The organism is bacterium (assembly GCA_019695335.1).
Lineage (GTDB): Bacteria > CLD3 > CLD3 > SB21 > SB21 > JABWBZ01.
The window spans coordinates 1-53,501 of sequence record JAIBAF010000021.1 but is presented as its reverse complement, the minus strand read 5'-3'; the positions used below and the strand labels follow the sequence as shown (position 1 = coordinate 53,501).

Annotated in this window: 48 protein-coding genes; 19 read left to right on the top strand and 29 right to left on the bottom strand. The window is 44.1% G+C overall.

Features of this window, described 5'->3' with window-relative positions; all coding sequences use genetic code 11:
* Nucleotides 1–351: 351 nt before the first annotated feature.
* A complete protein-coding gene (gene pepT / locus K1X84_07460) occupies nucleotides 352–1,602 on the bottom strand; it encodes a peptidase T (protein ID MBX7151461.1) in 1,251 nt (416 codons plus the stop codon).
* Between the two features lie 296 nt (nucleotides 1,603–1,898).
* Here pepT and K1X84_07455 point away from each other — a divergent pair, with 296 nt between their 5' ends.
* Together K1X84_07455 and K1X84_07450 are read left to right on the top strand one after the other, a co-directional pair.
* Nucleotides 1,899–3,752, top strand: a complete 1,854-nt coding sequence (locus tag K1X84_07455) for a M1 family metallopeptidase (protein MBX7151460.1) — start codon at nucleotides 1,899–1,901, stop codon at nucleotides 3,750–3,752.
* Nucleotides 3,753–4,001: 249 nt separating this feature from the next.
* Complete coding sequence (locus K1X84_07450) at nucleotides 4,002–4,472, top strand: response regulator (GenBank protein ID MBX7151459.1); 471 nt, start codon at nucleotides 4,002–4,004, stop codon at nucleotides 4,470–4,472.
* A 177-nt stretch (nucleotides 4,473–4,649) separates the two neighbouring features.
* Here the strand turns inward: K1X84_07450 and dgt (K1X84_07445) are convergent, their stop codons facing one another.
* The 10 genes from dgt (K1X84_07445) to K1X84_07400 all read right to left on the bottom strand — a co-directional run bounded on the left by dgt (K1X84_07445) (nucleotide 4,650) and on the right by K1X84_07400 (nucleotide 17,550).
* Nucleotides 4,650–5,930 carry a dNTP triphosphohydrolase gene (dgt, locus tag K1X84_07445; GenBank protein ID MBX7151458.1) on the bottom strand — a complete coding sequence of 427 codons (1,281 nt, stop codon included), beginning with the start codon at nucleotides 5,928–5,930 and terminating at the stop codon, nucleotides 4,650–4,652.
* 17 nt (nucleotides 5,931–5,947) lie between these two features.
* Nucleotides 5,948–7,615: a hypothetical protein gene (locus tag K1X84_07440; protein ID MBX7151457.1), complete on the bottom strand. Its 1,668-nt coding sequence runs from the start codon at nucleotides 7,613–7,615 to the stop codon at nucleotides 5,948–5,950.
* Between the two features lie 203 nt (nucleotides 7,616–7,818).
* Nucleotides 7,819–9,207 carry a class II fumarate hydratase gene (gene fumC, locus K1X84_07435; GenBank protein ID MBX7151456.1) on the bottom strand — a complete coding sequence of 463 codons (1,389 nt, stop codon included), beginning with the start codon at nucleotides 9,205–9,207 and terminating at the stop codon, nucleotides 7,819–7,821.
* A gap of 152 nt (nucleotides 9,208–9,359) precedes the next feature.
* A complete protein-coding gene (locus K1X84_07430; protein MBX7151455.1) occupies nucleotides 9,360–9,653 on the bottom strand; it encodes a hypothetical protein in 294 nt (97 codons plus the stop codon).
* Nucleotides 9,653–10,222, bottom strand: coding sequence for a hypothetical protein (locus K1X84_07425; GenBank protein ID MBX7151454.1), 570 nt, complete (start codon nucleotides 10,220–10,222; stop codon nucleotides 9,653–9,655). The genes K1X84_07430 and K1X84_07425 overlap by 1 nt, the downstream gene beginning before the upstream one ends.
* A gap of 56 nt (nucleotides 10,223–10,278) precedes the next feature.
* The gene (locus K1X84_07420; protein ID MBX7151453.1) at nucleotides 10,279–11,253 is read right to left on the bottom strand and encodes a CPBP family intramembrane metalloprotease; all 975 of its coding nucleotides are present in this window, start codon (nucleotides 11,251–11,253) and stop codon (nucleotides 10,279–10,281) included.
* Between the two features lie 12 nt (nucleotides 11,254–11,265).
* Nucleotides 11,266–13,398, bottom strand: coding sequence for a transglycosylase domain-containing protein (locus K1X84_07415; GenBank protein ID MBX7151452.1), 2,133 nt, complete (start codon nucleotides 13,396–13,398; stop codon nucleotides 11,266–11,268).
* A gap of 2 nt (nucleotides 13,399–13,400) precedes the next feature.
* On the bottom strand, nucleotides 13,401–14,717 hold the full coding sequence (locus tag K1X84_07410) for a NupC/NupG family nucleoside CNT transporter (protein ID MBX7151451.1): 1,317 nt from the start codon (nucleotides 14,715–14,717) through the stop codon (nucleotides 13,401–13,403).
* Between the two features lie 181 nt (nucleotides 14,718–14,898).
* Entirely contained in the window at nucleotides 14,899–17,025 is a 2,127-nt protein-coding gene (locus K1X84_07405) for a TonB-dependent receptor (GenBank protein MBX7151450.1), read from the bottom strand.
* Nucleotides 17,026–17,139: 114 nt separating this feature from the next.
* Nucleotides 17,140–17,550 carry a hypothetical protein gene (locus tag K1X84_07400; protein ID MBX7151449.1) on the bottom strand — a complete coding sequence of 137 codons (411 nt, stop codon included), beginning with the start codon at nucleotides 17,548–17,550 and terminating at the stop codon, nucleotides 17,140–17,142.
* Between the two features lie 261 nt (nucleotides 17,551–17,811).
* Between K1X84_07400 and rpmE the strand changes: the two genes are divergently transcribed.
* The 9 genes from rpmE (at nucleotide 17,812) to K1X84_07355 (ending at nucleotide 25,195) form a co-directional block, all read left to right on the top strand.
* Nucleotides 17,812–18,036 carry a 50S ribosomal protein L31 gene (gene rpmE / locus K1X84_07395; GenBank protein ID MBX7151448.1) on the top strand — a complete coding sequence of 75 codons (225 nt, stop codon included), beginning with the start codon at nucleotides 17,812–17,814 and terminating at the stop codon, nucleotides 18,034–18,036.
* An 87-nt stretch (nucleotides 18,037–18,123) separates the two neighbouring features.
* Entirely contained in the window at nucleotides 18,124–19,107 is a 984-nt protein-coding gene (locus K1X84_07390) for a DUF1385 domain-containing protein (GenBank protein ID MBX7151447.1), read from the top strand.
* Nucleotides 19,108–19,122: 15 nt separating this feature from the next.
* Nucleotides 19,123–20,193, top strand: a complete 1,071-nt coding sequence (gene prfA / locus K1X84_07385) for a peptide chain release factor 1 (protein MBX7151446.1) — start codon at nucleotides 19,123–19,125, stop codon at nucleotides 20,191–20,193.
* Between the two features lie 163 nt (nucleotides 20,194–20,356).
* Complete coding sequence (gene mqnE / locus K1X84_07380; GenBank protein ID MBX7151445.1) at nucleotides 20,357–21,517, top strand: aminofutalosine synthase MqnE; 1,161 nt, start codon at nucleotides 20,357–20,359, stop codon at nucleotides 21,515–21,517.
* A gap of 42 nt (nucleotides 21,518–21,559) precedes the next feature.
* Nucleotides 21,560–22,255 carry a futalosine hydrolase gene (gene mqnB, locus K1X84_07375; protein ID MBX7151444.1) on the top strand — a complete coding sequence of 232 codons (696 nt, stop codon included), beginning with the start codon at nucleotides 21,560–21,562 and terminating at the stop codon, nucleotides 22,253–22,255.
* Nucleotides 22,252–23,082, top strand: a complete 831-nt coding sequence (locus tag K1X84_07370; GenBank protein ID MBX7151443.1) for a 1,4-dihydroxy-6-naphthoate synthase — start codon at nucleotides 22,252–22,254, stop codon at nucleotides 23,080–23,082. Before mqnB ends, K1X84_07370 begins: the two co-directional genes overlap by 4 nt.
* A gap of 68 nt (nucleotides 23,083–23,150) precedes the next feature.
* Entirely contained in the window at nucleotides 23,151–23,417 is a 267-nt protein-coding gene (locus K1X84_07365; protein ID MBX7151442.1) for a DUF3098 domain-containing protein, read from the top strand.
* An 8-nt stretch (nucleotides 23,418–23,425) separates the two neighbouring features.
* Complete coding sequence (locus K1X84_07360) at nucleotides 23,426–23,770, top strand: heavy-metal-associated domain-containing protein (protein MBX7151441.1); 345 nt, start codon at nucleotides 23,426–23,428, stop codon at nucleotides 23,768–23,770.
* Nucleotides 23,771–23,833: 63 nt separating this feature from the next.
* On the top strand, nucleotides 23,834–25,195 hold the full coding sequence (locus tag K1X84_07355) for a hypothetical protein (GenBank protein ID MBX7151440.1): 1,362 nt from the start codon (nucleotides 23,834–23,836) through the stop codon (nucleotides 25,193–25,195).
* 76 nt (nucleotides 25,196–25,271) lie between these two features.
* On the opposite strand, the gene K1X84_07350 is transcribed toward K1X84_07355, so the two are convergent.
* The 12 genes from K1X84_07350 to K1X84_07295 all read right to left on the bottom strand — a co-directional run bounded on the left by K1X84_07350 (nucleotide 25,272) and on the right by K1X84_07295 (nucleotide 38,253).
* Nucleotides 25,272–25,907 (bottom strand): energy transducer TonB, encoded by a 636-nt coding sequence (locus K1X84_07350; protein MBX7151439.1) that lies wholly within the window; start codon nucleotides 25,905–25,907, stop codon nucleotides 25,272–25,274.
* Nucleotides 25,908–25,976: 69 nt separating this feature from the next.
* A complete protein-coding gene (locus tag K1X84_07345) occupies nucleotides 25,977–26,399 on the bottom strand; it encodes a biopolymer transporter ExbD (GenBank protein ID MBX7151438.1) in 423 nt (140 codons plus the stop codon).
* Nucleotides 26,400–26,414: 15 nt separating this feature from the next.
* A complete protein-coding gene (locus K1X84_07340; GenBank protein MBX7151437.1) occupies nucleotides 26,415–26,816 on the bottom strand; it encodes a biopolymer transporter ExbD in 402 nt (133 codons plus the stop codon).
* A gap of 18 nt (nucleotides 26,817–26,834) precedes the next feature.
* A complete protein-coding gene (locus tag K1X84_07335) occupies nucleotides 26,835–27,461 on the bottom strand; it encodes a MotA/TolQ/ExbB proton channel family protein (GenBank protein ID MBX7151436.1) in 627 nt (208 codons plus the stop codon).
* 192 nt (nucleotides 27,462–27,653) lie between these two features.
* On the bottom strand, nucleotides 27,654–28,682 hold the full coding sequence (tsaD, locus tag K1X84_07330; protein ID MBX7151435.1) for a tRNA (adenosine(37)-N6)-threonylcarbamoyltransferase complex transferase subunit TsaD: 1,029 nt from the start codon (nucleotides 28,680–28,682) through the stop codon (nucleotides 27,654–27,656).
* A complete protein-coding gene (locus tag K1X84_07325) occupies nucleotides 28,666–29,607 on the bottom strand; it encodes a hypothetical protein (GenBank protein ID MBX7151434.1) in 942 nt (313 codons plus the stop codon). The genes tsaD and K1X84_07325 overlap by 17 nt, the downstream gene beginning before the upstream one ends.
* 5 nt (nucleotides 29,608–29,612) lie before the next feature.
* Entirely contained in the window at nucleotides 29,613–30,947 is a 1,335-nt protein-coding gene (gene dgt / locus K1X84_07320) for a dNTP triphosphohydrolase (protein ID MBX7151433.1), read from the bottom strand.
* A 62-nt stretch (nucleotides 30,948–31,009) separates the two neighbouring features.
* Complete coding sequence (locus K1X84_07315; GenBank protein MBX7151432.1) at nucleotides 31,010–31,867, bottom strand: RNA polymerase sigma factor RpoD/SigA; 858 nt, start codon at nucleotides 31,865–31,867, stop codon at nucleotides 31,010–31,012.
* A 278-nt stretch (nucleotides 31,868–32,145) separates the two neighbouring features.
* Nucleotides 32,146–33,159, bottom strand: coding sequence for a dihydroorotate dehydrogenase-like protein (locus K1X84_07310; GenBank protein MBX7151431.1), 1,014 nt, complete (start codon nucleotides 33,157–33,159; stop codon nucleotides 32,146–32,148).
* Nucleotides 33,160–33,232: 73 nt separating this feature from the next.
* On the bottom strand, nucleotides 33,233–36,802 hold the full coding sequence (gene nifJ / locus K1X84_07305; GenBank protein MBX7151430.1) for a pyruvate:ferredoxin (flavodoxin) oxidoreductase: 3,570 nt from the start codon (nucleotides 36,800–36,802) through the stop codon (nucleotides 33,233–33,235).
* A gap of 202 nt (nucleotides 36,803–37,004) precedes the next feature.
* Nucleotides 37,005–37,904 (bottom strand): transglutaminase-like domain-containing protein, encoded by a 900-nt coding sequence (locus K1X84_07300; GenBank protein MBX7151429.1) that lies wholly within the window; start codon nucleotides 37,902–37,904, stop codon nucleotides 37,005–37,007.
* Between the two features lie 127 nt (nucleotides 37,905–38,031).
* Nucleotides 38,032–38,253, bottom strand: coding sequence for a helix-turn-helix transcriptional regulator (locus K1X84_07295; GenBank protein MBX7151428.1), 222 nt, complete (start codon nucleotides 38,251–38,253; stop codon nucleotides 38,032–38,034).
* 201 nt (nucleotides 38,254–38,454) lie between these two features.
* Between K1X84_07295 and K1X84_07290 the strand changes: the two genes are divergently transcribed.
* Complete coding sequence (locus tag K1X84_07290; GenBank protein ID MBX7151427.1) at nucleotides 38,455–39,072, top strand: helix-turn-helix domain-containing protein; 618 nt, start codon at nucleotides 38,455–38,457, stop codon at nucleotides 39,070–39,072.
* A gap of 38 nt (nucleotides 39,073–39,110) precedes the next feature.
* Entirely contained in the window at nucleotides 39,111–39,911 is an 801-nt protein-coding gene (trxA, locus tag K1X84_07285; protein MBX7151426.1) for a thioredoxin, read from the top strand.
* Nucleotides 39,912–39,919: 8 nt separating this feature from the next.
* On the opposite strand, the gene K1X84_07280 is transcribed toward trxA, so the two are convergent.
* From K1X84_07280 to K1X84_07255, 6 genes are all read right to left on the bottom strand, one after another.
* A complete protein-coding gene (locus K1X84_07280) occupies nucleotides 39,920–40,630 on the bottom strand; it encodes a DUF2071 domain-containing protein (protein MBX7151425.1) in 711 nt (236 codons plus the stop codon).
* Nucleotides 40,631–40,632: 2 nt separating this feature from the next.
* Nucleotides 40,633–41,031, bottom strand: coding sequence for a thiol-disulfide oxidoreductase DCC family protein (locus tag K1X84_07275; GenBank protein ID MBX7151424.1), 399 nt, complete (start codon nucleotides 41,029–41,031; stop codon nucleotides 40,633–40,635).
* Nucleotides 41,032–41,036: 5 nt separating this feature from the next.
* A complete protein-coding gene (locus tag K1X84_07270; protein MBX7151423.1) occupies nucleotides 41,037–43,142 on the bottom strand; it encodes a M28 family peptidase in 2,106 nt (701 codons plus the stop codon).
* A gap of 38 nt (nucleotides 43,143–43,180) precedes the next feature.
* Nucleotides 43,181–43,921 (bottom strand): TerC family protein, encoded by a 741-nt coding sequence (locus K1X84_07265; GenBank protein MBX7151422.1) that lies wholly within the window; start codon nucleotides 43,919–43,921, stop codon nucleotides 43,181–43,183.
* A gap of 152 nt (nucleotides 43,922–44,073) precedes the next feature.
* Nucleotides 44,074–44,352 carry a hypothetical protein gene (locus tag K1X84_07260; GenBank protein ID MBX7151421.1) on the bottom strand — a complete coding sequence of 93 codons (279 nt, stop codon included), beginning with the start codon at nucleotides 44,350–44,352 and terminating at the stop codon, nucleotides 44,074–44,076.
* A 6-nt stretch (nucleotides 44,353–44,358) separates the two neighbouring features.
* The gene (locus K1X84_07255; GenBank protein ID MBX7151420.1) at nucleotides 44,359–45,345 is read right to left on the bottom strand and encodes a DUF1028 domain-containing protein; all 987 of its coding nucleotides are present in this window, start codon (nucleotides 45,343–45,345) and stop codon (nucleotides 44,359–44,361) included.
* 164 nt (nucleotides 45,346–45,509) lie between these two features.
* Between K1X84_07255 and K1X84_07250 the strand changes: the two genes are divergently transcribed.
* From K1X84_07250 to K1X84_07225, 6 genes are all read left to right on the top strand, one after another.
* On the top strand, nucleotides 45,510–45,671 hold the full coding sequence (locus K1X84_07250) for a hypothetical protein (GenBank protein ID MBX7151419.1): 162 nt from the start codon (nucleotides 45,510–45,512) through the stop codon (nucleotides 45,669–45,671).
* Between the two features lie 141 nt (nucleotides 45,672–45,812).
* Nucleotides 45,813–46,406: a nicotinamide riboside transporter PnuC gene (pnuC, locus tag K1X84_07245; GenBank protein MBX7151418.1), complete on the top strand. Its 594-nt coding sequence runs from the start codon at nucleotides 45,813–45,815 to the stop codon at nucleotides 46,404–46,406.
* A 76-nt stretch (nucleotides 46,407–46,482) separates the two neighbouring features.
* Entirely contained in the window at nucleotides 46,483–47,328 is an 846-nt protein-coding gene (locus K1X84_07240; protein MBX7151417.1) for a hypothetical protein, read from the top strand.
* A 132-nt stretch (nucleotides 47,329–47,460) separates the two neighbouring features.
* Nucleotides 47,461–50,715 carry a glycosyl hydrolase gene (locus K1X84_07235; GenBank protein MBX7151416.1) on the top strand — a complete coding sequence of 1,085 codons (3,255 nt, stop codon included), beginning with the start codon at nucleotides 47,461–47,463 and terminating at the stop codon, nucleotides 50,713–50,715.
* A gap of 991 nt (nucleotides 50,716–51,706) precedes the next feature.
* Nucleotides 51,707–52,294 carry a hypothetical protein gene (locus K1X84_07230; GenBank protein ID MBX7151415.1) on the top strand — a complete coding sequence of 196 codons (588 nt, stop codon included), beginning with the start codon at nucleotides 51,707–51,709 and terminating at the stop codon, nucleotides 52,292–52,294.
* Nucleotides 52,295–52,360: 66 nt separating this feature from the next.
* Nucleotides 52,361–52,978 carry a hypothetical protein gene (locus K1X84_07225; protein MBX7151414.1) on the top strand — a complete coding sequence of 206 codons (618 nt, stop codon included), beginning with the start codon at nucleotides 52,361–52,363 and terminating at the stop codon, nucleotides 52,976–52,978.
* Nucleotides 52,979–53,501: the final 523 nt, after the last annotated feature.

Genomic DNA, 53,501 nt, shown 5'->3' with positions numbered 1-53,501 from the left:
GAACTATTTTCCGCCTCATGCAAGCGAACTCGGATTCAGGCGTTTTGTCGCAGCCGCAGCGCTTTTCTTTGCAACTTTCTTTTGGCGCGGTGCCAAAAGAAAGTGGATTACTCTGGATTCCCGTTTTCATGGGAATGACATCGGCTGAGGACATGCATTGATCGCTCTGGATTCCCGCGTACGCGGGAATGACAATTCAACATCCTCACCCATTCAGTGTAACGGCCGTTGCGCAATACACAAAAAATGTGTATTTTGAATACACGATTTTTGTGTAAAGACTGAAGCAAGGTCCTCCGCACCGTACAAAGGCTGAGCAGGACAACAATATAGATTAATTTGGATTTTGGCTTAAGCCCGTTCTTCCCAAATCTGTGCAATCGTCACGATCACACGCACCGCCATCTCCATATCCTGCACGGCAACCCATTCCAACTTCGAATGAAAGCTGTGTTCGCCGGCAAAAATATTGGGGCACGGCAATCCCATGAAGGAAAGGCGCGAACCGTCGGTACCGCCGCGGATCGGACTCAAAATGGGCTCGATATTCAGCCGCTTCATGGCTTCGATGGCATTTTCCCCGACTTCAGGATGTTTATCCAAGATATATTTCATATTGCGGTATTGTTCTTTCGCTTCGCATTCGGCGCGGGCGCCGGGAAATTGCATCGCCGCTTTTTCGGCCAGATCTTTCACGACTCCTTCGTGATCTTTGAGTTTCTCCGTGACAAAATCGCGGATGATGAATTTTAACGTCGCTAATTCTTCATTGGCTGTAAACGATACACAATGGACGAATCCTTCTTTGCCTTCGGTCGTTTCCGGTGAAAGATGATCTTTGGGAAGGCTTTCGATAAATCGCGCGGCGACTTTGACGGCATTGACCATTTTGTTTTTGGCATAACCGGGATGAATGTTTTTACCGTGAAATTTGACGATCATCATGTCGGCGCTGAAGGTCTCCGTCTCGACTTCTCCCCGGCTTTGTCCGTCCACCGTATAGGCGTACTTCGCGCCGAGCTTTTTCAGATTGATTTTCTCCGTGCCGCGTCCGACTTCTTCATCCGGCGTGAAGCATATTTTAATGGGGCCGTGTTTGATTTCCGGATGTTTGAGCAGATAGTTGACCGCGTCCATGATCTCCGCAACACCGGCTTTGTTATCCGCCCCAAGCAAGGTCGTGCCGTCGGCCGTAATGATATCGTATCCGATCATATTTTGCAGATCGGGATTATTTTTGGCTTCAATGATTTGGTGTGGATCTTTAGGAAGCGGTATATCTCCGCCTTGATAATTTTTGTGTATGATCGGTTTGACTTTCGCGCCCGTCACGGCCGGCGATGTGTCGACGTGGGCAATGAAAGCGATCGGGGAAACTTTTTTCTTCGTATTCGACGGCAGGGTCGCCATCACGTATCCCCATTTATCCATGGCGGCGTCTTTCAATCCCATTTTTTTGAGATCTTTCGCCAGATCGCGGGATAGGATTTTTTGTTTGGCCGTGCTGGGAAATGTGGTGGATTCATCGTCGGATTGCGTATCGTATTTAACGTATTTCAAAAAACGATCGACGCAGGTGAATGGGTATTTCGGATCGAACATAACAACCTCCGGTTTCTAATTGTCAATTTTCAATTGCCAATTTTCAATCAGCTAATATCGCATGTTTTTGCCGATTGAACTATGACATTGGTCATTGGTACGTAAAAGGTATCCTTTCAGGAAAAGAAACTCAATGACGGATTTTTTTCCTGAGCATTGATCAAAGATTTTGACCCGTTAATTCTCTTGCGTAATTCAGAAGCAAACCCTAACTTGCCGCTGTTCAAAAAATCAACATTATGGCCTGAAACCGCGCTTTCAGAGCGCTTTTCCCAACTTCTATTCAAGGAATTGTCATGAAAAAACTGTTACTCCTTCCAAGTATTATGTTATGGATATCCTGTTCCTCTGCAATCGAGCCGGAGCTTATGGATCATGATGAACATTCGTTTGCCCGTCCTGAAGAAGTGGTCGTCACGCACCTTGATTTGGACATAAAAGTCGATTTCGTTAAAAAAGAACTCACCGGCAAAGCCGCTCTTTCGATCAAGAACAAAAACAATTTCCATCAATTACATCTTGATACGCGCGGACTGACCATTCATAAAATTACGTTAGGCAAGGAAGAAAAAACGACCGCTTTTCAAATGGGTAATCCTGTCCCAGATCATGGCCAGGAATTGACCGTGGACATAGAATCGACGACGGATCTGGTCAACGTTTATTACAGCACGGGCGCGGAAGCGGACGCTTTGCAATGGTTAGAGCCGGCTCAGACGGCGGGTAAAAAACATCCGTTTCTTTTTACGCAGTCGCAGGCGATTTTGGCGCGCACATGGGTGCCATGCCAGGACAGTCCCGGAATTCGCATGACGTATACGGCGAAAGTCGAATGCCCCAAAGAACTCTGGGCCGTGATGAGCGCTGAAAACGATACGGTAAAAAACGACCAAGGCCTATACACATTCAAAATGACCAATCCTATTCCGGCTTATCTTCTCGCACTCGCGGTCGGCGATCTCCGGTTTCAATCGCTTGGGAAACGAAGCGGCGTGTATACGGAGCCGTCCGTGATGGCACGCGCCGCGTATGAATTGGGTGACACGGAAAAAATGATCGAAGCCGCTGAAAGTTTATACGGCGCTTACCGTTGGGGGCGTTATGATCTGATCGTGCTCCCGCCGAGTTTTCCATTCGGCGGCATGGAAAATCCACGCCTCACGTTCGCCACGCCGACGATCCTCGCCGGCGACCGCTCGCTCGTGTCTTTGGTGGCTCATGAACTGGCACATTCGTGGTCGGGTAATTTGGTAACGAATGCTACATGGAACGATTTCTGGCTCAACGAAGGATTTACCTGCTATTTTGAACGCCGAATCGACGAAGTTGTATTTGGGAAAGAGTTTGCCGAAATGGAAGCAAAATTAGGCGAACATGAGTTGCTGGAACAAATTAAAGAATTCGGTCCTGACAGCGCCGATACGCGGCTTCAGATCAATCTGCACGGACGCAGTCCCGATGAAGCCGGATCCGATATTGCCTACGAGAAAGGATATTCCTTTCTGCGGTTGATCGAAGAAACCGTCGGACGCGAGCAATTTGATCAGTTCCTCAAAAAATATTTCAACACGTTTGCATTTCAGTCGATGACCACTAAAAAATTTGTCGCCTATCTGCGTGCCGAATTGATCAAAGGCGATCAGGAATTAGAAAAGAAAATCCGCATCGATGAATGGGTGTATCAAACGGGCTTGCCGGATAATTTTCCGAAACCGCAATCGAATGCATTTGCGAAAGTAGAAGAACAGGTGCAGAATTGGACAAAAGGCAAACCCGCCAAGGAATTAACGACAGCCAACTGGTCGACAGCCGAGTGGAGACATTTTCTCAGGAACTTGCCCAAAACGATGACACGTTCACAAATGGATGAACTCGATGCGGCGTTTAAATTTTCAAAAACCGGCAATTCAGAAATTATTTTTGAATGGCTGAATCACGTTATCGTTAATAAGTATGAAGCTGGTTATCCGCAATTGGAATCTTTTCTGACAACTATGGGACGTCGGAAATTTTTGAAACCTTTGTATCAAAAATTGGCCGAAACGCAAGACGGGCTGCAAATGGCCAAAAGAATCTACACTAAAGCTCGTCCGACGTATCATGCCGTTTCAACCTCCACTATCGATGAACTGCTGAAGTGGAAAACATAAGAAAATCAAAATAAGATAGCTCTTCTTAATTTTGCAATACGTCAAAATAAAGACAATCGTCAATAATTTGACGTCATTATTTTGACAAGACGCAATTTTAAGTAATTTAAATACTTTATTTTCAATGCGAATGCAGCATATATATGTGGGCATATCCATTGCTATGTTTTGTTATCGGTATATTATGAACTTTTCGATTCTCACTTTTCAATTTTTATTCATTTCTGTAACTCTGTAACCTTGCTTAAAATGAAGTTACCCGTTGAGGGAAATGGTGTGCATGGCCCGGACATGGGGCGGATTTCGCAAACCAACTTTGAAAACAAAAATTTAGTCCGTATTCTGGTCGTTGATGATGACGATGCATCAGGTATGACGATTGGATTGATGCTCAAAACGGCCAATTACGAAGTGATCAGTGCATCGAATGCTTTTGAAGCTCTCAAAATATTCGATGAATCGCCGGTGGATATGGTACTCACCGATCTGGCTATGCCCAGGATGTCCGGTTGGGAATTGATTGAAGAATTGAGAAAACGTTCGAGTGATATTCCGATACTTCTCCTTACAGCCTCGGCGGAGTTGACGGTTTTGGAATGCAGCGATCGGGTCGAAAAACTGGGAATCAATAAAGTTCTCTTAAAGCCGATTCGCATGAAGGATTTGCTTGCTGAAGTTGAGCCTTTCGCAAAAAAAAATACGCCGACTCAACCGGCGTAACTACTCTGCCCTCCCTTTCCCCTTTCTTATAGTGAGAACCAATACGGTTGGATCGAAAGATTCAACCGTATTTTTTTTGTACGTATTGAACATTTCTCACGGTGAGAATCCGGACTTGTCGGGATTGGATAGAAAGATTCTACTGTATTATCTTATACTGCGGCATAATGAGGGGCATCATATCAAGTCCATTATGGAACCGAAGTCAGGGTCGAAAAGACGTTTATAGGTGCGAACGGCAAAGCCGTCAGTCATACCGGCGATGTAATCGCAAATAAGACGGGCACGTTTACGAATATCTTTTTCGGCGCGAACATTTTTTTCAGTGTGACTTGGCAGAAGGACGGTATTGGAGTCAGGATTTACGAGATAATGTTCGGCAAACGACTGAAAAAGTTTACGAATCATATAATCCGCTTTATATTCCAACTGATAAATCTGAGGTGACCAGAAAACCAGTTCTCTTGAAATAGCACCGTACAAATCCGATTCTTCCCGCACTTCCGGTTGAATATCAAGCCGGTAGGCATACCGTTTTGTACGCGCGCTCATAAAATTATGATCTTCAACGAGGCGACAGGCTTTGATAAACTCGCCGATCTTACGGCTGAAAACCCTGCTGAGTTTACGTGTCTTGACGGCTTGAGCCAGATCTGCAATATTTCGTGCGCGATCCCCGGTCAGATTTTTTTCCTGCGCCCATTTTTCGACCTTTTCGATAGTAATGAGCCCTGAGGTAATCCCATCAACCAGATCGTTGAGCGAGTATGCCGTATCGTCCGCCCAATCCATAATCTGACATTCAATACTGCGAAATTTATTCAGCTGCGGTTTTAATAGCGCAGGCACGGATGAATCTGAAAAAATAAAACTGAGATAGCTTTGCTGTTCATCATATAAAAAATGATTCTTTGGCGGGCGCCCGTCAGTTTTCATTTCAGAATAGAGTTTCTTGTATTTCATGACGCCATCGACAAACGCCCGCGTGGGATTCATCCCTTCGCGTCCGTTTTCTCCCGAATAAATGGACTCCGTAATAATGCGCAAAGTCTGAGCATTGCCCTCAAATCCGCCGTACGATTCCATTAATTGATTGATCGTCGCTTCCCCGGCATGCCCGAACGGCGGATGCCCGATATCGTGCGCCAGGCATATGGCTTCAACCAAATCGGAATCGATAAAGCAATTCTCATCAAGAAAATCGCTTTCATGTTTAAGATAGTTGCAAATGGAGCGCCCGATCTGAGCGACTTCGATGGAGTGCGTCAGTCGCGTACGATAGAAATCATATTCGCCGGAAAAAAAGACCTGCGTTTTGGCCTGCAACCGGCGAAACGACGACGTATAAATAATCCGGTCGCGATCCTGCTGAAATGCCGTGCGCACGTGCTGCGACCGCGGCTCATCAGGATGAACCAATTCCATATCGAATTCATTGTAGAACGTATTATGTGCCATTGGTCTAACCGGTTTCATTAATCCCATTTAATCGAATAAGTCGGTAAAACATCTACCGCAATGTCTTTGACAGCATCGAGGCTTGTTTGCAGTTGCGGAGAAGTATAAGTCCATTGATCGAAAAACGCTTGAACTTTTTTCGTATCGCCGTCGCCTAAAAGTTTTACCAGGTCAGCGGCCAGATCCTTTGCGCCGGCACGCATCTTACTGAATTCAACCGACCAGCGTTTGCCTGATTCATCGTAACGAACCGCGCCTTTTTGGGTTAAATAGTTTAATGACAGTAAAGCCGCTTTTCCGTGAGCCTGATTGGTACCGAAACGAATTGAACGGAACAGCGTACCAAGATACGAAACGTAAAAATATTTTTCTTTTTCTTTTTCGATGACGCCTTTATCCATGAGATAGACCAGCGAATGCATCCCGGCAATGTCGGCTTTGGCTTCTTCCAATGCATTATAATCAGGCCCGATGGCAGCGTTCACCGGCATGCCTTTATTGGAACCTATTTTTACAACCCTCGGCCCGACGGCATGGCAAATTTCATGCATGACCACAAATTGAAAAAAGCCCTGCTCGGAAAGATATTGAGTTTGCGCCGTATCGATCAAACGCATGCTGACCGGACGAATGATCGTATTGAAACGTGCTTCTAGCATATTTTTCCAAAACGTTTTCTTGGTTCCTTTTTTTGCATGAACTTCCGCATCATTGGGCAGATTGGTCGCCACCGCCTGATATGCAATAATCCCCTCTCCGGCGCGATAGATATCCCGGACAATGACGAATTTGGCCGTCAGTCCTTCGACCACCGACTTGTATTCATTCGGAACCGGAAGATTCTCTTCCATCTCTTTGAGATATTTTTTATACACTTCTAATTTAGCCGATTCCTCCTGATCGATGATTTCAATATACGCTTCATAGTTAGCTTTAACGCCCTTTATGCCGTCGGCATAGGTTTCATACGGGCCAAAAACAAGATCAAATTTCGAGCTATTCATATCAATCCAGGCCACATCGGCATCGTAATAATTATCGGTAAGCAGTGACTGAGCTTTTAGACGCAGCACTTTCGCAAAGGACGGATCGTCCGATAAATCAGCGCTTTCATTGAGTAGAGACGCAATTTTTTCGACATAAGGCTTGAATTCTTCATGATAAGGCATGGCCTTGTATCCTCCTTTACCGTCTTCACGAATGACCGTATAAGGATTCATGAATTCTCTTTTTTGATCTTCGGACAATGTCGCAAAATATTGATCAAACTTTTCGGCCGTCATTCCATAAGGATAATATTCATGACCAGGGTAAAAATTTCTAACTCCGTAAAACGTTGTGTCGTTGTTTAATGCTTCCCAAGGACCGGCATTGCGCTTGATCAAAGTCAAAAGTTTATCGGCTACACGGTTATTTTTGATTTGCGACAGGCTATCGCGAAGATGCATCGCATAGTGTGATGTTTGAAGCCAATAGATCGTATCAAGATAATCGGCTGCTTGTACCAATTTCTTCAAAATCGTTTTATCCTTTTCATTATACCCGCTGGCATCAAACGACATCGGATAAGGCGCATATTGCGATAAGTACTGATCCAATTGTTTTTCATTCACATTTCCATGATCGACAGGTTTACTGCAAGCCGTCGCCAGACACACTGCCAGTACCATAAAAAATCGTTTCATGCACAACTCCTATTAAGAATGATGATTATAATCGCCGGTTATTTTGATGGATATGATCGTAACGCGAGGTAATATTCAAAAGTTATCCCGAATTTGCAATTTGAATTTATGGTAATTGTAGATGATCGTAGCGTATGGAAAATAAAAAACACGCGGCTATAATCGCGTGTTTAGTTTCAATTCTTAATTTTAGAATTTTTAATTTATTTCGGGCTGATCATTTTTTCCGGGCGAACCACCTCATCAAATTTTTCACCGGTCAATAGGCCTAATTTTATGGCTGCTTCGCGTAAAGTAATATTTTCAGCGTGAGCTTTTTTGGCCACTTTTGCGGCATTATCATAACCGATGTGGGGATTAAGCGCGGTTACCAGCATGAGTGAATTGTCTAAATGCTTCTTGACCTGATCGGCATTCGGTTCGATTCCGGTAGCACAATGTTCATCGAAAGAATCGCACGCATCCGCCAGCAGACGAACAGAGTTCAGCAAATTAAAAATCAGCACAGGTTTAAATACGTTTAATTCAAAATTCCCGGACGCCCCGGCAAAATTGATCGCAGCATCGTTGCCCATCACCTGCACGCAGACCATGGTCATTGCTTCACTCTGCGTCGGATTGACTTTACCCGGCATAATGGAACTGCCGGGCTCATTGTCAGGAATATGAATTTCGCCGATTCCGCATCGCGGACCGGATGCCAACCATCGGACATCGTTGGCAATTTTCATGAACGAAGCTGCAAGTGTCTTTGCCGCGCCGCTGGCAAAAACAATAGCGTCATGCGCCGCGAGCGCTTCAAATTTGTTTGGCGCAGAACGGAAGGGTAAATTGGTAATAGTCGCAATATGTTTAGCAGCTTTAACAGCAAACTCAGGATGCGTATTCAGACCCGTGCCAACCGCTGTGCCGCCCAAAGCCAAGTCATATAATCCGTCTAACGCAAATTCAATCCGCTTAAGATCGTTATCCAATTGTTGAACGTAGCCTGAAAATTCCTGACCCAGAGTCAGTGGGACGGCGTCCATCAAGTGTGTCCGGCCGATTTTAATAATATCTTTGAAAGACTTGGCTTTATCGTCCAACGTCTTACGTAATTTCTTCACCATCGGAATCAGACGATGTTTGATTTGTTCTGCAGCTGCAATGTGCATCGCCGTCGGAAACGTATCATTCGATGACTGTGCTTTGTTGACATCATCGTTCGGATGAATAGGTTTTTTGCTGCCAAGCTGTCCGCCGGCCATTTCAATCGCTCGATTGGAAATAACTTCGTTGGCATTCATGTTCGTCTGTGTACCGCTGCCCGTCTGCCAAACCACGAGAGGAAAGTGCTCATCGAGTTTACCTTCGATCACTTCATCGGCTGCGCGAATGATCAGATCGGCTTTATCTGCCGGAAGTGTTCCGAGTTCTTTATTGGTCATCGCGGCGGCTCTTTTCAAAACGCCTAAAGCGCGAATCAATTCGCGGGGAAAACGGTCGCCGCCAATTTTAAAATTCATGAGCGATCGCGCCGTCTGAGCGCCGTAATATTTATCATTCGGCACTTTCACTTCACCCATACTGTCGGTTTCAATGCGATATTCCATAAATTCTAACTCCAATTGTTTTTAAGCCGATTGGTACTTTTATGCGTTATTCGGTTCCATTAACCGGCTTGAATGCCGTTCATACAAACAATATAATTCTAATCGGGAATTTTCGCACGGATTATTTTTAAAAATCCGGCGTGACGGTACAATTATTTCTTGTTTAAATAGTAAAAAAACGGCAAGGAAAATCCTAGCCCTCCGATCAGACTCAATACTACAAAGAGTTTCCACGAATGACGGCCTAGTGGATTTTGGGAGTACCAAAACGTAATGAATGCAGTAGCCATCAATGCATCGACCATAAATGCCACGGCCAGAGAGTTATTCATTACTTCCGACAGAGAACGGAATTCGACAGCCACATAATAGAGAAAAATTCCGTTAGGGATCAATAATCCGAATAACGAGATTGCTAATAAAATCGTCTTTTGAATTGCTGTCATTATTTACATTCCGCATCAACTTCATACCATTTGCTTTCGCAGGTCCAAACTTTGTTGACTTCTTTTTTCTCCATGTAATACACGTAAAAATGATTTTCAAAACACGTTTCAAATCCACCGGAACAAACTTCCATCAGATGCGCCGCCTCGTTATCGCGGTCTTTTTCTTTTTTGAGAATATCGTTCAATGCATTCAGAATCCCTTGGCTTACCACATCGCCTTTGATCCGCATCAAAGTATTATCCTGATAAACAAAAAACTCATTATCGCGTTTCATCGGCACGTACATCGCGGCCAAACCCATTTTCTTAAGCCGTTCCTTGACATTCTTCATTTCCTGACGGTCTTTATCGCTCAGATTTTTTTTCTTTTCAACTTCTTCTTTCAGCATTTGTTCTTCTTTTTGCTTGGCTTTCTTTTCTTCCTCCATTTGCTTTAACGACTCTTCTTTTGCTTTTTTCTCTTCCATTTTTTCATCATGATGATCCGTTTTGGCGGCCGATTTTTGACCGGAACACCCTATTGCAACGATGAAACAAAGAGTCAGTAGCCATGTATACGTTTTCATAATCATCTCCTTTTGGTCCTTGAATATAGAACTAAAGAGTTAGTCTCGTTTATTTTTTAATTTGAAGAATCTCCTAAGTCGGAAGGCTCGGTTTGTTGCGCTTTCGGCAAATAAAACGGCGTCGTCAACGCTTCGTATTTTATTTTACGCATCGTTTCCGTTATACGTAATTGTTTGGATTGACTCACATAATACAACAACCCCAGAAGCAGCACTGTCGCTACGCCACCGCCTTCGAGACCATAGCGCCCGCCCGTAATCCATTCCGGTGTTCCCTCGATAGTTTTAAACAACGAAAAAGTCGTCACGATTCCGCTCACGGGCGCACCTAACATATAACTTTGAATAAATTGATAACTGAAATGGAGGCCTACCGGTATCCATAATGAACGTGTCCGGAAATATATAATGCAAAAAATAAAACCGAACAATGCCGTATTGATAACCGGCAATATATTCCCCTGCGAAGTCAATCCTTGAAAAACGCCGTAGCAAATGGACATAAAAATCGTCGCGGCGATATTGCCTAGTCCTTCCGACATCGTTTGCATGATGTACCCGCGGAAAATAAGCTCGCTGAACAAAGACACGCAAATCCACAAAGTAATGGACAAGATTGTACCGGAAGCGGCCGTCATTAGGTCAGAGGAAGTCGTTTGAATAGTTACGTATTGGCCAATCCATAAAAAGAAAACAAGTGATAATGTAAAAATAGCTCCCAACAACAGTCCGAACATCAATTCCCGTTTCCATTCGCTATGAAAAGCTAATCCGATCGATTTGAATTTACGCTTATCCAGAATTTTTAATGACAGCCATGTGTATGCAAACGTAATGATCAGGAGTCCGATCCAAATGATCAGTTGATAACCATCTCGTTGAAAGTCCTTTGTATCAATAAAAAATTGCGCAACTAGTTTGGAAAAAACTAAATTAGTCGTTGTAAATAACAAGACAAAAAAGAAAAGAACGCGCCAATACCATTTGAGTTGATAAATTTCATTGAGAAAAATTGATGCAAAATGTGCCATAGATTTTCTTAGTTACGGACGTTGCCTCGTAGGGAGATCCAATTCGTCAAACACATCCGTGCTATCAGCTGCGTAGCCATCAATATATTTGGCCGCTTCGCCGGTAATACGTACTTGTACAGGCGTAAATTTTTCCATCTGCTCTTTTGTGATCACCGAGTCTTCATAAAGTAATTTGACCATGAGATTCATGAGATTGACCTGAACATTTTTCGGTACGCCGTTGTCAAAATACCGGCCGTATTTTTTAGGATTGGGAATAATCGTAGCCAGAAAAACTGATTCCTGCACGGTTAGTTTAACCGGGTTTTTTTTAAAATAAAATTCCGACGCCCGGCCGATACCGTACACATCCGGACCCCACTCGATAATATTCAGGTAAATTTCCAGCAATCTTTTTTTATGATTTTCTTTAATCTTGTTCCTGTCGAGCATTTTTTCGCGGTTAATCAGCCACGTTAAAATTAATTCTTGAAATTTTCTGGAGATGGTTTTTTCACGTGACAGGTAGATGTTTTTGATAAATTGCATTGAAATCGTGCTGGCGCCTCGTGCAAAACGTTTGGAACGAATATTGTCGGCAATCGATTTTTGTATCTGCAATAAATTAAACCCGTCGTTTTTAAAAAAAGAAACATCCTCGCAGAAAAGCACTGCCTTGACCAGATACGGCGGTATGCTGTCAAGCGGAGTGAAATATTTATTGCTTTTGCCGACGACTATCACGCTGTCGTCGCCGTCTTCCGTAATCACTGAGTGCGAAAAGGTTGTATCAAGCAATTTCCGGACATTGATCGAATCGCCAAGATTATAGAGTTTGAAATCATTACTGAGCATAAATTCAGGATCAAAACGAATACTGTCGAGGTGCGCCATATCGATTTTTAAATCAAAAGCATAGGCCATTGAGCCTTTTGCATTAAAACCGTCGAGTTTACGTTTCAGCGCGGTCGGAATGGAAAACATGAAATCATTGATTGCAATTTCTGGCATCACTACATGAAACTGATACATCGGTTGATCATGCAGATTAGCCATTTCACCGTCGACATTAAAATTAATTTTATTCAGATAGAAACGTGTTTGCGGATTGATAATGATCTTGTCACGGGCAAGGTCCAGATTCAGATCGAAGCCAACGCTCATATTGGTCAGTTTTTCATCGGCAACAGCATCGGAATGAATACCAAGATCGTAAATATTCAGCGTCGCATGAAGACGATCGTAATCTGAGTTTTCTTCAAGACTGAGCAATTGCGCATCGAAATTTTTCAGATAAATTTTGGCGTCGGTGACCGTTTCCACAAAAGGTATTTTAAAACCGGCATCAAAAAGCCCGTTGACATAAAGTTGGTGCTGACTGTGATTGAGAGTTCCATTAATTGTAAAGGTATTCGTTTGACCGGGTTGCGTAACTTCGCCGCTTAATTCAAATTGCGCATCGCGAAACATACTCTCATGAAGTTCCAACCTTCCATTATTCAAAGAAGCAACGTACGTGGGGCGAATCCGTTTGGTTTTTTTATTGTGTATCCTCGAACCATCGAAGTCAACGTATCGGAGGGTTATACCCTGCACTGCAACTGACGGCAATCTCTTGTCCAGATAACGCTGAATAAAATCAGCTATTTTATTTTTGTTCTGGTCGGAAACGGAAGTTGGCATGGCCGCCGAATCGGTTTTGGCTTTGAGCCCTTCGATAAAGGAAGTAAAATTATAAGAATGTTCAGCTTTGCGGAACAGGTTAACAACAACGGAATCAACTGAAACCGCCCGGATGTAATTACCGCTCAGAAATCCGAACAAATAAAAATCAACCATCATATTTTTAATGGTGACCAAATTGAGAAGTTGCGCAAGGGAATCGGGATTGGCTTCATTGCTAGGAACATAATCCGCATAACTGGAATCCCAAGCCAGCCGGATCGAAAAATCACGTAAGGTCATCGACGTCGCAGAAGGAAAATCAATTGAAGTAAGCGAAATAGTCGTATGGGTCTTATTCTCAATACGACGTAGAGCTGCATCGATTTTATCACGAATGATCATATGGGCCAAAGGCGGTCCGGCAAAAACAATAAGCACCAGCATCGCCGCTATTACAGCCGATAGAATTTTCCAATATGTAAGAAAAAAATTTTTCATTACTACAAAATAATTCCGGCAACCGTTCCCGTCAACAACGTTGCCAACATCCCTCCCAAAACTGCACGTATGCCCAGTGAAGCGATATCTTTACGCCTTTCAGGCGCCAGCGGTGCAATACCGCCTATCTGAATTGCAATAGACGAAAAATTAGCAAAACCGCACAAGGCAAACGTTGAAATCATGATCGATTTCTCAGAGTTCAATGTTTGATCTTTGATGAAATCGGCTAATTGCAAATAGGCGACAAATTCATTCAGCGTAACTTTGGTGCCCAACAAAGTGCCAACAGCAAAGGCTTCATTCCATGGCACACCGACAATGAAAGCAAGCGGTGCAAGCACATATCCAAAAATCATCTGCAGCGATAAATTCTCGATACCCACCAGATTGCCTAAAGATCCGATAATAGCATTAAATAATGCTATCAACGCAATGAAGGCCAGTAACATACCGGCAACGTTAAGCGCCAGTTGCACGCCGTCAGACGCACCGCTCGCGGCCGCTTCAATAACGTTGGATGCATTTTTTTCAACGCTCAGTTTTACCGTACCGCGGGTAACAGGTTCATCCACTTCAGGATACATTATTTTAGAAATAGCCAGCCCGGCTGGGGCCGCCATAATACTGGCGCCCATTAACTGCGTAGCAAATTTGATCTGAGCATCCAGCAATTGCAGATTGTGCGCCGTCGCAAACGATTCGCCCAGCATTTGAATATACGCCGCCATCACACCGCCGGCAATTGTTGCCATGCCTCCTACCATAATGGTAAGCAATTCTGATTGCGTCATTGTTTTAATAAACGGCCGAATCATCAGAGGCGCTTCCGTTTGCCCGACAAAAATATTTGCCGTATTCGACAACGACTCCGCTCCGCTCGTTCCCATCAATTTAGCCATCACCCACGCCATGCCCTGAACGACTTTTTGCATCAGGCCTAGATAATATAAAACCGACATCAACGATGAAAAGAAAATAATTGTAGGCAATACCTGGAAAACAAAGAAAAAACCAAGACTGTCCGTCACACCAGGACTTATGGCCAAATTACCAAAAACAAATTTCGCGCCTTCAGTCGTAAATCCCAGCAACTTAACGATTCCTGCCCCCAGCAATTGGAACAATTGAAAAAACCATCCCAGCGGAGCGAAAAGTTCACCAAGCTCTCTGCCTTTGATGATCAGAATTCCAAATACAACCTGAATCACCATTCCCATCCCGACCAATCGCCAATTAATTCGTTTTTTATTGTTCGAGACAAGATAAGCAATGCCAAAAATTGTGACGATGCCCAAAAGTCCTATGAATCTGTCCATAAAGACTCCATTTTAAAAAATGCTGGTAGAAAGTTATTATTAATACTGAAGATTGTTCAGGGATGCTTTAAAGGCCGCTAAAATTAGAGATTTAATTTTTCTTTTGCAAGAAGTTAGTCTCCTAGCAACGAAAAAAAAATCCCGTGATTGATAAACTCACGGGATTTTTTGAGATATTAGCTCACTTCCACAAAACTGAAAGCGACAACACATAATTACGCGGCAATCCGGGTTCGAGATAAACTGGTCTTCCCCCGACGAGATCAGGATTGATAAACGCCGAACCCGCATATTTTTTGTCGGCGAGATTGTTAATACCGGCTGACCAACGCACCAGCATATGCTCACCCAGCTTCATCGCTTCGGATGAACCGATGGACACATTGACCACTGTAAAAGACGGAACACTGTAGGTATTGGCATCATCAACAAAGAATTTGCCGGTTCCTTGCAGCACACCTTCCACGTAAACGCTGCTGAAAAACTGCGGAGTGTAACGGACAGCCGTTGTGAAATAATAATCCGGCAATCCCGGAACTTTATTATCTCCGTAATCCGCAAAATGTCCGGCGTTGCCATAGTGGGCTGAATCAACGACGTATTTGACAAATTCATTGTGAGAATAGGTCAAGGCATTTTTTAGGGATAAACCGTTTTGCAAATCCAGTTGTCCTCCTAATTCAGCGCCTATCCTCCGCGTCTTTCCGGCCGTAAAGTAAAACCGTCCACCGCGATAAGGGATAATGTCATTGCGCACCTCGATCGCATATAAAGCGATGTCATATGAAAGCGCTTTCATCAAATCATCGTCGAATGGAATCAGGTGCTTCGTTCCGACTTCCACTGTGGTGGAACGAATTGGATCCAACAGCGGGTTAATGGCGTACACCGTATCTTGTCCGAACGTTCCAGCCGGATCAGTTTCGTTACCGGCAGGAACTTCAACACCACCGCCAAGGTTGGCGTAAATGCTATGTTTCGGCGAGAATAAATACGTGATGCCGGCTTTAGGCGTTAATCCTGTAAAGGATTTTTTCTGAAGCCCCAGTGAGTGATCGACAAAGTTTTCGCTGTAGTACGTAACGTTGTCGTAACGAAATCCCGCAATAAACGCCCATTGTTCATTCACGGATATTTCCTGCTGGAAAAACGCGCCGAAATTATTGGCGCCTTCGCGTTTATTGTCCGCCAAAACATCACCGCGCTGACCGTTGGTCAATGAATAAAATAAAATCGCGCCGTCTTGGTACGCCTCATCGGCTCCAATCAGCGTGATACCTTTGACGCGATCATTCCATTTGCGGTTATATTTGTACATCACATTCCCTCCAAAATGATACCGCGTGAAGTCACGGAACGTGCCGCGTTCAGAGCGCTGAAGGTATTTCGGATTAAGATAACTCATCGCCGAAACGCCATGATGGTCGTCGAAATCATGATCGACCGTGAAACCGATTCGCCCTAATTTGTTATGACGCCGTTCGTTACGGCTCAAATAGGTCGGGTTCGCCTGTTTAGCAGCCGAGTCGAATTGAGCCTGCGTCAACGGCCCCGGGATATTAAAGAGATTATTGGCAGCGGTTAAGTGGAGTCCGAGTTTGGTGGTCGGAGCGATCTGCGACACGGCGCCAAAATTGAACAGCCATCGATCGCTGTTCGAATTGACACGCCAGCCGTCAAACTGCGTGTGCGACAAAGCCATGTAGAATTTCGTATTATTGACCACCGATCCTACTTTGATGGAATTTTCCATGAGTCCGAAACTTCCGGCTTTGCCTTGCAAGGCGATAAATGATTGATCGAGTGACGGCACCGTACTGAGACTCAATACGCCGCCGCCGGCATTGCCCCAGATCGCGGACGAATTGGATCGTACGATTTCCATCGTTTCAGATAGATCCGGATCAACCAGATCAAATGATGTTCGTCCATCCGGTTCCGTCTCTGGAATGCCGTCGACAAGTACACGGATACCGCGCGATGTTCCGGCATTGGATCGATCGCCGGCGCCGCGCACGCCAAAACCACGGATCGAAATCCGCACGTCTTGATTACCGTACCGTGATTGCGCTAAAACACCCGGCACAAATGCCAGCGCGTCGTTCAATCCATATCCTCTCCCGATCTGAAGTTGTTTGGCCGACAAAACGCTCACGGCCAGCGGCACTTCAAAAATCGGTTCCGGCACACGCGTCGCTGTGATCGTCACACCAAGAAATTCAAAGGCAATACTGTCCGTATCCGTTGAATCCTGTCCAAATGCAGACACGACGCTTATTAAAAAACACACTAATATTGTTCGAAGCATGCTTCTCTCCTGTAGTAAATTGACCGAGCATCCCGAATAATTTAATCCAATAGGATACTCTGCCGCCCTGATCGATGAACGATCAGAATGGCCATTATCAATGCAAGTGTGATTTTACGAAAGGAGATTGGGTGGATGGAAAAGCGAAGAAGTAATGGAAAAAGCGTACACCATCAAAGTTTGCGTTTCTAAAATAGTATACGCATCCGGCAGGGGTAAAAATGATACGATCGGAATCGTCGTATCTAATTTGATTTTAAAGGACAATTTGTTTTTGCTTTCCCCGTCGCGCCTGGATTCTTCTTTGTATTCATAACCGTAACATTCATCATCGGTACACTCTTCCGCACACGTGTTGACAAAAATATCTTCATCGCGATCGGGAATGTCCAGAAAAAGTGTCACGCGCAACGGATGCATCATCACACTGAAATAACAATAAGGATTACTAACGCATAAGAGCGTAATCCCATACGTCCAGACAAAAAATTTAAAACTGATTGAATTACGAAGTTGTCGGATCATAGCAAGGTTGTTATAGTATGCTCAATCGTAATGAAAAAAACGTTCTTAATCAATTATAATCAATAGTTACAGAGACTATGCCGCTGCCAAACCACCTCAACTAAAAATGATAAAAAATGCTTGCAATTCGCATACTCAGTCTCTATATTTCGCTCCCAAGTTTGGATATAAGTTGGGAATAAATAACGGATAAGCTTCGTTAGACATTTGACGTAACTCGATAAATTTTATTAATAAAATACATAGACTAAGGAGATTCGAATGAAAGAAGGAATTCATCCCGCATATCCGCTGTCCACAGTGACATGCTCATGCGGCAATATTTTCCAAACGCGTTCCACTGTCGGCGATATTCGCGTGGAAATTTGCTCGCAATGCCATCCGTTTTTTACGGGTACACAAAAATTGATCGATACGGCAGGCCGTGTTGAGAAATTTAATAAGAAATTTGCAAAATATAAGGAAGCAAAAGGCCAACAGGCTTAGCTGAAAGAATTCTAAAACAAAGGAATATGGATTTCTATCAATACGATAGAACATATTCCTTTTTTATTTTATAAATTTTAAAAGCGTATGAATCGTAAAACCATAACCGTTGGCGGCCAAGCGGTGATCGAAGGCGTGATGATGCGCGCCCCGTATGCCATCGCGACCGCCGTTCGCCGTTCCAATGGCGACATCGTCGTCAAAACAGAACCCTTTCAATCGAAACTTGAAAAATATAAATTTCTCAACGTCCCTATTGTCCGCGGCGCTGTTGCCTTGATTGAAATGCTGATCATCGGCACGCAGTCGCTTCAGTATTCGGCCGATATGATGATGGAAGATACGGAGGGGCAGACCGCAAAAAAGAAATCAAAAATTTCATTGATCCTGACGACCGTAGTGGCGCTGGGTATTGGCATCGGAATATTCTTCGTAGGTCCCCTTTTCATCTCGTCAAAAGTTTTACCGATGGATGCCAACGCCTGGCAATTTAATCTTATCTCAGGATTATTCAGAGTTGTAATGTTTCTGGCGTACCTGATCGCGATCAGTTTCATGGGTGACATCAAACGTTTGTTCCAATATCACGGCGCGGAACATCAATCGATATACGCTTTTGAAGATCAAAAAGAGTTATTACCCGCGAACGCTATCACGTATACAACTTTGCACCCGCGTTGCGGAACGAGTTTTCTAATGTTTGTAATGATTACTTCGATTATATGTTTTGCCGTGATCGACAGCATCTATATGATGATAAATGGACCGATTACATTCGGTATGCGGCTCGCTCTGCATCTTCCGTTTATTCCCGTTATCGCCGGTGTGTCGTATGAATTGATTAAGTTATCAGGAAAATATTATAAGTTTCCACTTGCACGGATTTTTATGTACCCCGGTCTTTGGCTTCAGAAAATTACAACTAAAAAACCAGATGAAAAACAATTGGAAGTTGCTATCGCGGCGCTTAAAGCCGCTTTGGGTGACGACCTGATGCGCGAATATAATGAAGGACGTATCAGCGGCGCGATGAGCGTTCACGAATGCCGCGTTGAAAACGTCGCCAATTAAATCGAACTTAAATACATGCTAGATCAGTTAGAAAAAATCGAAGCACGTCTGCAGGAAATTGATCATTTACTGCTCAGTCCTGATACGTTGTCTAATCCCGATGTTTCAAAAAGCCTGAACAAAGAACGTCGCGCGATTGAACCGATCGTTCAAAAATCATCGATCTATCGAAAGGTGCTGGTTGATATTGAAGGCAATAAAGAAATTATTTTCAATTCCGCTGAATCCGAACTCCGCGATATGGCCAAAGCGGAGATGAACGATTTGGAAAGTCAGCGTGATCAGCTTGAAAGCGAGCTGAAATACCTGCTGATTCCAAAAGATCCGCACGATATCGGCGATTGCATTATGGAAATCAGAGCCGGTACGGGCGGCGATGAAGCGGGTATTTTTGCCGGGGATCTCTTCGGTATGTACCGTTATTATATCGAAAAACAGGGCTGGGGCATCGAAGTGATCGATCTCACCGAAGCCAATCAAGGCGGATTCAAAGAAATTATTTTTGAAGTCAAAGGCGACGGCGCTTTTGGAAAATTAAAATTCGAAAGCGGCGTTCATCGTGTTCAACGTGTACCAAAAACCGAAACTCAAGGACGCGTCCATACTTCAGCCTCATCGGTAGCCGTTCTTCCTATCATCGAAGAAGTCGATAAAGATATCGTGATCCATCCGAACGATCTGCGAGTCGATATCTACCGTTCCGGCGGAAAAGGCGGACAGAACGTCAACAAAGTCGAAACGGCCGTGCGGCTTACCCACTTACCCACCGGCATCGTCGTACAATGCCAGGAAGAACGTTCGCAGCTAAAAAACCGCGAAAAAGCGATGAAAGTTCTCAAGTCAAGGCTTTACGAAAAGCGCAAACAAGAGCAGGATGCTAAAATCGCATCTCAACGGAAATCGATGGTCGGCTCCGGCGATCGCAGCGAAAAAATACGGACATACAACTTTCCTCAGAACCGTTTAACAGACCACAGGATCGGTTTGACCATTTATGATCTCGATGGCGTCATGGGTGGTAAACTCGACGACGTGATCGAAAAACTCCAGCTGGCCGAAAACGAAGAACTGCTCAAAGCAAGTTAATCCCAAAGAATTCCGAATCTAAATTTCACTTGTAATTCAAACGCGAGTTGAATATTATTACGCCATAAAGTTTCAAATTTTTCTGAAAGTTTATTGTATTACCGAATCAGTAGGAAAATATATGCCGAACTCAGATACGCTTAATCCCAACTTGATCCGTTCGATGGTGCGCCAGTCCGGTCTGGAAAACATTTACCAGAAAGTGATGGATAGCGAACGTCTGAGCTTTGAGGATGGCATGAAGCTTTTCGAAACACGAGATCTGACAACCGTGGGCTACCTGGCCAATATTGTGCGGGAACGTTTGCACGGCGACCGGTCTTTCTTTGTTCGCAATCGCCAATTGAACCCAACCAATATCTGCGAATATTCATGCATGTTTTGTTCGTTTTATCGCCGCGAAGGTGAAGAAGGCGGTTATACGATGACGATGGATGAAATCGCCCGTCGTGTCCGGGAGGGAATGAACCATGGCATTCAGGAAATCCATATTACCTCCGGATTGCATCCGAATCTGCCGTTCAGTTATTATACCGACATGCTGCGAACCATTAAAGAAACCGCGCCTCACCTTCACATTAAAGGGTTTACAGCGGTCGAAATCGAATATTATGCGCACCATTACAATATGACGATCCGCCAGGTGTTATCGGAACTGATGTCGGCAGGCCTTGAAGCAATGCCCGGAGGCGGCGCAGAGATTTTCGCCGACCGCGTGCGTAAAAAAATCTGCGATGAAAAATCAACGGCTGAAGGCTGGCTTGCCGTGCATTCGATGGCACATGAACTCGGCTTACTGACCAATGCCACCATGTTGTATGGCCACATCGAACGCTATGAAGAACGCGTCGATCACCTGATGAAGCTCCGTGATCTTCAGGATGCCAGCAAAGCCAAGAATGCTAAAGGCTCATTCAACACATTCATTCCTCTCAAATATCAACATGAGAACAACCGGCTGAAAAATTTACCTGAAGTAAGTGCGATTGAAGACTTAAAAATGGTCGCTGTTCCGAGACTTATGCTGGACAATTTTCCGACCGTTAAAGCTTATTGGGTCGTGATCGGCAAACGTCTTGCCCAGATGGCATTAAGTTATGGCGCCAACGAGATCGAAGGTACTATTCTCGAAGAACGGATTATGAGCATGGCCGGTACGGACAGCGCGCACGGCATGACTGAACGAGAATTGATCAAATTGATCAAAGACGCCGGGCGCAAACCTGTCGAGCGTGACGCTTTGTATCATGTTTTGAGAACGTATGAAGACGGTGAATTGGATCAATTGATCGATAAAAACCTCTCGCTCCCCGTTTTAAATTAAATTTTAGCTTCGGAGCTTCTGAAGCTGCATCGTCGCCCGCCTATGAATATTTTGATCGTGACCGCAACTGCTTTTGAATCCGAACTCTTAATGAGCCGTTTGACTTCATCAAATCCCGATGGAAATGTCACTATCGGCCATCTGGGCTCTCACGCTGTCTCGATATTGCATACCGGCATCGGTATGATCAATACCGCGTATCACCTCACGAAAGCGTTGATAAACCACCGGTACGACCTTGTCCTGAATATCGGAATTTGCGGAGCTTATCACAGAACCACGGCTCTTGGAAGCGTAGTAGAGATTCGCGAAGAAATTTTTTCAGAATTGGGCGCTACCGATGCACAGGGCAATTTCATCGATTTGCAAAAACTAGGATTCAAGTTTTTTGAAAAGAACGGGCATTCGATTTTCAATCATATTCTGAATGCTCATCAGCCGTCTCAATTCTTCAAGAATGCAGAACCGGTTATTGTTGGACGCAGTCTGACTGTCAATACTGTCAATGGCGATGAGCAACGAATCGCCGACGCTCGAAAACGTTACGATCCTGATTTCGAGAACATGGAAGGCGGCGCAGTGGCATTCGTTTGCTTGCAGGAATCCATCCCCTATCTGGAATTCCGCAGTATCTCCAATTACGTCGAGCCTCGTAACACCGATAACTGGCAAATCAGATTGGCCAGCCAAAATGTTCAAAATTTTATATTAAATTTAATAACAGCCCGAAATCCATGACGCTTACCATCGGCTATTCTCCTTGTCCCAACGACACGTTCATGTTTGACGCTTTGGTTCACAACAAAGTGGATACGGAAGGAATACAATTTGAGCCCATACTGGCTGACGTCGAAAAGCTTAATCAGAAAACATTTCGTTCCGAACTCGACGTCACAAAAATCAGTTATCACGCGTTAATTCACGTACTGAACGATTACAGTTTGCTGCATTCAGGCAGTGCACTTGGTCATAATTGTGGTCCGTTACTGATCAGTAAACGCCCGATCGACATTGCCTCAATTGCTGATAACGACATTGGTATTCCCGGACCATTCACAACAGCAAATTTTCTGCTTCAATATTTTTTAGGAAGAAAAGCTCAGGCCCGCCCAATGATTTTTTCCGATATTGAATCGGCATTGCTCAATGAAGATATTAAAGCTGGCGTGATCATTCACGAAAACCGTTTTACCTATGAAAGCAAAGGATTGATCAAGATTCGCGATCTGGGCGAATTCTGGGAAAATCAAACCCGACTACCAATCCCGCTCGGCGGCATTGTTGCGCAACGACGACTGGGGCAATCAACCATTCAAAAAATCGACCGGATTTTGCGTCGAAGTATCGAATTCGCCTTTGCCAATCCTGAATCTTCCCGCATGTATGTCAAACGTCATGCGCAAGAACTTGATGACTCAGTAATCGAAAGTCATATTCGATTGTATGTAAATCGTTTTAGTATCAACTTAGGTGAAACTGGCGAAGAAGCGATCCGGTTTTTTATAAAAACAGCGTGCGAACTCAATAGCATTCAATTCCCCGAAGCTGAGCTTTTTGCTCATTAAATCGCAATTGACATTCGGATTCGATTTTTCTATATTGCCATCGTTTAATTTTAAATTCACAGGAATTTATGACTACTAATTTAAAGAAGACTTCAACGGTAAAAAAACAAACCGCCAAAAAATCAGCGCTCCCTTTCACAGCTGAAAATTATTACATATTTTTTGCCGGAATTTTAGTGATTATTATCGGTTATATTTGCATGAATACCGGTCCGGTTTACGGCGCTATTTCTATGACTATTGCGCCAATTCTTGTCAGTATCGGATATTTAGTACTTATCCCGTTGTCTATTCTTTATAGAAAAAAAGAAAACCTGACTAATCCACAACCGTAAGGGGTTCTATGATTCGTTTATTAATTTCTGTAGCTTTATTGTGTTTAATGGTATCAGCCTGTGGAAAATCCGACGAAAAGAAAGATGTCCTTGCCGAGAAGGCTGTCATTAAGCTCCCGTCGGCTATTTGTGGAGAATGCGCAAATACAATCACGACCGCTGTCAAAAAAGTAAACGGCGTGAATTCAATAATGGTTGACACCGATACAAAACTGGCGACTGTAGAATTTATTCCTGCAATGGCCAAAGTTTCGGACATCGAGCAAGCAATCGTTATGGCCGGCTATGATGCAAACGATAAGAAAGCCGATGCCACTGCGTTTGAAAAATTACCGGATTGCTGCAAAAAGTAAATTAATCGACATTTTTTTTATTAAAAGAGAATTCTGTTTCCGGAATTCTCTTTTTTTATCATTATGAAACAATTTATAAAAAAATTTTTTGAAATTAATCGATCTCCGGTCGAAGAGCATGGCCAACATTTATCGGTTCTTTTATCCGATAATTTGAAAGAGGTATTTGGACAAGACGCTCTCAAATTAGTTTTTGATGCCGAAGACGTCAATGAAGATGCCGAATTGGTCACTCATGGCAGTTATGTCCTTAATACAGTGTACAATTTGCTTCAGGATCGCGGTGTCAAAATTGTCAGTAAGCTTGAAGAACATCATAAACCAACCAAAGATCGCATTGATCAATTGCTTCATATCGACAATGGAACCGTTCTTTCCATGAAGTTAAAGAAAGACCGGGCCGTTGATGTTGTCTTTAATTTTAAAGTAACTTTTTTATCCGATGAAAAATCGGAAGAGCTTTTTTCTCTCGGCATTGATCAGCGAGACACCGTGTTTGATGCCGCAACTTACTATACCGATGAAGTGCTATCGAACGCGCTGACTTCGCTTTCTCAAAAAGGGGCGATTGAACTTTCGCGTAAAGATATTGAACTGCAATTTCGCCATTGTCTCAAAGCGGTATCTCAACGTGCACAAGATCAAGGTAAGTTACTCCAGAATGATATTCATAAGCGCTTGCACCATAATGTTTCCAGAATCAAAGGATTTTATACAGCCCAGATGCAGGAATTACATCGCAATCAACCCAGCTACGAAGAAAAACGTTTACTTTTACAACGTGAGCTCGATCATAAACTGAAAGAAGAAATTAATAATCATAAACTAAGAATCGTTATAAAATTGCTCAGTTACCACGTCGTCGAACGCGCTGAGACGGACGTTTTATTGAAATTAAAACCCGATCATCTCGATATAGAAGTCGAATTACCGGTTATTTTCGATCATTATACCGGTGAAATCGATTACGGCCCTTGCCCGGGATGTCATCACGAGATGGATAAAATTATTCTTTCAAGTGACGGAAAGATCGGCTGTTCAGATTGTATTTTCATCTGCAAAACATGCAAAAAAACTTATACCGATACTAGCCAGGCTTTCAATTGCCACATTTGCGATGCTACAGTATGCCATGATTGTGCCATCACATGCAGTCAATGCGGCCACGCTTCCTGTGAAGAGCACTCCCATGCATGCGATGTCGGGCATGAAATCATGTGCGATCAATGTCTCACCTCATGCAGTGAATGTGGAAAAAAATTATGCAATGAGCACGCGTTTCATTGCTCGGCAACCAATCAGTCAATCTGTTTCGAGCATCGTGTCATCTGCAAAACCTGCAGGAAAGTATATTCAAAAGGCTATGTAGATAAACTGAAGAAAAAAGACAGAGTGTGCCCTGAATGCAGAACGGAATTTGTGTAGTAGCAGTCGTGCTAAAAAACAAAAGCTCACAGTCAAAACTGTGAGCTTTTTTGTTAACACAAATTTTCTAAACTGATTACTTAAGTTTGAAAGTGATCGGAAGCGTAATAGCTACCTTGACTGATTTATCGCGTTGTTTGGCAGGACTGAACTTACATTTCATTACTACATCAATAGCGGCCTGACCGAAACCTACATTTCCATCTTCTTTCAAAACTTCGGCGCGCATCACACTGCCGTTTTCATCGATAACTGCTTTAATCAGCACCTTGCCTTCGATACCGGCTTGACGCGCCATGTCCGGATATTTCAGGTTCTTGCGGATAAAATCATATCCACCTTTGAGTTCCGGAGCAGTATCGTATGCAACAAACACATCCGCTTCTTCATTTTCATCTTTTTTCGGCGGTGGCGGTGGCGGTGGCGGAATTTCTTCCAGATCAATGTCCGTATCGTCGATCGTTTCATCGCCTAAAAGCGTCTCCTGCTCAGAAGCGATCGGAACAGCCGGACGAGCCGGCGGAGGTGGACGTTTAATCTGTTGTGTCAAATCAATTTTGGCAACTTCGAGTTGAAAAGTCGGTTTTTCAATTTCGCCGGTAATTTTACCAAATCCGATAATCTGAAACAAAATGGTCACAAACAATAACGAAGCAATCAGCGAAATCTCAAAAACTACTTTATATTGCTTTCTAAGTTCAAACACCTTCATTGAGGCGTCCTTTCAAATTGGCTTTGTTCTATCATTACTCCCTTGCAGCAATGATACCTGTTGTCACAGTTAGTAATTGGCCGACGGTTTAGACTTGGTACCGTAATAAACGCGGAGACAGCCTGCTTTGCGAAGTTCCTGTTGTACATCACTTAACAGACCCATTTTACTGTTTTTGTCGACGCGTAAGAAAATCAATAACTGAACGTCTTTTTCTATTTTATCACGAGCTATAGTATAAACATCAGCCATCGAACCAATAGGAAAATCATCAAAAGTGATATTTTCCGTATCATCAATCCAGATATAAGACGTATGGGTTTTAGTCGTTAATTTTTCAATTTGATACGCTTCTGGCTCATCAACTGGCAACCCGGCAAATTTTTTAATGACGGTCGCCACCATAAAAAACAACAACAGTGTAAAAACGATATCTGACATTGAAGCGCTCGGAATAACCGGAGGTGGCGCTTTTTTGCGTGCAAATTTCATACAATCTCCAGATGGTTATTTGTCCGGTTCAGCTATTGAAATCTTTCTGGCATCGGCTTGTTTCAATTGATCCAATACCGCTATGAAAACTCTATAAGGGGTTACACGAGTCGTCTTGACAGAAACGATTAATTTATCATTTTTTGCCACACGGTCCTTTACAATATCTTTAACCTGATTAAGAAGCCGTGGTTCTTCATCAATAAGAATATCGCCGTTATCATTAAGCAGAATATTCATGATATTTTTCATCGGAATTGGCTTGACATCACCTTCAGGCGGTAATACTAAGTCAATACCTTTATCGCTTCCGATAGTTGTCACGACCAGAAAGAAGATCAAAAGCAAGAATGCCATATCGGCTAAGGAACCTGTTGGAATTTCAGCCGAACTTGTTTTACGTTTTTCAACTAACATGGCTTTTCCTTGGTTGAATTACTTCTTTTGTTCGATTTCGACAAGCGCTTCCACGAGTGCAGCTGAACTGTCTTCCATGTCAACGATCAAGCGATTGATTTTAGCTGTAAAATAGTTATGGAAAAATTGAAGATTCATAGCGACTACAAGACCGAATAAGGTTGTCAAAAGAGCAACGCCGATACCGGTCGCAACGATGCTGGGAGAAATATCATTAGCTTTAGCGATAGCTTCGAATGCTAAAATCATACCCTGCACCGTACCGGTGAAACCGAGCATTGGAGCCATGGCAATAAAGAATGCAATCCAGATCATACCTCTTTCGAGGAAAGCCATTTCAATCGCACCGGCATTGACAATCGCTTTTTCAACCTGATCGATTCCTTTATCCATACGCATCAAACCGGCATGAAATATCGAAGCGACTGAACCCTTTTGGTTAGCACATACTTCAACGGCACGTTGAACGCCACCTTCATCTAAAGCACCTTTAATCTTGTTTAAAAATTGACGCGTATTGATGCCAGAACGGGTTAACGTTATAAATCGTTCAATACAAATGGCTAAACCGACGACCCAACAAAAAAGAATCGGATGCATAAATCCGCCACCATCCCAGTAGTAATCAATTAATGTTTTCTCCATAAAAAAGGATCCTCCATTTTAAAAGATGTGTGAGTTAAATTACTAAATCTCAATTTTTTTGGTGAAAAAGTATGTATGTGACAAGTAAAATAAGATTGGATATCAGAATAGTGTTGTTTACAGAATTGCCTTAAAAAAGCGGGTCAATATATGCTAAAAAATTTTAAAAAGTCAATACTATTTTTGTGGCAATCACCACTGTAGCGCGGGTTGCGGCGACAATTCCATCGTTGAAATAACGCCTTTTTTATATTTGAGCCAGCCGGTAATTCCAATCATCGCCGCATTGTCCGTACACCAGGCCGGAGAAGGAACGAAGAGCTTAATTCCTTCACGATCGGATCGTTCTTTCATTCGTACGCGCAGTCGTGAATTGGCCGCCACACCGCCGGTAATGACCAACTCCGAAACGCCGTAATCAAGACAAGCACGTATCGATTTTTCCACTAATACATCCACTACCGCTTCCTGAAATCCGGCACAAATATCGCTCAAATCATTTTCAATCTCATTGGACGAACGTGGTTTGAGAAAATTCATTACGGAAGTTTTAAGGCCACTGAAACTGAAATTCAAATTCCGATCTTTTAGCAGTGGTCTTGGAAAGGTAAATTTAGATGCGTTTCCGTGTTTCGCCAACTGGTCAATCAAAGGCCCTCCCATCATACTGTCTTCAGCCGGTTGCAAGCCGAGCAATCTGGCCACTTTGTCAAAACATTCTCCAGCAGCATCATCTACCGTCGATCCGAGCAACTGATAATCACCGATGGCTTTGACCAGTACGAGCAACGTATGACCGCCTGACACTACGAGAGCGACTACCGGTAAAGTCGGGGTTTCTTTCTCCAGAAACGATGCGAGTATGTGAGCTTCGATATGATTGACTCCGATTAACGGCTTCTTAAGTCCGAACGCCAAGCCTTTTGCTACATTCAATCCAACCAATAAACTTCCGATTAATCCGGGGCCATAGGTCACGGCAATTAAGTTAATATCCTTTTTTGCAAGATGTGCTTCATCAAGAGCAGATCGTAATACCGGCAAGATACCAGCTTGATGTGCCCGCGCAGCCAACTCCGGTACAATACCGCCAAAACGCCGATTGATCTGCGAGGAAACGAGATTGGAAATGACTGTTTGCCCACGCAGTACCGCAACGGATGTATCGTCACAGGAAGTTTCGATCGCCAATGTGATCAAATGATCATGGGATGGATTCATTCAGAATGACCAGTTTAAATCGGGAAGGAGTAACCTGACTCCACGCAACATCACGCGGAACCTGAATGGTCAACTGCGGTTCGACACGATTCAACGACTGTTCCAACGCATAATCAATCACGCCGCGAATGCTGTCTTTGGAAAGGTTCGACAGGAAATCGACTCCGCTTCGGACACGAATAGAAAATGTTGACGGTTGTACAATGATATTAATATCATGAGGAACATTAATCAGACGCACCGGAAGATTCTCCAATACGGTTTCTCCCAACGGCTGAATATCCAGAGTCGCTGTTATTTTATCCACCGATTCCACATGAATGAATTTATTTTTAGTTGGCATCGATTCCAGTGTGATCGTGTGATCTTCAGTCAGATTGTAAATAGGTTCGGCTGTTGCCTTTATTTCAGTCAACTGTTCGGCAAAGCTCACCGGACATTCGACAACCACTGAATCGGGATGTACACGAAATCCTCCCACCCAGATGTATCCGGGAGCGCACGACACGTCGACTGCTGGAATGATGGGAACTTTTTTGGTTACCAGGTTTTCAGAGTGGATCGCCACCGTATCGTGATAGGCAATTTCTACAATTTTAACATTGGTTTTAACCGGCATTTTAATGTTCTGTACAAAATTAGCCGGATAAATTACCGGATTATCTTTGAATTGCGCCAGATCCAGTTGGTAGCGAACATCGTAAAAAAACTTGATGCCTAATAGCGTTTTACCATCGGCTTCAAAAACAACGGGAATGGTTTCGGGTAAGTCGGAAACAATTCCAAAACCCGGTTTGACATTAATGACCTGAAACGGAATGTCAATGGTATGGGTAAAGTTCGATGTGAGTTTGACGTAAAACCACATCAAAAATGCAATGGCGATAGACACAAAAAAAATACGATAGCTGCGTAGCAATTTCATAACGCTTAGAGATGTGTAATTTCCGGAATATAAATCGCTTTGTATTCCTGGATCGCAAAACTGTCAGTCATGCTGGCAACATAATCAGCAATATGACGGGCATACAACGGATCTTGTTGAAATTCTTTTATTTTCTCGCGCACCAATTTCGGAGGTAATTTTCTCAGATCAAACTGGACGTCAACTTTTTTTGACGTGTATCTTCCGAGAAATTTGTCATCCATTTGCAATGGGTTGGTATAATAAGCTTTAAAAAGTTTGCGCACAACTTTTTGGCTTTTACTATTGGCACGGTTGACCTGAAAATTATTGCCGAGTTCTTTCTGGATAAACATATCAAGTTCTTTTTGCTTGCGATTGACTTCGAGACTGAAAATAACCAACCATTCGTCAAAATCCGATAGCCGGTTTTTCCTCCGGCAAAAATCTTCTATGCGGCGAATCGTATTGTCGATCACATCACTGACCATCATACGAACAAGTGCGCTTACCAGCAAATTGATATACTCGTCTGTATTGGTATTCCATAACGGTTCAATCTTGTATTCTTGTTCGACTTCCTGGATGATTTTAATGCCACGCAAATCTTTCAGAGAAATGTAATTGGCTCGCACAATATCTTCGAGATCATACGTTCGTTGTGCGATCTGATCGGCTATCGCCGCAACCTGCCCTTCCAAAGTCAGCGACATCAGATGTTCATAATGCAATCCGTCGAGATTGGTATCGGGATAATTATATTTCTCGCATCGTGTGCTGGTGTGTTTAAGAATGCCTTCGCGTACCACCGCCGTAAGATTAAGTCCTTCGTACCCGTATTTCTTTTCGAGCTTATCGACGACACGCAGACTTTGGTAATTGTGTTTGAATCCGCCGAAATCCTGGCCGCTTAATACGTTGTCCACACGATCATCGCCGCTGAGAATTTCATCCAGTATTTCTTCGCCCATAAAACCGAACGGCGGATGGCCCAGATCATGCCCGAGTGCAATGGCCTCGGTCAGGTCCTCATTGAGTCCCATAGCCTGCGCTATGGCTTTCGACACCTGCACTACTTCGACGGTATTGGTCAGACGGCTGCGATTGCGTTCGCTGTTGCGTTCGATCAGAACCTGCCGTTTGTCACTCAAATTGCGAAAAGAATTGGAATAAATAATTCGGTCGCGGTCGCGCTGGAAGGCCGTACGATGAGCATCGTCGATTTCCTCAAATACACGTGTATGATGACGGGCCTTGCTTTTGCAAGCATACGGGGAGAGATACTTTTCTTCCCACTCTTCGACAAATTGCCGCCCGCGATCTATAAAAATATTATTCACTTTATTATCGACTTTTTCCATGATTCCATGATTTCATTCAAGTAAAAAATAAGCCCCGAAAAACGGGGCTTATTTAGTTTTTTTTATCCGAGATACGCCCGAAGCGATTTGCTCCGAGACTTATGGCGCAGCCTGTTGATCGCCTTTTCTTTTATTTGGCGAACGCGCTCGCGCGTGAGTTTAAATTCTTCGCCAATTTCTTCCAGAGTCAACGATCGCTCGATACCAAGCCCGAAATACAGCTTGATGATTTTCGCTTCACGATCGCTCAACGACGACAATGTATTTTCAATGTCTTTTTTGAGGGACTCTTGCAAGAGCACATCATCCGGCAAAGGATTCACTTTGTCCGGCACCGTGTCCATCAAAACGCTTTTTTCGTCTTCCTGCAACGGTGCATCCAGCGATAAGTGTCGTTTGGAAATACGCAATGCATCGGAAACGTCGTAATCTTTGATTTCGAGTTCGTGAGCGATTTCTTCCGTGCTAGGCTCGCGCTCAAATTCTTGCTCGAGTTCATTATAGGCTTTACCGATTTTATTCAACATACCGACGCGATTGAGCGGTAGGCGTACTATGCGTGAATGTTCTGCAATCGCTTGCAAAATCGACTGCCGAATCCACCACACGGCATAGGAAATGAATTTGAATCCACGCGTTTCGTCAAAACGTTCGGCCGCCTTCATCAATCCTAAATTACCCTCGTTGATCAAATCGCTCAGCGGCAATCCCTGATTCTGATAGTCTTTCGCAACACTGACGACGAAACGAAGATTTGCTTCGACCAGATGTTTGAGAGCAAATTTATCATTCTTTTTGATGCGCTTGGCGAGCTCGATTTCTTCTTCCGGTTTCAACAAAGGGACTTTGTTGATTTCCTCCAAATATCTTTCAATCGATTGATCCTCCCGACTATTAATTCGCATCTTGATTCTTGCCATTCTTACTAACCTTCCTATAGATGATTTACGTTAAAAAATATTAATTTTTAAAATTTATTATGGGAACTTTTTTATCAAAATTTTCGATGTTAAGCCCTTTATTTACAATAAAAAAATCCTTACTTGCTTTCATTTAACGCCTAAGATTGCGATTAAGTTCCATTTTTCACAATTTTTTTTTGTAAAACTAAAGTACGGGCAATAGACCCGTTTTCATCGCTGTATGACTTAGATTAGCTAGGCAGGATTTTGTTTAATGATACACACTACGAAAGTTTTCAGTTATGATATTTTAAATCTTCAGTCAGGACAAAACTCGCTAATGCTTTCATATAATTCGCTCTCTCAAACGCAGCCGGATTTTCGTATGATTTTTGGCTCATGCTTCCCCGCATCTGCTGCAGAGATTCGTATTCATGTTCCGATAACCACCATTCCAGCCTTTTCAAAATCTCAGCAATCTGATCAATACCATATTTCAGCAGAACTGAGCAAAGCATTGTTACATCCGCACCGGCCATGATCATCTTTAACGCATCTTCAGCCGTGTGAATTCCCCCCGTAGCCGCCAAACTCGTTTTTACGTGGCCGTATAAAATAGCAATCCATCGCAACGGTAGCCGCATTTCCGAAGGCGAACTCAGTACGACATTAGGAGTAACTTCGAGCGTTTCGAGATTGATGTCAGGTTGATAGAATCGATTGAAAAGCACCAATCCGTCTGCTCCAGCATCGTCCAGCCGTCGGGCAAAATGCCCAAATGAAGTAAAGAACGGACTCAATTTAACGGCCAATGGAATACTTAAATCCTGTAACGATTTCACCACAGCGACATATTGATTTTCCAATTCCTCCGCGCTTTTATCCGGATCGGCCGCAACGTAATACATATTGAGTTCCAGTCCGTCCACGCCAGTTTGTTCGATTTTTTTGGCATATTTAAGCCAACCGCCGAGCGAACTCCCGTTTAGACTGGCGATAATTGGAATGTCGACGGCTTCCCGCGCTTTGCGTAAGTGTTCAAGATATTCTTCAGGTCCGTGATTATAGTTATCCAATTCAGGAAAGTAGCTTAATGCTTCCGGAAAACTCTCCGTACCGTGCATAGTGTGATAAAACATTTCCATTGATTCATGGACAATTTGTTCCTCAAAAAGCGAGTACATGACGACGGCGGCGGCGCCTGCATCTTCCATCCGTTTGATATTACCGATATCTTTGGATAAAGGAGACGCTGAGGGTACGATTGGGTTTTTTAATTTCATGCCCATGTACGTTGTGGAGAGATCCATCGCTTCAGTCCTTTCATATTAAATTCAAAAGTCAAAGTGAAATCAAATTTTTACTTTTGGCTTTTGAGTGAATTTAATTTTTTCCATTCGTGTGAAAATCAAGCTTGGCCAGTTGCTCATAAAAATGCCAACGCTTATTGATGTCGTCCTGTGCAAGAGTAGCCAATTGCATAGCCACGTCGGGATCGCTCTTGGTCAGCATTTTATAGCGTGTTTCCGCATACGCATAATCTTTAAATCCAAGCGACGGCGCTTTGGAATCGAGGATCATCGGGTTTTGCCCTTCCAAGACCAAGTCCGGATTGTAACGGTACAACGGCCAATGCCCGCAGTCCACCGCAGCTTTTTGCTGCCGCATGCCCTGTCCCATGTTGATACCGTGCGCGATACAGTGGCTGTAGGCTATGATCAGTGACGGCCCGTCGTACGCTTCTGCTTCAAGAAAAGCTTTCACGGTTTGCTGATCGCTCGAGCCCATCGCTACCTGCGCCACATACACGTGACCGGCGCTCATGGCCATCAATCCGAGATCTTTTTTCGAAACGCGTTTACCGCTGGCTGCAAATTTCGCAACGGCTGCGCGGTTGGTGGATTTAGAAGCTTGTCCGCCGGTATTGGAATAGACTTCCGTGTCAAGAACGAGAATATTGACATTGCGCCCGGATGCCAGCACGTGATCGAGACCTCCATAACCGATGTCATAGGCCCAACCGTCACCGCCGATAATCCACACACTTTTACGAACCAACATATCGGCAACGGCCAAAAGACTTTCGGCTTCAGGCTGGCGTATGGATCCTAATTTCTTTTTCAATTCCATCACGCGTTCACGCTGATCGATGATATCCGATTCGGTTTTTTGAGTGGCATTGAGAATCGATTCGGCTAAATTTCCGCCAACCTGAGTAGCCAGTTTCATCAACATCTCCCGCGCAAAACCGGTTTGTTTATCAATTGACAGGCGGAATCCGAGTCCGAATTCGGCATTGTCTTCAAATAACGAATTGGCCCACGCCGGCCCGCGTCCGTCTTTATTTTTAGCCCACGGTGTCGTTGGTAAATTGCCACCGTATATAGAGGAACAGCCGGTAGCATTAGCGATCACAGCGCGATCGCCAAAAAGCTGGCTGACTAATTTTAAATAAGGCGTTTCTCCGCATCCGGAACACGCGCCTGAAAATTCAAACAGCGGCTGTAAAAATTGCGAACCTTTGACAGTATTCATGGCAACCTGACGACGATCTATTTCCGGAATGTCGAGGAAATAATCCCAGTTAATCCGTTCCTGATCGCGCAAAGGCGCCTGCGGCATCATATTGATCGCTTTCAAGCGCGTTTCCGATTTATTTTTGGCCGGACATACGTCGACGCAAATTCCACAACCCGTGCAGTCTTCCGGTGCAACCTGTATTGAATACATCATATTTGGGAATTCTTTACCTTTGTACGGAACAGCTTTGAAAGTTTCCGGTTTGTTTTTCAAGTCACCATTATCAAATACCTTAACGCGAATGGTGGCATGAGGACAAACCAACGCACATTTATTACATTGAATGCATACATTCGGATCCCACACGGGAATTTCCATTGCAATATTGCGTTTTTCCCATCGTGCCGTATCCGTTGGAAAAGTTCCATCAATCGGCATCGCGCTCACGGGCAATTCATCTCCGTCTCCGGCAATAATTTTAGCCGTAACGTTTCTGACAAATTCCGGCGCTTTCGATGATACCGCTGCGGCAATTTCAATTTGGCTGCTGACTGCTTTCGGAACATCGACTTGGAATAGATTGGCCAAGGTTTGATCGACGGCATTGAAATTCATCCGGACAATTTCTTCGCCTTTTTTGCCGTATGTTTTTTCGATAGAATGTTTGATCGCTTCAATGGCTTTGTCGCGAGGGAGAATGCCTGAAATGGCGAAGAAACAAGTTTGCATGATCGTATTAAAACGGCCGCCCATACCGGTTTCCTTCGCTACGCGATAACCGTCAATGACATAAAATTTTAGTTTTTTAGCGATAATCTGTTGTTGCATCCGTTTCGGTAATTGATTCCAAACGTCGTTCGCTCCGTAGGGACTATTTAACAGAAACGTCGCACCTTCGACTGCCGGCTTCAGCATGTCGTATTTCTCAAGAAAACTGATTTGATGGCACGCGATGAAATTGGCCGAGTCGACAAGATAAGGCGCATTAATTTCTCTCGGACCGAATCGTAAGTGAGAAATGGTCACCGAACCGGATTTTTTTGAATCGTATACAAAATATCCCTGTGCGTAATTATCCGTATCCTCGCCGATAATTTTGATCGAATTTTTATTAGCTCCGACCGTGCCGTCCGCACCCAGCCCGTAAAATAACGAACGCACGACGTCGTTGGGTTCGATCGAAAACGCCGGATCGTATTTCAAACTGGACATGGTGACATCATCGTGAATACCAACGGTAAAATGATTTTTCGGCTTCGATTGTTTCAATTCGTCAAACACGGCTTTGACCATCGCCGGTGTAAATTCTTTGGAGGATAATCCGTATCGCCCGCCAATGACTTTCGGAAATTGTGCGAGTGGCATTGCATTATCATTCATCGCCTCGCTCAGCGTCGTCATGACGTCCTGATATAACGGCTCGCCTGAACTGCCAGGCTCTTTTGTGCGATCGAGAACGGCGATAGATTTTACGGTCTTCGGTAAAACTTTAAGAAAAGCTTCCTTAGCGAACGGCCGGTAAAGATGAATTTTGACGACTCCGACTTTCTCGCCTTGCTTCATAAGGAATTCAGCTGTTTCCTGCGCCGTCAATGCACCCGACCCCATCATGACAATCACACGTTCGGCATCCGGCGCACCGTAATAATCGAATAAATGATATTGCCGCCCAGTAAGTTGCCCAAATTTATCCATAGCTTTTTGAACAATTGCCGGAAAATTTTGATAAAACGGATTGACTGTCTCACGCGCCTGGAAAAACACATCCGGATTTTGTGCCGAACCGCGCATTACCGGATTTTCAGGCGAAAGTGCTCGAGAACGGAACTTCCTCACAAGGTCGTCAGTAATCATTGTGCGCAGATCGTCTTCAGTCAATTGCTCCACCTTCATGACTTCGTGCGAAGTGCGAAAACCGTCAAAAAAATGCATGACCGGAACGCGTCCTTCGAGCGTCGCAGCGTGGGCGATCAAGGCCATATCCATCGTTTCCTGAACTGAAAACGCACAAAGTTGTGCAAATCCCGTAGCACGGACGGCCATCACATCGGAATGATCGCCAAAAATGGACAATGCATGGGTTGCGACCGAGCGTGCGGCGATATGGAATACCGTCGAGGTCAATTCGCCGGCAATTTTAAACATATTAGGCACCATCAAAAGAAGACCTTGGGAGGAAGTAAACGTGGTTGTCAGCGCTCCCGTCTGTAAAGCACCGTGTACGGCTCCGGCAGCACCGCCTTCTGACTGCATTTCCATAACGGACGGAACGGTTCCCCAGATGTTTTTTTGTCCCCGGGAGGACCATTCGTCCGACCACTCACCCATTGCCGAAGAGGGTGTAATGGGATAAATCGCTATGACTTCGCTTACTTTATGCGCCACATATGCGGCCGCTTCGTTCCCGTCAATCGTAACCATCGGGCGTTTCATCGACTATACCTCCGTGATTAAATCCGGTCAGGCACGACATCCGCATGTTGATTTTTTGACGTTTTTGGTCTGATTTATGAGGATGTCTTGACCTTCACCTTCTGAAATATAACCTACTGATTATAATAGAAAATGACGGTTGTCATGTTTTGGGGAATAATGATACTAGTCGTCGAACGATAAAACAGGAAGGAATTCAATATTACCGGCGGCCGTGTTTCAGCCATTCTTTTTTATTTTCCACGACGGAGATTGAATCTTTGAAGATAACGGTGTATGGATAGCGTTTGGAATAGCCTACTTTATGCAGGATAGGATACCGCATGTCGTCGGTACCCGTTGGCTGGCAGAGATAATATTTTTTCCCATTGCTGTCGGGATAAGTAAAATAAGTCCGGGTACGATCTTCATTAAAATCGCCGTACACACCGACCATGGCGTGATCCAGGCTGTCGCCTTGAGTTGGAAAAACAATCATCGCATCGAGGCCGGCGGTGATCATGAGCGAATGCATCAAAACAGCCAGATCAGCACAATTACCACGACCTTCCGCCAGCGTCTCAATCGGCATTTTGACATAATATTCTTTCTTCTCGTGATATGGAATGCTATTGACGAAATATAAAATTTTCTGTGCATTCTCGTCAAAATGAACTGAGTCATTGGGAACAATTCTGAGGCTATCCAGAATTTCATACAAAAATGTCTCGTGCGGCGTCGATGCATCGATCACACGCTGTAAGCCATTGCCTTGTTTTCTACGATGATGCGCAAAATACTTATTCGCGCTGAATGCAAGTTCGAGATATTTTCCTTTTTGCTGGCCATAGATGTAAAACTGATGCGAAAATTCAGCGGGGTAGTAAACGCCACTTTCCGGAGGTATGATCAATTGATACCATTTGTTTTCCTCCGAAAGCCTCTCATTAATGCCCTGCTGCATCCGGATACTGTCCCGCGCCATTTTTAATTCTACCTCGGCTTCGATACGGCGGTCAATTGCCGGCCGAACATATTCCTCATTCTGGTAAAACCAGACTGCAACACTGCTGCCCCCCATTAAAAGCAGTCCGACTATGACGATGTAAATTTTGGATCGCATATTATAGGCACCATTGTAAGAAATGTCCGATTGAGTTTCAAATAAAAAGCCACTATAACGGAAAAAAAAACCACGAGCGGGGGGGACACTCGTGGCGATCATCCTAAATGCCGAAGCATTGGGACTCTCAATTTTTATCATTGATTAGGCGTTGGACTAACCGGTTAATTTTGGCGATTTGTTCATCAGAAACATGTGTCCGGCCATTGAGCACCCGATTAATATAGTCGACCGAACACCGCATTGCATTGGCCAATTTTTTTTGACCGATCTTGTGCTCATAGAGCCTGACCCGGATTCGTTTTAATGTTTCAAACGCTGCTTCCGTCAACTTGACTTGACGCTTCATTGTATGTATTGATAATTAACTCTTGCGTTAGTTCGTAAAAACGAATAACTTGCAAGCCGATTTGATGCGTTGGTATCTTTTAGAAAATGTTTCGAACGACTGAATCTGACGTACTTTAGCCTTTAATTTCGGATTAGAATCTAACACAATAAATCTGTATTGTCAAGAAAATTATCACACATTAAACGTGTTTAAACTTTTATGCACCGGGGCAACCGCTTAAAACAGATACGCGAAACTTTGCAATTGACTCAAAATGAATTTGCCAGGAAATTCAATCTCCGGCAGCAGTATGTAAGCCGCTATGAATCGGGCGAAGGCGATTTACCGATTGATTTTCTTAATAGCTTATACAAAAAAGGCGTCGATGTCAGCTGGCTTCTCTTCGGCAATGGTAAAATGTTTCGCGAATCTTCGATTGTCAGCGAACCGGAGATCATGTATTATGCCAACAAAACGATTCCGATTGTTCATTCAATACCGTCTAACTGGAACAAATTGCCTAGCAACCTGATTATCGGATCGTTATCATTACCGGAATTGGATCCCGGTTCTATCGCATTATCCGTAGAAAATAATGAACTGCATTGGAAATTGAAAAAAGATGACCTGGTCATCATGATCCGCACCGATAAGGGAAAGCACGGCGATTCAGTACTCCTCAAAGATCCGTATGATGTATTGAGTATCAGGCGAATTCAGGATACGGAAACCGGAAAAATAACATCCGCCGACAATCCGGAATTTCCGGATATGCCTCTGGATCATTTCACTGTAATAGCTAAAGTTCTCACCGTCATCCGAAAGATCAGTTTGTAATCCCCCCTATTTTATCACCCTTTTTTAAAAAGACAACTATGCCTTTCGAAATCAACGATTTTCATAAGGAAGTCATTGAAGCAAGTTTACAGATTCCGGTTTTGGTTGATTTTTGGGCGGAATGGTGCGGACCGTGCCGCGTAATTGGACCTGTTTTAGAGCGATTGGCCGGTGAGTCAGATGGAAAATGGAAACTCGTAAAACTGAACGTAGAACAGCATCAGGATGTTGCGGCCCAATTTGGCATTCAAAGTATTCCGGCCGTTAAGCTTTTCGATAAAGGCCGCGTGATCAACGAATTTGTTGGAGCGCTACCGGAACCGATGATTCGCCAATGGCTTAAAGATAATCTTCCATCAGAAGAAAAAACATTGCTGCAACACGCCTCCCGGTTACTCGAAGAGGGCAATCACGATCAGGCGAAAACCGTTCTCGAAACTTTAGCGACGGCAAGGATCCCTGAAGCGCAAATCCTTTTGGCAAAGCTTTTGGTCTTCGACGAACCGGAACGTGCCGCAGAAATCATCAAAGATTGTGATGAAAACGCTCCGATGTATGATGTCGTACAAAATATCCGTTTCATAACTTCTTTGTTGATGACGGAAATTTCAACTTTCCCTGAAAGTTCGATAAAGGAAGGATTGATACGCGGATTAAACGCACTACGAAAAAAAGATTTTGAGGCAGCACTCGAAGTCTTAGTCCAGACGATCATCATTGACAAAACTTACTTCAATGAAGCGGCACGTAAAGCTTGCATTGGCATTTTTCAATTCTTAGGAGACGACCACCCTATCACGCTCGCATGGCGGCCGCGATTTGGCATGGCTTTATACTAATCATCCGATCACTTCAATGATGAAAGTGATTCGGCCCCAAATACTTTAATGCCGGATCCTTTGGCCAGTAAAGCACAGTAAGGTTCTGCATCTTTTAAAAACTTCCATTCAGTTCCATACAGATTCTCAAAATCAACTTCGATCCGCATTTCGCTAATCGGATGTACTTCCCACACAGGATGTTCCACGCGATACCACAATGTCTCGCCTTTTTTTGTTCGACCGAAACCCACATCATGCTCTTTAAAAAAATGCTCGACAGAGTTATCCGACGGAATAAAAGTATTTTTATCTGCTTTAACTTCAACTGATGAAGTTTTTTTATTTTTTATTAAACGATGACTAATGGACAAACTGTCGCTGGTCTCATCGAACGTCGAATGCATGGCAATAGCCTGATACGGCTCGTTGTAGATCCGATCAGCGACGAACGCAATCCAGAAACGCGGCACAAATTCGCGCAAAAAAACAACACCGCGTCTACCTTTATAATTGGCATAATAACGAAGATTCACTTCGGGAAAATTGACGTGATACGGAATTTTAAAACTCAGCACTCTGGTGTCAGCAAAATCAAAAGCTACGAAACTTACAAAAGCTTTGCCGTCCCGCAAATCCAATTCCAGTCCCGACGGCAGATGCGGTTTGAGTATTTCAGGTGAAACGGCGTACGTGATATTGATCAGCCGTAGCCATTGCGCGGTTAGAAATACGGACATCGTTACTCCATAAATCGTGAACGGAGCTCAGGCGTGGGAATCATGCACGCATCTTTCTTGCCGAACCAGCGATAGCGGTTTTTTGCGATGAAATTATATACGGCATCACGAAGAAATTTCGGTATAATAATTCCGATATAGAAGAGCGGCCAAGCGCCATTGAGACGTTTAGCGATCCGGAGCGCTGCCGATGATTGAGTATAAAATCTGTCCCCTTCGATCAATACAATAGAGTCGTATTCTTTCGTTGAAAGGTTTTTTTCTTTTAAAAAATTCTCGCCATACGCCGACTGCAGCGATGCGAATCGAAACTGCGCTTTGGGATCGCGTTTAATAATGAACAAAACGGAACCGTTGCACAAGTTGCACACGCCGTCGAATAGAATGATCGGGTATTCCATGAAATTTACTTCGATTTTAATCCCAAAGCTTTTTTCTCAACACCCTCATCCAGCAGGCTCGTTACATCGTTCAATTCCACACGGCCATAATACCACTCGCCTACGGTTAGTGCCTCGGCACGAACGGCTTTGTAAATATCATGGTAGCTGCGCTTACCATCAACAAAATTGAATACTTCTTCCCGCATGATTTTATGCAAATCGCCTTTATACTTCACAGAATCGCGGCAGCTGAAATAATCTTTAAATTCAGAAGCATTGTATGGAATTTTTTTTGTAGCGGCTGTTTCGGCCTCGTTCAAGTTAATTAAAGGCGATGCTCCGAAATGTGCTTTGAATAAATCATTGATCAACTGCATCGTTTGCACTTTCTGCGCCTCCAGTGCTTTCCTGGCCGCATCGATCGGTTGATTGTACTGCCGGTTACTTACAAACACATGAACGGATTCGATGGCACGAAATTCCCTTTCAAAACCCTGCTCGATCACCATCGACATGTCTTTCCATACCTGGTTTCGGTCGTTGGAACTCACCAAAATCTCGTTTGCGATTTTCAAATCATTTGCCAGCCGTTTTTGACTTTGGGCCAAAGTCTCGCCCGCCAGAAGCGGAACAATTTCATTTTCCGCCGATCCGAGCACATACGCCATGGTTGCGTAAATAAAATTATTTCGTTTGAGTTGTGTCTGGTCGACTTGCCACAGATCATCATCGGACGAATGAATGTACGGATCATCCCAATTGATCATCGCGACTGAAGGCACACCCACCGCGCCGTCGACAAAACACATGTGATCGGATTGGCCGAAATACGGAACATACGCCGCATTGTAGCCTTCGCGGCTGCCACGCGTCGAGTAAATCGGACGTGTATGCGGGCGGGGAAGTTTATTGGTTCGGCTGGCGGAAAGAAATCCGTTATTGGTTTCAATAACGTAGGTTGTAATATTTTCAAACATCGCATCAAGATATGACATCCGTGAATACGGCGCAAAAATCAGATGTTGAACTCTGCTCCCAAGCGATTGTTTCGCTCCAACCATGTCCTGATGCAGATTGGCCAAAAATTTATGCGGCTCATTCGGATTGGCTTTGAAATATTCGTACTCGGAATAAATTTCATCCGTCCACCACAAACGAATATCGCGCAACGGCCGTTTCATTTTTCCTTCACTGATCAATTTCATAAACGTACGGCCGAATTCCAGCAAGTTGGCACAACCGCTTCCGTCGTCATTGGCCGAACCTTGCTCTTCCTGCAAATGTGCGGTCATGACAATTTGAGAATCATGGTATTTCGAACCGCGAATCCAGGCTTCCACAAAGCCTGTCCGGCCGTTTTTGGTACTGAATTCCGTATCGACTTTGACTTTTAATACAACTTTTCCACCGCGGGTTTTCTTGCCAGTCGCAAACCAATCCTCCGAATCATTGGACATGAGAATTTTTTTCAAGACCTCGCCTTTACGTGGCGGTAAACTGAACGCAAAGGTTCCTTTCTTTCCTTCGGGAACAGGCGGAAGACGCTTCCAAGAAACCTGATCCGGAAAATCCAATTCGGAACGGCTTTCGGAAGGACTAAACGCCACAATTCCGGCTGCATCATATTGCCACACAGTTTTGGATACTATTGCCAGATCTCCGTCCGTCAATACGATTTTATTTTTTAATTTTAAGTTGTCAATTTCTCCGTCTTTACCGGAACCTATCCAAACCAATTCGGCCGTAAGATCGGCATCGTAACTACCGTCAGCAAGATATACAGCATGATCGCCGATATCGGCCAGCTTGATCTCGACCGGCTCGACCATCCAAAGTTCGGCCGATTTCGCCGTATACGCCGGCCTATCCATGATCTGTTCGATAAACTTTACGTCTTCCAATCCGGCTTGTTTGGCCGCCTGCGTAACATAATCGGCGGCTTTGAAAAAACCTTCCATACCGGAATCGCGATGCCATCGGCTCAACGCACGAATGTGCTCAAACGCCCGGTCGCCGGACAATTCATTCACAAACATATCGATTTCATTATCATTCAGAAAAGACGTCGTTTGCGCCGAGACTAAAGTCGACGATAACAACACATATAAAAACAAAACAGATAATCGCATAGAACTCCAGAATTTTTGGTTCTGATTCCTCATTTCAATTAATTCTTGTATGCTTCTCTCAACTGAATCGGCTCAGCGGGTTTCTTTCGTAATTTCAAATTCAACATTTCAACAAATACCGAGAATGCCATGGCAAAATAAATGTATCCTTTCGAAATATGCTGATCAAAACCTTCGGCAATGAGTGTCACGCCGATCAATAAAAGAAAACTCAACGCCAGCATTTTGACCGTCGGATGGCGATGCACAAAATCACTGATTGCACCCGCAAAAAACATCATAAAAATAACGGCAATGACTACAGCGGCGATCATGATTTGAATATTATTGGCCATACCAACGGCTGTAATCACCGAATCCAAAGAAAAAACGATGTCGAGCAATAGAATTTGAATAATCGTCGACACGAACGACGGCGCGGCTCTGTGAGTGCCTTCGCCTTCTGCTCCTTCGAGTTTTTCGTGGATTTCATGGGTGGATTTGGCCAACAAAAACAATCCGCCGACAATCAAAATAATATCACGACCTGAAATCTCCTGACTGAAAACAACGAATACCGGCGCCGTGAGCCGCATAATAAGCGTTAATGAGAATAGCAAACCGACGCGGGTGATCATGGCCAGCGACAATCCTGTCATGCGGGCATTTTTCTGCTGTTCTTGCGGCAGCTTACTCGACAAAATCGAAATGAAAATAATATTATCGATGCCCAAAACTATTTCGAGCGCTGTTAAAGTAACCAATGCAATCCACGCTTGGGGATCATTGATCCATTCCACAAAAATTCCTCCTCATATTTAATTTCGAATTTTGAATGACGAATTTGTTCATGTCACTCCGAACTCGGTTCGGAGTATGGAAATCATTATACTGTAAATATCGGCAAACGCTGAACCAAGTTCAGGTAACTATTTCAACGAATCACCAGTATTTAATTTTTCCTGATCATTCCAAATAGTCCGATAAGCAACAGCGGTAAACTTGAAACCACTCCGACATGCATCGGACGCCACGCCATCGGCGAATCCGGGATAAAATCACCGTAAAAGCCTATCAGCAGCGGAATAAACGCCAGAATGCTATACACCAAAAACAGGCGTTTATTTTTGGAAACAAGCAGCAAAATAAGTCCGCTCATCAGAAGCAGTACGAACATGATGAGAATAAAATAATTCCAGGCTCCGCCTTGTGAAAGATATTGTGTAACCATGTTTAATTATTTTTTGGGTGCAACCGATAAGATTTTTTTAATAACCGCATTATCATCAACCAGGACGCCGGATTGTGGCAACCGTGGAATGAGCGTCGCCCAGTTCATATCTTTCTGAAATACTTCTTTGAAGATCGGAAGCGATTCATCGACGCGTCCGGCATTGACCAGTGAAATGGCATGCCAAAATTTCATTTCAAGATTATCCGGAAACATTGTTTCGGCAGCGCTGTATTCTTTAAGAGCGCCGTCGATGTCTCCGTGCTCGACCGCAAGGTCGCCGCGATTCATATATTCATACGCCCGATGTACTTTGATCAATCGACGCAATTCTTTGAGCGGCTCAGGATGATCTTCAATACGCAATTCCATCACGCGATCGGCCCATGAACGTCCGGTCGATTGCGGTTTGACAATTAAAATCGCCGCCGATTGTTTTCCACGAATATCACCGCCGACAGCTTCCGCCGCTTCCAGTGCCGCCAGCATTCGGTCTGCTAAATCACCTTTCGATGACTCATACGCTTTCGACATCGCTCCCCAGATTTTATCGTTCGACATCAGGTTAGCCTGAACGGAATAATTATTTCCCGTGACGTGACCTGCACCCTGAATACATTTGGAGCCTGTATGCGTGGCAACGTTCCCTTTGGCGTCGATCATTGCGACCTGCCGGACATCTTTTCCGGGATCGGTGGCAAGAATCGATTCCAAAGCCTGTTTAGCGGTTTTACCCGCCCGCATGAGCGCTAATCCCAGTGGTCCGTACGCCGGATCGACGAATGATTGCGTAGCTACCGCGCCAACGCCCGCCTCCGCCCACGTCACCGTCGTGCCCACTGAAAACCAATGCGACTGGACGGCAACGCCCATTTCGCCGGTTACCGTGTCCCGAGCGACAATTGAATAGGTATGAACGGGGCGGATTTGCGAAACCTGTGCGTTCAATGAAAAAACAACGATTAGAGTCAACCAAACGATTAGTGTTTTCATATACTCAATCCTTGTGTATTAATTGCGTGGAATGCTGCTAAGTTTAAAGCATTGCCAAATGAAGTGCAATTTAAAAATCCGAACTTTGTATGAGTGATAAAAATTACCTTGTTTGATCCATCGGGATTTCATAGAATGATTGCGTTCATATCGGAGGAATCACAATGAAAATCAACGCCGAATGGCATCAGAAAAACCGCATGCCGAAAAACGCTACACTGCAGCAACGTGTGGAATGGCATCTGGCTCACCAAAAAAATTGTTCGTGCCGCCCCATTCCCGAAAAACTCGCTCAAACGATGAAGAAAATGAAAATCAAATTTTAGAATCGACTCAGCCTTGAAGTGACAACGTAAAATTCTCACATGTCAGTTCGAGCCTGTCGAGAACTGGTACAGTATTACTGAAATTCGTTAGTTCACTTCTCGACGAGCTCGAAGTGACAGCCAAAAAAAACATTTATCATCATGGACCCTATCGAACTCACAGCCGCTATTTTTGGATTTATCTGCGTCTATCTGACGACACGCCAAAGCATTTATTGCTGGCCGGCAGGGCTCATCCAGGTTTCTTTGTATATCATCGTTTTCTACGAAGCCAAATTATACTCCGATGTGATCCTCCACATTATTTACGTCATCCTGCAAGTGTACGGATGGTACTACTGGCTTCACGGCAATAACCATCATCAGGCGGTCGTCACGCGTTTGTCCATGCCGATGCTCGTGAATTGGATCATCATCGGCATCATCGCTGCAGGCATTTGGGGCACGGTCATGCATACGTACACCGACGCGGCTTTGCCGTATCCCGACGCCTTCATCATCGCCATGAGCCTGATCGGACAATGGCTGATGGCGAAAAAGAAAATCGAAAATTGGTATTTTTGGATTGCCGTTGACGTCGTGGCCATCGTTGTGTATTCCGTGAAAGAACTTTACGTGACTTCCGGATTATATTTTACGTTTTTGATTATCTGTCTTTATGGTATGCGCAAATGGCGTCTTGCATTAGACGGAATTAAAGATGCACTACCTTCAACTGAACTCTCTCAAAAATAACTCTTTCTTTCATTTTAAAACATCGGTAAATTTAATCACTTACTATAAGTGACCCTTTCCCTGAACCATTACTCCAATGTATTTCGACGTTAGAACTGTCTCATTTGTCGCCGCGCTCAATGCTTTCATGCTTTTCTTATGGCTGTTGAGTACCTTTACTCGCGGTAAGAAACATCCCGGTTTGAACGAGTGGATTTGGTCGGCGTTTTCTCTGTTTCTGGGCATGACGGCTATCAGTTTCCGCGGAGTTTGGCACGATAGTATTTCGATCGTCGTGGGCAATGTGTGTTTCATTGGATCGTTTGCTCTCGTCGATATGGGTCTTAAACGTTTTGCCGGTGAACGGCCTGCTTTTCTATTGTACGGCTTAACATCCGTACTGATTGCCGCCGCGTTCGTTTATTTCACTTTTTATGATCTGAATCTGAATATGCGGATCGCCGTCATCTCAGGCGCCGTCTCGTTTTATTGTTTTCGCCTTGCTTGGTACACATTTAAACATATCAAGCCTCTTGTTCTGGGGAAAACCGGGCTTTTGATCACTGTTTTTGTGACACTGGGCATTTGGGATGTTGTACGGGTTATATTGACGTTTACATTTGAACCGTCGATCGAAGACTTTATGCAATCCAGCATTATTCAAAGTGCGACGGTCATGACGTTCAATGCAGCCAGCATTCTCACATACGCAGGGCTTGTATCCATTCACGCTCAATGGCTGGAAAAAGAACTGATAACGATCGAAGCATTTCTTCCCATTTGCGCGAGCTGCAAAAAAATTCGCGACGACAACGGCTATTGGAAACAAGTGGAAGAATACATTTCACATCACATTGATGTCAAGATGACGCACACGATCTGCCCGGATTGTATCAAAATATTATATCCTGACCTTATGAAAGACGAACCTGAGGATAAATAAAAGATTGGTGCAACCTTTTACTATAACTATCGTTACAAGCTTTGCCATTCTGCAGAAAATTCTGCTTGGATAAAATTCCACGCCATTTCAAATATGAATCATCTTCTACTTTGCAAAGAAAGGATCATTACCATGGAGAGGAGACGTCTGATCATTTACGGTTTATTGGCAGCATTGCTGGCGTGTTCAGCGGTTGCACAAAAAAACGATTCCCTTAAAAGCCTTTCATTATCCGGTTTGAGTTTTCGCAGTATCGGGCCGGGCTTCACGGGAGGCCGCGTGGTCGATATTGCGGTTAATCCCAACGATCACAGCGAATACTACGTCGCGTCGGGTCACGGTTCTTTGTGGAAGACATCGAACGGCGGAGTCACTTTTTCGCCTGTTTTTGACGATCAAAAATCATATTCGATGGCGTGCGTGGCGATCGACCCTTCGAATACTAATGTAGTCTGGGCCGGTACCGGTGAAAGTAATAACCAGACCAATGTTATCTTCGGCGACGGCGTTTATAAAACCGAAGACGGCGGCAAAAGCTGGAAGAACATGGGATTGAGCACGTCCGAATACATCGGCGGCATTGCCATCGATCCGAATAACTCCAACGTCGTATACGTTGCCGCTTACGGCCCGTTCCGTACTGAAGGCGGCGAACGCGGCGTGTATAAAACCACCGACGGCGGTAAAACATGGCAACGCGTTTTATTTATCAGCGACTACACCGGATGTTATCAGATCCACATGGATCCTCGCAACTCCAATGTCCTCTACGCCGTCGCGCATCAGCGATTCAAAAAATTGTACTCGACGGTCAGCGGCGGACCGGAAAGCGCTATTTACAAAACGACCGATGGCGGCGCAACGTGGAACCGCATTATGACCGGATTGCCGACGGCAGACGTCGGACGCATCGGCATGGCTATTTCACCGGCCAACCCCGACGTGCTGTACGCCATTGTCCAGGCTAAATCAAACGGCGGCGTATACCGCAGCAAAGATCGCGGCGCGAGTTGGTCCAAACAAAGCAGCTACGTTTCAACGTATGCTTTTTATTTCCAGGAATTATTCTGCGATACCGAAAATGAAAACATGCTTTACAGCATGGATGTTTTCAATCAAGTGAGTTATGACGGTGGCGCCACGTGGAAAAAACTTGGCGAGAAAAATAAACACGTCGACAATCATGCGCTGTGGATCGATCCGACCAATAACCGTCACTTGCTTTCCGGCAACGACGGCGGCGTGTACGAAACGTGGGATCAAGGCCAAAACTGGGACTTCAAAGCCAATCTCAGTTTATCCGAGATATACAAAGTTTCGACGGATAATGCTCTGCCGTTTTACAATGTCTACGCCGGTACGCAAGACAACAACAGTTTTACCGGCCCTTCCCGCACGATCAATACCAGCGGCATTACCAACCAGGATTGGCTTTTCACACTCGGCGGCGACGGTTTCGAAACCCAAGCCGATTGGAAAAATCCCGATTTATTATATGTGCAATCGCAAAACGGCGGACTCGTAAGGTATGACCGGAAAACGCGCGAGCAATTATTTATCAGGCCGACTGACACCGCCGACACCGGTTATCGTTTCGATTGGGATTCCCCGCTCCTTATTTCCGGTCACGACAATAAACGTTTGTATTTCGGCGCACAAAAAATCTTCCGCACCGACGATCAGGGTAATAGCTGGACGATCATCAGCGGCGATCTCACGCGCGGCGTTCCGCAAAAGATTTTGAAAATGCAGGGCAAATTCTGGAGCTACGATGAATACGCTTCCAAAGGCTCGATGGCACAGATTACCTCGATTGCCGAATCCCCGATCGACGCCAATATTTTATTCGCCGGATCCGGTGACGGATTGATCCATTACAGCGCCGATGGCGGTAAAACCTGGACGAAAGCCTCGACACCGGGTTTGCCGGAATATGCGCGCGTTCAGAGTATCGCTGCATCCAATCATAATAAACTCGTCGCGTACGCGGCATGTCATAACTTCGCCGAAGGCGATTACAAACCTTACTTAATGAAAACCGTCGACGGCGGGAAAACATGGTCGATGCTCAATGCCAATCTGCCCGTCAAAGGTTCCACCTTCTCCGTCGCAGAAGATCATGTTGATCCGAATTTACTTTTCGCCGGAACTCTGTTCGGGCTTTACGTTTCCAATACCGGCGGTAAAGATTGGGTCTCGTTCAATAACGGATTGCCGCCCGCAGCCATCACGGACCTGCAGATTCAGAAACGCGAAAACGACCTTGTCGTGGCGACATTCGGACGCGGCATATTTATTCTCGATGACTATACGCCACTGCGCAATATCTCCGAAAAAATCGCTCAGAAAGATGCAGCGATATTCCCCATCAAAGACGCTCAGATGTTCGTGCAAGCCTCGCCATTCGGTTATCCCGGCGTCGGATTCCAGGGCGGCAGTTTCTTCTCGACGCCCAATCCTGACGTGGGCGCCGTCTTTACTTATTATCTGCGGGACGATTTCAAATCGCTCAAGAAAAAAAGAAGAGACGCTGAAAAAGAAAAACAGAAAAAAGGCGAAGAAATCGAATTCCCTCCTTTCAATACATTACGAAAAGAAGCGGACGAATTAACGCCTTATCTGCTTTTTACAGTATCGGACGAACAAGGCAACGTCGTTAGAAAAATCAAGGCGGACGTCAGCAAAGGCGTCAATCGCATCGTCTGGGATTTCCGGTATAGCGCATTCTCGCCGATTTCTCTGACGCCGTTCGATTACTCCGTTCCGTGGATCACTCCCGACGTCGGCTACATGGCGCCTCCCGGAAAATACAAAGTAACATTAAGTAAATTTGAGAACGGACAATTTACCGAGCTCGTTCCGGCTCAGGAATTTAATTGCGTGCCGCTGAACCCGGGAACGTTACCGGTCACGGATTACAAAGCGCTCGATGCGTTCAATAAAAAAACGGCTGAACTGATCCGCGCTGTCAACGCGGCGGAAACCTACCGCGGTGAATTAGCCGAGCGCGTGCCCTTCCTGAAGCAAGCCGTTTTCGAATCCAGCAATCTGCCCAACGATACTTACAAGACGCTGCTTGCGATCGAAGACCGCCTGAAGGAACTCAATCGCCAGCTCAATGGCGACGCTTTGCGTAATATCTACGAAAGTACCGGCCCGACATCCGTGAAAGCGCGCGTGGAAACGATCACCTCCAGTCTGTGGTCGACAACTTCCGCAGCGACGAATACATTTTATCAATTGTATGATGTAGCGTCGGCGCAATTCGGTACGATATTGACGTCGCTGAAATCCATCGACGCGGATATCAAACAAGTCGAAGCGACTTTGGAAAAATACGGCGCGCCATACACGCCTAACCGATTGCCCGACTGGAAGAAAAACTAGAATTTAATTCTCGTCCAATAAAAAACCGAATTCGCAAGGATTCGGTTTTTTTTTATTCTGTCAGTTCGATCGTTATTTACAACGCGATTCAAATAAAATGTCAGTTCGAGCTTAGGACTCGACGTGACGCCACCACAATGTCATTCTACATATATCCCCAAACAAACACCAATACACAAAAATTTGTGTATTTTGGTGATTCCAAAGCCGATTAAATCATCTTCAGAAGCAGACCAAGCATGATCCAAAGACAATTTTCATGACAAAATTGACTCTGATTCATGTATTTAACTGCCATATTTTCTTAATTTAATAGGATTGGCCTATCGTACGAAGGAACGATCCTATCCGCGATGGCAGCGATGCTACCATCCGAAGGAACATTCCTTCCGGCACAAGCAACATTCCTTCAGAATGAAGGAATCTTCCTATCGGCGCAAGGAATGATGCTATCCGTTCGAAGGAATAGTCCTTCCGATTGAAGCAATTTTCCTTCAAAATGAAGGAACGGTCCTATCCGCGATAGCAATGATGCTATGATCTGAAGGAACTTTCCTTCGGAATGAAGGAATCTCCCTATCGGCGAATAGAATGATGCTTCGGATCGATAGAACATTTCCTTGCTGCGCTTGCGCGATTGCTACAACCGCTTAGCAAAGTCTCTTCGATCTTAAGGAAAGTTCCTACCACACCTATGAAAACTTCCATAGCTTGTAAGGAATGTCTCATCACTACCTGAGGAATGTTTCTATATCATTGATGAAACTTTCCATAATTTTTTAGGAACATTGCTTCGGATTGAAGGAAAGTTTCTTAGGACAGGTAGCAAGGAACGTTCCTATGTTCGGTAGGAATCGTCTTAATTGACAATCGACGATTGTCAATTGAAAATTGATTTGACTTTGCTTGGGTCGGGACGTAATTTTAGTGCGGAGGTGCTCTTCGAAATGGCTTTTCTGAAAATTCTCAAGTAAGAATTGAAAACGGTAGTATGATCAAAAAATTACTCTTAATATCTGTTCTAGCACTCACCAGTTGTTCAACAAAATCACTAATCTATCATTATGTTGCAAGCAAAGAAGAGCCTGCGTCGATAAGACTATTTGTCAACAAACTTGACTTGGGCATTTACAATATCGAGGTAATGATCGATAATAAATCGCCAGACACACTTATCCTTCCATATTTAGTTAAACCTTGCAATTTTTATTTAGACAATGATTTAATTAGGTTGGACTTTCCAGATTACGTGGAATATCAATGCAACATCACCTCAGGCGATTCTACATTGTTAGCATCAATTGATGCCGATGTTAAATTTTTTCCTTTCGGAAATTATTTGATACCTTTTGTAATTATTCCACCGAAAAAAAACGCCATTTTTTCATTTCATGGCTTGCTTGAGCCGAGGCATGAATATCATATAGAAATGATACTCATAATGAATACAAGTGCCAAAGCACCGCTCTATGAGAGAGATAAGGATGGTTCATACTACTTCGCTCGAGTTGGCACAGCCGATTTTTGGTCTACAGCTGGAATTGGAGTATTCAAGACAAAATTTCACGCACCGAAATAACTAATTCTTTTTTGTTTTAAGTCTTGTCTAGCTTCATTTAGTTCCGCAGATGTATCATAAGTATATATGACAACGAATAATACAGACAATAGTAATGACTTGTTAAGGATATTAGTTTATTGGGATGAGTGTGAACGACCCTCAAAACAAACAATTGATAATTATGCAGACATCTTCAAAAAAAGCGTTAAGACAATCCTTCCATTGCCTCCTGATTTTGTGATTGAATTCATGATCTCTCTTCGAGTTCAGAAATTCAAAAAGTTCTTGCACGAAGGAGAATTTATTGAATATTCAGGTGATAACAAGGATTTGGCCATTATCAAGTACTGTACCGTTGGAGTTGTTGATCCTTTGGGAAATTACTATCACATATTGAGAGACTATCGCTATCAGCTTTTCTCCCAATACAATCGTTTAATGGTTCCATTTGAGCGAAGTATTCTTGTAGCTTTTATTACCAGTGATCATCAGATTGGAATGACGAATGCCTTGAAGTGGTATGAAGAACAAGTTAAAGATAGAATGAGAGTTGACTACAAATTTTTCGTATTACGCGTGCCGAAGTTACCTGAATTAACGGCACATGAAAGAATCAAGGAAATAGCAACAAGATTTTGTGAGATACTAAAACCTGATATTAAAATTATTACTAAAGAGAAAAATACGGGGAGTTCCCAATAACAAACCGCCGATCAGAGAATACGAGTTCGCGACGCCATACCTGCGGAAAACGTGGAATGAATCCAATCAATTTTCGAATGCTCTCAGCGAGGAACTGTTTTCCGCCACCAAAACAAGCGAACTCGGATTCCGGCGGTTTTATCACAGCCTTGATTTTTCTTTTGGTTCTTTTCTTTGTATCAAGACAAAGAAAAGAATACATGGCGTAGCCGATTCATTTTATATTTCATTCACTGGATTCCCGCTTTCGCGGGAATGACATCTGGATAGAAAGTCGAAATGGGAATGACACTCCCTTTACACGCATTCATTCGGCCTTGATAAAACCGCCGATCAGAGAATTCGAGTTCGCGACATCATACCTGCGGAAAACGTGGAATGAATCCAATCAATTTTGAATACTCTCAGCGAGGAACTGTTTTCCGCCACCAGCAAGCGAACTCGGATTCCAGCGGTTTTATCACAGCCTTGATTTTTCTTTTGGTTCTTTTCTTTGTATCAAGACAAAGAAAAGAACACATGG

What these genes read in the sequence shown, in the direction of transcription:
- pepT (MBX7151461.1), bottom strand. Translation starts at nt 1,602, where the DNA reads ATGTTCGATCCGAAATACCCATTCACCTGCGTCGATCGTTTTTTGAAA.
- K1X84_07455 (MBX7151460.1), top strand. Translation starts at nt 1,899, where the DNA reads ATGAAAAAACTGTTACTCCTTCCAAGTATTATGTTATGGATATCCTGT.
- K1X84_07450 (MBX7151459.1), top strand. Translation starts at nt 4,002, where the DNA reads ATGAAGTTACCCGTTGAGGGAAATGGTGTGCATGGCCCGGACATGGGG.
- dgt (MBX7151458.1), bottom strand. Translation starts at nt 5,930, where the DNA reads ATGGCACATAATACGTTCTACAATGAATTCGATATGGAATTGGTTCAT.
- K1X84_07440 (MBX7151457.1), bottom strand. Translation starts at nt 7,615, where the DNA reads ATGAAACGATTTTTTATGGTACTGGCAGTGTGTCTGGCGACGGCTTGC.
- fumC (MBX7151456.1), bottom strand. Translation starts at nt 9,207, where the DNA reads ATGGAATATCGCATTGAAACCGACAGTATGGGTGAAGTGAAAGTGCCG.
- K1X84_07430 (MBX7151455.1), bottom strand. Translation starts at nt 9,653, where the DNA reads ATGACAGCAATTCAAAAGACGATTTTATTAGCAATCTCGTTATTCGGA.
- K1X84_07425 (MBX7151454.1), bottom strand. Translation starts at nt 10,222, where the DNA reads ATGAAAACGTATACATGGCTACTGACTCTTTGTTTCATCGTTGCAATA.
- K1X84_07420 (MBX7151453.1), bottom strand. Translation starts at nt 11,253, where the DNA reads ATGGCACATTTTGCATCAATTTTTCTCAATGAAATTTATCAACTCAAA.
- K1X84_07415 (MBX7151452.1), bottom strand. Translation starts at nt 13,398, where the DNA reads ATGAAAAATTTTTTTCTTACATATTGGAAAATTCTATCGGCTGTAATA.
- K1X84_07410 (MBX7151451.1), bottom strand. Translation starts at nt 14,717, where the DNA reads ATGGACAGATTCATAGGACTTTTGGGCATCGTCACAATTTTTGGCATT.
- K1X84_07405 (MBX7151450.1), bottom strand. Translation starts at nt 17,025, where the DNA reads ATGCTTCGAACAATATTAGTGTGTTTTTTAATAAGCGTCGTGTCTGCA.
- K1X84_07400 (MBX7151449.1), bottom strand. Translation starts at nt 17,550, where the DNA reads ATGATCCGACAACTTCGTAATTCAATCAGTTTTAAATTTTTTGTCTGG.
- rpmE (MBX7151448.1), top strand. Translation starts at nt 17,812, where the DNA reads ATGAAAGAAGGAATTCATCCCGCATATCCGCTGTCCACAGTGACATGC.
- K1X84_07390 (MBX7151447.1), top strand. Translation starts at nt 18,124, where the DNA reads ATGAATCGTAAAACCATAACCGTTGGCGGCCAAGCGGTGATCGAAGGC.
- prfA (MBX7151446.1), top strand. Translation starts at nt 19,123, where the DNA reads ATGCTAGATCAGTTAGAAAAAATCGAAGCACGTCTGCAGGAAATTGAT.
- mqnE (MBX7151445.1), top strand. Translation starts at nt 20,357, where the DNA reads ATGGTGCGCCAGTCCGGTCTGGAAAACATTTACCAGAAAGTGATGGAT.
- mqnB (MBX7151444.1), top strand. Translation starts at nt 21,560, where the DNA reads ATGAATATTTTGATCGTGACCGCAACTGCTTTTGAATCCGAACTCTTA.
- K1X84_07370 (MBX7151443.1), top strand. Translation starts at nt 22,252, where the DNA reads ATGACGCTTACCATCGGCTATTCTCCTTGTCCCAACGACACGTTCATG.
- K1X84_07365 (MBX7151442.1), top strand. Translation starts at nt 23,151, where the DNA reads ATGACTACTAATTTAAAGAAGACTTCAACGGTAAAAAAACAAACCGCC.
- K1X84_07360 (MBX7151441.1), top strand. Translation starts at nt 23,426, where the DNA reads ATGATTCGTTTATTAATTTCTGTAGCTTTATTGTGTTTAATGGTATCA.
- K1X84_07355 (MBX7151440.1), top strand. Translation starts at nt 23,834, where the DNA reads ATGAAACAATTTATAAAAAAATTTTTTGAAATTAATCGATCTCCGGTC.
- K1X84_07350 (MBX7151439.1), bottom strand. Translation starts at nt 25,907, where the DNA reads ATGAAGGTGTTTGAACTTAGAAAGCAATATAAAGTAGTTTTTGAGATT.
- K1X84_07345 (MBX7151438.1), bottom strand. Translation starts at nt 26,399, where the DNA reads ATGAAATTTGCACGCAAAAAAGCGCCACCTCCGGTTATTCCGAGCGCT.
- K1X84_07340 (MBX7151437.1), bottom strand. Translation starts at nt 26,816, where the DNA reads ATGTTAGTTGAAAAACGTAAAACAAGTTCGGCTGAAATTCCAACAGGT.
- K1X84_07335 (MBX7151436.1), bottom strand. Translation starts at nt 27,461, where the DNA reads ATGGAGAAAACATTAATTGATTACTACTGGGATGGTGGCGGATTTATG.
- tsaD (MBX7151435.1), bottom strand. Translation starts at nt 28,682, where the DNA reads ATGAATCCATCCCATGATCATTTGATCACATTGGCGATCGAAACTTCC.
- K1X84_07325 (MBX7151434.1), bottom strand. Translation starts at nt 29,607, where the DNA reads ATGAAATTGCTACGCAGCTATCGTATTTTTTTTGTGTCTATCGCCATT.
- dgt (MBX7151433.1), bottom strand. Translation starts at nt 30,947, where the DNA reads ATGGAAAAAGTCGATAATAAAGTGAATAATATTTTTATAGATCGCGGG.
- K1X84_07315 (MBX7151432.1), bottom strand. Translation starts at nt 31,867, where the DNA reads ATGGCAAGAATCAAGATGCGAATTAATAGTCGGGAGGATCAATCGATT.
- K1X84_07310 (MBX7151431.1), bottom strand. Translation starts at nt 33,159, where the DNA reads ATGGATCTCTCCACAACGTACATGGGCATGAAATTAAAAAACCCAATC.
- nifJ (MBX7151430.1), bottom strand. Translation starts at nt 36,802, where the DNA reads ATGAAACGCCCGATGGTTACGATTGACGGGAACGAAGCGGCCGCATAT.
- K1X84_07300 (MBX7151429.1), bottom strand. Translation starts at nt 37,904, where the DNA reads ATGCGATCCAAAATTTACATCGTCATAGTCGGACTGCTTTTAATGGGG.
- K1X84_07295 (MBX7151428.1), bottom strand. Translation starts at nt 38,253, where the DNA reads ATGAAGCGTCAAGTCAAGTTGACGGAAGCAGCGTTTGAAACATTAAAA.
- K1X84_07290 (MBX7151427.1), top strand. Translation starts at nt 38,455, where the DNA reads ATGCACCGGGGCAACCGCTTAAAACAGATACGCGAAACTTTGCAATTG.
- trxA (MBX7151426.1), top strand. Translation starts at nt 39,111, where the DNA reads ATGCCTTTCGAAATCAACGATTTTCATAAGGAAGTCATTGAAGCAAGT.
- K1X84_07280 (MBX7151425.1), bottom strand. Translation starts at nt 40,630, where the DNA reads ATGTCCGTATTTCTAACCGCGCAATGGCTACGGCTGATCAATATCACG.
- K1X84_07275 (MBX7151424.1), bottom strand. Translation starts at nt 41,031, where the DNA reads ATGGAATACCCGATCATTCTATTCGACGGCGTGTGCAACTTGTGCAAC.
- K1X84_07270 (MBX7151423.1), bottom strand. Translation starts at nt 43,142, where the DNA reads ATGCGATTATCTGTTTTGTTTTTATATGTGTTGTTATCGTCGACTTTA.
- K1X84_07260 (MBX7151421.1), bottom strand. Translation starts at nt 44,352, where the DNA reads ATGGTTACACAATATCTTTCACAAGGCGGAGCCTGGAATTATTTTATT.
- K1X84_07255 (MBX7151420.1), bottom strand. Translation starts at nt 45,345, where the DNA reads ATGAAAACACTAATCGTTTGGTTGACTCTAATCGTTGTTTTTTCATTG.
- K1X84_07250 (MBX7151419.1), top strand. Translation starts at nt 45,510, where the DNA reads ATGAAAATCAACGCCGAATGGCATCAGAAAAACCGCATGCCGAAAAAC.
- pnuC (MBX7151418.1), top strand. Translation starts at nt 45,813, where the DNA reads ATGGACCCTATCGAACTCACAGCCGCTATTTTTGGATTTATCTGCGTC.
- K1X84_07240 (MBX7151417.1), top strand. Translation starts at nt 46,483, where the DNA reads ATGTATTTCGACGTTAGAACTGTCTCATTTGTCGCCGCGCTCAATGCT.
- K1X84_07235 (MBX7151416.1), top strand. Translation starts at nt 47,461, where the DNA reads ATGGAGAGGAGACGTCTGATCATTTACGGTTTATTGGCAGCATTGCTG.
- K1X84_07230 (MBX7151415.1), top strand. Translation starts at nt 51,707, where the DNA reads ATGATCAAAAAATTACTCTTAATATCTGTTCTAGCACTCACCAGTTGT.
- K1X84_07225 (MBX7151414.1), top strand. Translation starts at nt 52,361, where the DNA reads ATGACAACGAATAATACAGACAATAGTAATGACTTGTTAAGGATATTA.